The organism is Bradyrhizobium sp. LTSPM299, assembly GCF_000938235.1.
GTDB lineage: Bacteria > Pseudomonadota > Alphaproteobacteria > Rhizobiales > Xanthobacteraceae > Bradyrhizobium.
This window is the reverse complement of the sequence record NZ_JYMU01000008.1, coordinates 1-57,671: the sequence shown is the minus strand read 5'-3', so window position 1 is coordinate 57,671 and position 57,671 is coordinate 1. Positions and strand designations below refer to the sequence as shown.

Below are 57,671 nucleotides of genomic sequence, written 5' to 3'. Positions count from 1 at the left end.
CCCGGCCTTGCCGACCGCCTTGCGCATCTCGACGAAGCCCATGATGCGGGTGTCGTCGCGCAGGAAATGGGTGTGCATGTCCATGATGAACTGGTCCTTCAGTCCATTGGCGCGCGCCTCGGCGATCGCCGGTGTCGCTGCCTCCGCCGGCGTCACGTCGAACAGCGGACCGTAGACCTGGTTCATCGCGACAAAGGAGGCGGCCATGCCGGCCGCGGTCTGGAAAAATCTTCGGCGGTCGAGGCCTTGTTTGCCGCCGAGATCGTCGGCCATGGCGAGCAGCCGCGCCTCGACCTCGCGCTGCCGCTCATTCTGCGGATCGGGATAGAACTCGTCGCTGGAGACGATCTGGGTCGGGATCGGCGTCTGGTATTGGCAGAGTTCGGAGGGCATCAAGGCGGCAAGTTCTTGCTCGGTCAGATTGCTGCTCATACTTCGCTCCCGCTTCGCGCCGGATGTTTCCGGTCGGACCGCGGGGAGACTAAGCTCAACTCAATCCGTCGTCCGTGCGGAACGCCGGCGACCGTGTTCACAAAATCGTGCACTGGATCTGCGGTCGTAAAACGCCGGCGTTGCGCGTTCACTCGCAGCCTTACGCAGGCGCTGCTATGCTCGATCGCACCGGACGAAGAATCCGAGCCGCAGGGGAGACCAGGCATGACCCATTTCGACGATCCGCGCCCCGACCATTTGCGACGCACCGTCATCAAGGGCATTGGCGTTGCAACGGCGGCCAGTGTGCTCGGGGCGCCGGCGCAGGCCGCAACGGCGATCCCAGCCGAAGGCGAGATCTGGAGCAGCGAGTATTGGGCGAAGAAGGGCGACGTTCCGCTGTGGATGTTTCGCAAGCGGGTCGGCGCGCCGAAGCCGGGCGAGCCGGCGCGGCCGGTCGTGTTCTTTGTCCACGGCTCGTCGGTGACCTCAAGGGCCTTCGACCTCACGGTGCCCGGCAAGGGCGAATATTCGCTGCTCAACGCCTTCGCGCGCTTTGGCTTCGATTGCTGGACCATGGATCATGAGAATTACGGGAAGTCAGGCCGCACGTCAGGCAATGCGGACATCGCGAGCGGCGTCGAGGATTTGAAGGCCGCCGTGGACGTGATCGCCCGCGAGACCGGGCAGACGAAATATCACTTCGTCGGCGAATCCTCCGGCGCGCTGCGCGCGGGCGCCTACGCAATGGCGGCCCCTGATCGAATCGACCGGCTGGTGTTCGCGGCCTTTACCTACAAGGGCGAGGGCTCGCCGACATTGGCGAAGCGCGCCGAGCAACTCGCCTATTATCGCAGCCACAACATGCGCAAGCGCGACCGTGACATGATCCGCTCGATCGCGACCCGCGATAAACCAGGCACGTCGGATCCTGCGGTGATGGAGGTGCTGGCCGATGTCGAGATGCAGTTCGGCGACCAGATTCCGACCGGCACCTATCTCGATATGACCGCCAACCTGCCGGTGGTGCATCCGGAGAAGGTGCTGGCGCCGGTGCTGCTGGTGCGCGGCGAATATGACGGCATTGCCGCCGTTCCAGATCTCGAGGAGTTCTTCAACAAGCTGCCGAACGGCGACCGCCAATTTATCATCTTGCCCGGCACCGCACATTCGGTGGCGCTTGCGATCAACCGCGAACTGTTCTGGCATGTGACACGGGCCTTCCTGACCATGCCGGCACCGGTCGTCACTTAAGCGATGTCGTTCCGGGGCGTGCGAAGCACGAACCCGGAACCTCGAGATTCCGGGTTCGATGCTATGCATCGCCCCGGAATGACATCTGAAAATTTTTGGCAGCCGATGTCGGAAGTCCCCCACCCAGTTCGTTCTCGGGGCACAACCCGCAAAAAAGGAGCGCCTTGATGTCCAAACTGGTCTTCATCAATCTGCCGGTCAGCAATCTCGCCCGTGCCACCGCCTTCTACGAGGCGATCGGCGCGACCAAAAATCCGCAATTCTCCGACGACACCGCCTCCTGCATGGTGATATCAGAGACCATCCACACCATGCTTTTGACCCACGACAAATTCCGGCAGTTCACGCCCAAGACAATCTCCGACGCCAAGACCACGAGCGAAGTGCTGATCTGCCTCTCCGCCGATAGCCGTGACGCGGTCGACGACACCGTGAGCAAGGCCAGGGGCGCCGGCGGCACCGCCGATCCGTCGCCGAAGCAGGATTATGGCTTCATGTATGGCCGCAGCTTCGAGGATCCCGATGGTCACATCTGGGAAATGATGTGGATGGACGTCGAAGCCGCGACCAAGGCGCAGTCCGCTGCGGCGGACGCCTGATCGCATTAAGCGGGGCATGACAGTTTGCTTAATAGCTGAACCGCAATCCCACGCCGCCATGGATGGTGTTGCCGACCGGCTGCGGGCCGGCGGTGCCGTTGAGGAAGAGGTCGGCGACCCAGCCCTTGTTGATGCGGAAGCCGACCCGGCCGCCGTATTCGAACCAGCCCTGGTTGCCGATCGTCGGCACGATGGTCCCGTCGCCGGTGACGGTGGCGACGATGCCGGAATGGGTGGCGAAGGATTGCACCCAGCCGCCATTGATATTGGCTTCGATGTTCGATCCGAACAGATGCGTCCACTGGCCGCCGACCTTGACCAAATTGGTGCGATCGGTGCCGTCGGCGATCGACGCATTGAACGGATTGAACACGACGGTGGCATCGCTGTAGCCCTTGACCCGCTGCCACAACTGCCAGACTTCGACCGAGGCCGCGACCTCGTCACGCGGCGACAGGCGGCTGATCCAGCCCGCGCGGCCGTAGACGCCGTAGTTCTCGCTCGTTGTCTCGCCGGTGACCGACACCGGTCCGAGGCTTGTCGTGTAGCTGCGGGTGTAGCGCACCTTTTCGAACGGCGAGAGAATCGTGCCGATGTCGAAGAACGGCCGCGACGAGCCCCAATCGACGAAGTCATAGCGCAGCGCGAAGGCGCCGATCGGTGCGCTGGTGATGTTGTAGCCGCCCTCGCCGTACTGCGTGTAGGCGATGCCGGCAAGCAGCGACAGGTTCGGCGTGAGGGTCTTGCGGCCGTGGATGCCGGCCGAGAACGAGCCGGCTGAACCGAACGCACTGATGCAGTCGTCGCAATTGACCTGTTCGTTGACGCCGAGCAGCACCGAGCCGAGCACACGGTTGGTGATCATCTGGTTGAAACGCTGGTCGGCCAGGCCATTGATCGAGCCGCCGCTCGATGGCGCGCCGGTGATTGGCGTCGGTGTGGGTGTCGGAGTGGGCGTAGGCGTCGGGGTTGGAGTAGGCGTGGGCGTGGGCGTGGGCGTAGGCGTTGGCGTGGGGGTTGGTGTCGGAGTAGGTGTCGGCGTTGGAGTGGGGGTCGGGGTAGGCGTTGGCGTGGGTGTCGGAGTTGGCGTAGGTGTCAGCGGCGCTTCCTGGGCCCGTGCGGGAGTTACCGCAAGCGTCGACGTCGCCACCAACGTGATGGCAAGCGCCTGGCCAAGGCGTCGACCAAATCCAGCAGAACGCGCTTGCGAAGGCTGCGATCCATCCCGCATAAAGGGTCGTCGAACGCTCACGGTCGCCTCACTGGCTGGCTAAACTGTTTGAAGCCTCCTCGCATGGACATTTGTCCACTCAGGTTTTCAATCTTGTGCGAGATCCAATGGATCTGATCTGCTATTTGCATCCTGGCTGGCGACCGCTGATCCGCCCGGCGCCTGCGCTGCGCGACTGGATGGACCGAACGCCGGAATCGTTCGCCTATCGCTGTCTGCCCCTGAATACCGCCAACGCGCATGGCTGGGAGTTGCTCAATCCCTGCGCCTTCGATGCCTGCTGGAACGGAGAGACCGACACCGGCGCTGTTACGATCAGGGCGCAAGCAGATGGATCTGTCGCGAGCCATGCGACGTCCCTGTTCGGGCAGGGTATCCTCACATTCCACATTCCCGGCATCTTTCGCACGCCTTCGGGATGGAATTTGTGGGTCGGCGGTTCGCCGAACCGTCCGAAGGACGGGATTCATCCGCTGACCGGAATCGTCGAAACCGATTGGTCGCCGTTCACCTTCACCATGAACTGGCGCTTTACCCGTCCGAACCACTGGATTCATTTCGAAGCCGGCGAACCGATCTGCTTCTTCTTTCCGGTTCAGCGCGCGCTGTTCGACGACGTCGAGCCCGTAATGGCGCCGATCGATGCCGAGCCGGATCTGCTCAACCGCTTTCAGGAATGGAGCAGGGGACGCGACAGCTTCGTGTTGCAAATGGCCGATCAGCCGCCGCCGGCTCCCGCCGACAGGTGGCAGAAGCATTACTACCGTGGCGTCGATATGAGCGGGAAAGAGCAGGTCGCGGACCATCGCACGCGGCTGCGACTCAAGCCGTTCGATGTTTCGGCCGTTCCCGATCTGTCGGAGTCGCCGGTTGCGACGGTCTCCAGCGTAGGGTCCGCCGCGCCGAACCAGGCCGCGCAGCAGAATACGCCGCAATCTCAATCCAGGCTCGACCTGCGCAAGCGCGAGTGGCTGCTGGACACGCTGGAGCGGCTGCGCACGCTGTCGCCGCAATATCAGGATATCGAAAGGCGCGCGGCGCTGAGCAGCGACGAATTCCTCGATCGTTACTATGCAGCCAATCGCCCCGTCATCCTGACCGGTGAAATGTCCGCCTGGCCCGCGCTGGCGAAATGGACGCCGACCTATCTCAAGCGTGCCGTCGGCAATGTCGAAGCAATGTCGGCGCTGCACCCGGACATGGGATTTCCGGACAAATTCCTGACCCGCGACGGCGAGCATCCCAACGGCACGATATGGATCGGGCCGGCGGGGAGCCTGACCTCGCTGCGCTACAATCTCACCAACAATCTGATCGCGCAGGTGGTGGGACGCAGTCGCTTGCTGGTGCTGCCGGCCGCGGAGGTCGGCAAGCTCTACAACCATCAGCACGTCTTCAGCGAGATCGCGGATATCGAGGATCCTACGCTGCCGCTGTCGCGTTTCCCGCAGCTCGCCGACGCAAACTTCACCGAAGTGACGCTGATGCCCGGCGAGATGCTTTTCATGCCGGTGGCGTGGTGGCATCAGGTTCGCTCGATCGATTTCAGCGTCACCGTCACCTACACGAATTTCCGCTGGCCGAACGACGCTGGCAGAAGCTTTCCGGTCCCCTGATCGGTGCGTGCCTGAGGACATGCTCATCGTCCGCACAGCATGCCGGTGGGATCGTCGTCGACCGGCGGCGTCACCGGCGTCGCGTCGGCATATTGGGTGACCGTGCATAGTCCTGCCGTCTGGCTGCAGGTCGCGGCAAACGTCCAGAGCGGGTTGTTGGCTTTCTGGATCGTGATGCGGCCGCCGGTCGAGGTGATGATCGCGGTGTCGCCGGGCTTGGTCAGCTCGACGCACTGGAAGTTCGTGGTGCAGACGGTCGCAGCACCCTCCTGCAGGACAATGGTGCTCTTGCCCCGCTGCGACAGCGTGTCGATGATGGTGCCGCGAACGCCGATGGTCGCAAGCGGCGTCGTGATCTTGTAGGCGGCCTTGTCCGAATGGCCGGTGACGAAACGGAACGCACCCGACGTCAGCCGGATCGCGACATCGCGATAATGATGTTCGTCGTCGAACACGGTGCGGTCGAGCTTGAGCGTCGAGCCCGGCCCGAGCGAGAGGTTGGTGCTGTCGGCCATCACCAGCCGCGTCGCGCTGTCGGCGCCGGTGCGAACGGTCTCGTCGCGCAGCAGCGCATCGCCGACGTTGATCTGCGTTGTCGATGAGGCGGCGACACGAACGACTTCATTCTTGACGACGGCGGCTTCGCCGACGCGGGTCTGCGCCTGAACGGGAGTTGCCGTCAGCGCGACTACAAAACCGAATGAAAGAATTGAGAGAAAGCTGCGAGGCGAATTCATTTCAAAACCGATCGACCTGTCCCGACATCGTACCGGATCGCGCACGCATCTGATGTTGTAATTTTATCACAAGCAGCGCTGAGTTGACTCGGATGGTTAGTGTCGGTGAATTCGAGATGCGTTCAACGTGATGGACATGAAAGTGACTTCCGATCACACTCGTCACGTACATCACGTCAGACAAGTTCGACGTACCTCACACATCGCTCACACTCGCCTCGGTCGCATCACATTCGATCCGTGAAAACCGTATCCGAATCCCCTTCTGTTCTGCGGCGTCCGGCCGCGCGTACAGCGATTATCGCTGCCGCGATCTTCGTCGCGGCTCAGGTCGTGCTGCTGCTCGGAATCGCCACGCCGGACAAGCTCTATTTCGACGAGGTGCATTACGTGCCGGCGGCGCGGCAGCTGCTGTTGCCGGCGATTGAGGGGCCGATCCTCAACCCGATGCATCCGCCGCTCGCCAAGGAGATCATTGCGCTCTCGATCAAGGCGTTCGGCGACGGGCCGCTGGGATGGCGTTATCCTGCGACGCTGTTCGGTGCGTTCGCGCTGGTCGGCGTTTATCTCTGTGCGCTGGCGCTGTTCGCATCGCAGGAGCGCGCGATCGCAGCTGTGCTGCTGGCGTTCTTCAATCAGATGCTATTTGTCCAGTCGCGGATCGCGATGCTGGATATTTTCGCGCTTGCCTTCAGCCTGTTTGCGATCGCGGCCTTCATCCATGGTTTCAGGCAGAGCCGACCGCAGCTCGCCTTTGCGCTGGCGGGGTTTGCCGTCGGCTTGTCGATGGGCTGCAAATGGAGCGGGCTGTTCGTGCTCGCGACCTGTATTGCGATCGTCGCATTGATCCGTCTGATGCAGAGCTGGCGCACGCGCTTTGCCGACGGCAATGATGAGGACTGGTACCGGCCGGATCAATGGCCGGATCTCCGCGTCCATCACGTCGTCGGCTGCTTCATGCTGATTCCGGCGGTCGTCTATCTCGCGACTTTTGTGCCGCTGTACGGCCTCTCGTTCTCCGACCTCATGGAGGCGCAGCGCCGCATCTTTGCCGACAACACCACGACTGCGATCGCCGGTCATCCCTATTCGAGCACATGGCCGTCCTGGCCGTTCCTGGTGCGGCCGGTCTGGTATCTGTTCGAAAAGGTCGACGACGGCCGGATCGCGGCGGTGGTGTTTCTCGGCAATCCGCTGATCCTGTGGCCCGCGCTGATCGCGCTCACGGTGGCGCTCCGCGACTGGATCGTCGCGCGCAAGCGCGATGCGTTCCTGGTGCTTGCGTTCTACCTCGGCCCGTATCTCGCCTGGGCGTTGCTGCCGCGCACGCTCGGCTTCATCTATTATTATCTGCCGGCTGCGACCACGGCGAGCCTTGTGCTGGTCTATGCATTGACGCGCAAGGGCGCGCCACGCTGGCTGCTATGGGCGTTCGTCGCGGTCGGCGGCGCGGGCTTCGTCGCGATGCTGCCAATCACGGCGGCGTTCATCGAGACGTCGATGGCGACGTTCAACCGGCTGATGCTGTTCCAGAGCTGGATCTGAGACGCTGCGATCTCAGAAGCCGAACCAAGAGATCCGGCTCCAGGAGATGTGGTGCCGGTGGAAACTCGGCAAATAGATCGGGAACGGCTCCCAATAGGCGAAGTGCCGGTAGTGGCGATGGGCGTAACGGCGATGGCGGCGCGGCGCCGGTTCGGCCGCAGCCGGCTGCGGTGATGCCTCCGCGGCCTTCGGTGTGATCGACGGACGCGGCACGCTTGCCGGCGTCTCGCCTTGCGCCGGCACCGCGGGCGCTGCCGCCGCCGGTGCCGCTGCGTCCTTTGGCGTGGGGGCGTCTTCGGCATGCGCGAGCGACAAGCCGAAGGTCAGCAGTGCCGCAATGGCAATGCCCGTCAGTTGCTTCTTCATGTCGAGATTCCCCCAGGGGCAATTCGCCGTGGCTGCTCAGCCGTCGCGGTCGGTGGAAATGGACTTTTGAAATTGAGCCATCCGCCTGGCGTTGCCGACAGGCGGATCGAAAACGGGGAGGCTATTGCGACGCCGTCTTGGTGTCCATGTTGACAACCTGCACGCGGCGGTTCGCCGGGTCCATCGGCGCGTTCGGGTCCTTCGGCCTGTCCTTGCCGTAGCCGACGGTCACCAGGTTGGAGCCGTTCAGGCCGTAGCGCTGGACCAGGTATTTCTTGATGGTGTCGGCGCGGCGCTCCGACAGACCCTGGTTATAGGTTTCGCCGCCGACCGCATCGGTGTGGCCGGCGACGACGAAGGTCGAGCCCTTCAGGCTGGCGTCGGACAGCGCCTTGCCGAGCTCCTGCACGGCCTGGTTCGACTCCTTGCTGATGTCAGCCGAATTGTAGTCGAAGTGAATCTCCAGATCGATCTTCGGCTTGTTCGAGGCGATCTCGGCGATCTCCTGGCGCTCACCGAGCGACAGCGACCGGGTCTGCCGGTTGCGGACCGTGTTGAGGAAGCTCGATTCCTTGACCGATATGGCCGGGTCGACCTGCGGGCCGGCCGACAGGCCGCGAGTGACCGGTTTCGGCTTCAATGCGTTCAGGATCTGGGCGGCGGGGACGGTGTCGTCACCAGCCAGTGCGAGGCCCGCCGTCATCGACAGCACGGCGCCGATCGTCAGAAGAGACAGGGAGAGAGAGCGGGTCATGGTGTTCATCCTCGACTGTGACGCCAGCCAACCTTGGCTTGCTGTCAATTTGATGCCGGGACAGTAGAACCGGTTCAAAGCCCTGAATGTGATCTAGGTCACGTTGAGATTCCCGTGCCGTTCCGCCATCGCTGCGACGGCGAGGACGGGCGAGGGGCACTTTCTGGAATTCCGTCCCCAGAGCTGCGCACCAGCGGCGCGTCGCACCGTCGTTGAATCGGGTTCGAGCGTCCCATTTCCCTGTGTGATCTGTATCACGGTAGAGAATTGTGCGCCGGATCACATTGCACCCATCGGATGAGGACCTCCCGGGCAGCACGCCCCGAGGTCACGCAAGGGGAGAGTGGATCATGCGGCGGCTTTTGATTGCAGCTCTATCACTGGCGGGATTTCTGGTCGGCACAGATGCGGCGCTCGCCGACAAGCGGGTGGCCTTCGTGGTCGGCAACGGCGCCTACAAGAACGTGGCCCAGTTGCCCAACCCGGTGGCCGATGCAAAGGCGATGGCCAAGCTGCTGCGCAATGTCGGCTTCGAGGTTGTCGAGGGATCGAACCTGACCCGCGACAAGATGACGGAGAAGCTGCTGGACTTCGGCAAGAAGGCGGAGGGCGCCGACGTCGCGCTGTTCTTCTATGCCGGCCACGGCATCGCGGTGAACGGCATCAACTATCTGCTGCCTGTTGACGCCGACCTCAAATCCGAAATGGACGTCAAGCTTGGTGCGGCGATCAACGTCGATCTCACGCTCGAGCAGACCATGAGCGATGCCAAGGTCAAGCTGGTGCTGCTCGATGCCTGCCGCGACAACCCGTTTGCCGCCAAGATCCGTTCGGCCAAGGCGACCCGCAGCGTCAGCGTGGAGACCGGCCTTGCCGAGATGAAGTCGGGCGAGGGCACCCTGATCGCATTTGCGACCGGCCCCGGCCAGACCGCGCTCGACGGCGAGAACGGCACCAACAGCCCGTTCACCCGCGCGCTGCTCGCCAACATTGCGACCCCTGGCGTCGAGATCCAGCAGGCCATGACCAAGGTCCGCGCCCAGGTCAACGAGGAGACCAACAAGGGCCAGCTGCCTTGGGGCCACACCAATTTGATCGGCACCGTCTATCTCAACCCGACGGCGGCGGCGGCCTCGTCCGAAACCGCGACGACCGAAGCTGCGGCTTCGTCCGGGACCGGCTCCGAGGTCGAGCTCGAATTCTGGCGCTCGATCAAGGACACCAACAAGGTCGAAGAGCTCAACGCTTACCTGACCAAGTATCCGAACGGCACCTTCAAGCCGATCGCGCTCGCCCGTATCGCTTCGCTGCAGGACGGCCCGTCGACCACGACGCGTAACCTCACCACCGGCACCGGCACCGATCCTGCGACCTTCAACGAGGAAGCAAGCCAGATGACCGAGGATCAGCTTGGGCTCGATCGCAACCAGCGTCGCGACGTGCAGCGCCGCCTCACCGGCCTCGGCTTCGACGTCAAGGTCTCCGGCAAGTTCGACGATGCGACCCGCGGCGTGATCACCCGCTGGCAGGCGGCCCGGGGCTATCCGAAGAGCGGCTATCTCAACGCGCTGCAGCACAAGGCGCTGCAGACCGAGATCCTCGCGAGCCGCGTCGCGTCCGCCTCCAGCGACGAGTCCGACGACGAGCCCCGTCCGTCGCGTCGCCATGGCGGCGGCGGTGGCGGCAGCCGTCACTATCATCATGGCGGTGGCGGTGGCCCGGGCGCCTTCTTCGGCGGCATGATGGGTGGACTGTTCCGCCACTGAGGTTAGTAATCCGAATTTCGACATCAAAGGCGGCCTCATGGGGCCGCCTTCTTCGTTGATGACGCTGATGTGTGGCTGATATCCGCCGGACCGCTCTGCAAAACCGCACGAATCTAGCTACATTGCTCCCAAATGCCCCGCCCGACCGAACCCCTTGCCCTGAGCGATGCCTCTGCCCGCCGCATCTGGCTGCGCGCGCAGCGGCTCGATGCAAAGGCGCCATTCGGCGAAGGGGCGGCAGCCGTCGCCGCCGCCGTCGACCATCTCGGCTACGTGCAGATCGACACCATCAACGTGATCGAGCGCTGCCACCACCACATCCTGTTTTCCCGGATCCCGAATTACCGCCGCGCCGACCTCAAGCAGGCGCAGAGCGCGGACAAGAGCGTGTTCGAATACTGGACGCATGCGCTGTCCTACATTCCCTCCAAGGACATCGGCTTCTTCCTGCCGGCAATGAAGGCGCACAAGCGCGAGGGCCACAAATGGTTCTCGTCGGTCACGCCATCAGATACGCGCAAGGTGATGCGGCTGCTGCGCGCCGGTCCGCTCACCATCCGCGACATCGACGACGACGTGCTGACCGAGAAGGAGCATCTCTGGCAGAGCCGCAAGCCGTCGAAGCGCGCGCTGCAGCTCGCCTTCTATGGCGGCGTGGCCACGGTCAGCGAGCGCACCGGCATGCTGAAGACCTACGAGCTGATGATCAGGCATTTTGGCTGGGACAAGCCGCCGAAGCCGGCGTCGGCATCCGGGTTCATCGCCTACCTGCTCGACCGTGCGCTGCGCTCGCAAGGAATCGTCAGTCTGGACTCGATCTGCCATCTCGACGCGCCGAGCAAGAAGGCGGTGCGCCGCTTGATCGACGCGCGTGTTCGCCGCAAGGAGCTGGTGCCGCTTGCGCTCGAAGGCGCCGGCAAGCAGGAGCATTGGGCGCGGCCCGACGTGCTGGAGCCGGCCGCTGAGGGCGATCCTGATCTCGTCCACATCCTCTCGCCGTTCGATCCCCTGATCATCCAGCGCAAGCGCACCGAGTTGATTTTCGGCTACGGCCATCGCTTCGAGGCCTATGTGCCGAAGCAGAAGCGCCTGTTCGGCTATTTCGCGCTGCCGGTGCTGGTCGGCGACGAGATCGTCGCCGCCCTCGACCTGAAGACCGACCGGCAGAACAAAAAGCTCCTGATGCAGAAATGGAGCTGGGTCGGGCCGGGCAAGAAGCAGGCCGCGCGCAAGGAGCTGAAGCGCCGCATCGAGGACGAACTGGATCGGTTCGAGCGGTTTCAGTTGGCGGAGTGAGCCTGAGTCTCTCCCCCGTCATTGCGAGGAGCGAAGCGACGAAGCAATCCATCTCTCCACCTGCGGCGCTATGGATTGCTTCGCGGAGCCTGTCATCGGGCGGCGCTTTGCGCCGACCCGTTGGCTCGCAATGACGGAGGTGGCGCAGCCGATCATTCCGCCCAGGCTCCCGTTCCACGCTGTGGGCTATGAGTTTTTGCCATTGCTCAATGCGCTCGCACCCAATAATCGTCAAGACAAGCAAGACCCGGGGGAAACACATGAGCCAGACCGCGACCATCGCGCCGAATAGCGCCGCGCGCAGCGAGATCGAAACATCAACCATCCGCGCGATTTCCTGGCGGCTGATCCCGTTCCTGATCCTGGCCTACTTCTTCTCCTATCTCGACCGCGTCAATCTCGGCTTCGCGGCGCTGACCATGAACGCCGAGCTGAAGTTCTCGCCGCTGGTGTTTTCCTTTGGTGCCGGCATCTTCTTCATCGGCTATTTCATCTTCGAGGTGCCGAGCAATCTGGCGCTGGAGAAGTTCGGCGCCAGCCGCTGGATCGCCCGCATCATGGTGAGCTGGGGCATCCTCTCGGCGCTGATGGCGACGGTTTATGACGAGCGGAGCTTCTACGCGGTGCGCTTCCTGCTCGGCGTGGCGGAGGCCGGCTTCTTCCCCGGCATAATCCTCTATCTCACCTATTGGTACCCGGCCCAATATCGCGCCCGCTTCCTTGCCGCATTCGCGCTCGCCGTTCCGGTCTCGACCGTGATCGGCGCGCCGATCTCGGGCATGCTGCTCGGGCTCGACGGCGCGATGGGGTTGAAGGGCTGGCAGTGGCTGTTCGTGATCGAGGGCGTGCCCTCGGTGCTGCTCGGCATCGTCACCTGGTTCTATCTCACCGACAGCCCTGAGAAGGCCGACTGGCTCTCGGCCGAGCAGAAGGCGTGGCTGAAGTCGAAGCTCGATGCCGAGGTTGCCGCCAAGCAGGCGGTGAAGCACGTCTCGCTCGGCGAGGCGCTGACCTCGCCCAAGGTGCTCGCGCTCAGCGCGATCTATTTCGGCTTCGTCGCCGCGCTCTATGGCATGCAGTTCTGGCTGCCGCAGATCGTCAAGGCGTTCGGCCTCACCAACGTGCAGACCGGCTTCGTCACTGCGATCCCCTATCTGTTCGGCACCATCGCGATGATCCTGTGGGCGCGCCATTCGGACGCGACACGCGAGCGCGTGCTTCACGTCGGCGGTCCGCTGCTGCTCACCGCGCTGGCGCTCGGCGTCTCCAGCTACATCAGCGATCCCATCCTGACCATGATCGTGCTGACGGTGGCCGCGATCGGCGTGTTCTGTACGTTCGCGGTATTCTGGACGCTGCCGACCGCCTGGCTCTCCGGCACCGCCGCCGCCGGCGCCATCGCGCTAATCAACTCGATCGGCAACCTCGCCGGCTTCGGCGGGCCCTATCTGATCGGCTGGGTCAAGGAATCCACCGGCAGTACGTCGACGGGCCTGCTGGTGCTGGCGCTGCTGCCGCTCGCAGCCGGCCTGCTCGCCTGCCTCGGCGGGCATGAGACGAAGACGGAGTTCGCGGGGGCAAAGTAGCTTCTGATGGGTAGCCCGGATGCAGCGAAGCGCAATCCGGGATATTTCTCGCCGCTGAGTGTGCTGTCCCGGATTTCGCTGCGCTTCATCCGGGCTACGCCATTTCCCAAAACCCCTGTTCAACGCCCCGCTAATCATGGCCAAGCTCACGAATTGGTGTTCACTGACGAATATTGACATTTATCAGTGATCAATTGATACTCTTCATCAGTCGTCAGCCGATGGAGATTGTCCGATGTTCGTCCATTCCGTTTTGTCCAGCTATTCCAGGCTGTTGACTGGAGCGTTACTGGCATTTGCGGTGCTCGCGCTGACCGGCTGCAACGAAAAGGCGGCCGAAAAGGCCGATCCGGGACGCCCCGTGCTGGTGGCGACCGTCCATTACGAAGCCGAGACCCCTGAGCGCAGTTTTGTTGGCACGATCAAGCCCCGGATCGAAGCCGACATGGGCTTTCGGGTTGCCGGCAAGGTGGCCAAGCGGCTGGTCGAGGTCGGGCAGACAGTCGATATCGACCAGCCCTTGGCCACCCTCGACGAGATCGATCTGAGGCTGCAGGCCGAGCAGGCCGATGCCGAGTTCCGCGCCGCCACCGGCGTGCTGGCGCAGGCGGCCGCCGCCGAGCAGCGCGCCAAGGATTTGAAAGCCAAGGGCTGGGCCACCGACGCGGCGCTCGATTCCGCCAAGGCGGCCGGTGACGAGGCCCGCGCGCGGCTCAACCGTGCCGAGCGCTCGGTCGAGCTGACCAGGAACTCCCTGTCATACGCAACGCTGGCGGCCGACACCCGTGGTGTCGTCACAGCGACCATGATCGAGCCCGGCCAGGTGGTTGCCGCGGGCCAGGCCTCGATCCGTGTCGCCCGACTTGGCGAGAAGGAGGCGGTCGTCGCGATCCCCGAGACGCTTCTTGCTCGCGCCAAGTCGGGCGTTGCCACGGTCACGCTGTGGTCGGACGCCAAGAGGACCTATGCCGCGAAGCTGCGTGAGGTTGCACCGTCTGCCGATCCCGCAACCCGCACCTATCTCGCAAAATTCTCGCTGCCCGACGTTGGCGACGACGTCTCGCTCGGCATGACCGCGACGCTGACGCTGGCCGATGGCGCGACCGAACGGGTGGCGAAGCTGCCGCTGTCGGCACTATACAGCCAGGGCGGCGATCCCTCGCTCTACATCGTCGACGACAAGGGCGAGATCGCGCTGAAGCCGGTCAAGGTGAAGTCCTACGACAGCAATTGCGTCATCATATCAGGCGGTGTCGACGACGGCGCCAAGGTGGTCGCGCTCGGCGTGCAGAAGCTCGATCCGAGCCAGAAGGTGCGGGTCGTCTCGTCACTGGCGTTCTGATCATCGCAATCACGGCGAAAACGATTTTCCGATTTGGAGAGTGACATGAAGCGCTTCAATCTGTCGGCTTGGGCGGTCAGCCATCAGACGCTGGTGCTGTTCCTGATGGTCGTGCTCGCCGCCGCGGGCTACTTCTCCTATCAGAAGCTCGGCCGCGCCGAAGATCCGTTCTTCACCGTGAAGGTGGTGAACGTCTCGGTGATGTGGCCGGGTGCGACCTCGCAGGAAATGCAGATGCAGGTCGCCGACCCGATCGAGAAGAAGCTGCAGGAGCTGCCGTTCTTCGAGAAGGTGCAGACCTATTCCAAGCCGGGCTTCACGGCGATGCAGGTCACCTTCCGCGATTCGACGCCGCCGAAGGACGTACCCTATCTCTTCTACCTCCTGCGCAAGAAGCTGGTCGACGTGCAGGGCGACCTGCCGGCCGGCATCCTCGGCCCCGTCGTCAACGACGAATTCTCCGACGTCGATTCGATCCTCTACATGATGACCGGCGAGGGCGCCGATTACGCCCAGCTCAAGACCGCCGCCGAAGGTTTTCGCCAGCGCATGCTGAAGGTACCGGGGGTGACCAAGGTCGACCTCTACGGCATCCAGGACCAGCGCATCTTCGTCGAATTCTCGCATGCCAAGCTTGCCACGCTGGGTATCACGCCGCAGGCGCTGTTCGATTCGCTGGCCAAGCAGAACAACGTGACGCCGGCCGGCACGGTCGAAACCTCGTCGCAGCGGGTGCCGCTCCGCGTCACTGGCGCGCTCGATGGCGTCAAGGCGGTGGCCGAAACGCCGGTCGAGAGCAACGGCCGCGTGTTCCGCCTCGGCGACATCGCCACTGTCACCCACGGCTATGTCGACCCGCCGAGCTTCGTCGTGCGCCAGGAAGGCAAGCCGGCGCTCGGTATCGGCGTCGTCACCGCCAAGGGTGCCAACATCCTCGAGCTCGGCAAGGACGTCGAGAAGGCCACCGCCGAATTCATGAAAGCCGTGCCACAGGGCATCGAGGTCAAGCAGATCGCCGACCAGCCCCAGGTGGTCGAGCATGCCGTCGGCGAGTTCATGCACTCCTTTGTCGAAGCGCTCGCGATCGTGCTGTTCGTCTCCTTTGTCGCGCTCGGGTGGCGCACCGGCATCGTGGTGGCGCTCTCGGTGCCGCTGGTGCTCGGCATCGTCTTCATCGTGATGAACGCAATGTCGCTCGACCTGCATCGCATCACGCTGGGCGCCTTGATCATCGCGCTCGGCCTTCTCGTCGACGACGCCATCATTGCGGTCGAGATGATGGTGGTGAAAATGGAACAGGGCTGGGACCGCTTTCGTGCGGCGTCCTTTGCCTGGGAATCCACTGCGTTTCCGATGCTCACGGGAACGCTGGTCACAGCCGCTGGCTTCCTCCCCATCGGCTTTGCCAATTCGGCGGTCGGCGAATATGCCGGCAGCATCTTCTGGATCGTGGCGATCGCACTGGTCGCCTCCTGGTTCGTCGCGGTGATCTTCACGCCCTATATCGGCGTCAAGCTGCTGCCGAACATCAAGGTCCATGCCAACCACGATCCGCACGCGGTCTACGAGACGCGGATGTACCGGGGCCTGCGCAGCATTGTTCAATGGTGCGTCGAGCACCGCATCAAGGTGGTGGTGGCGACCGTCGGCATTTTCGTTGCCTCGATCGTCGGGTTCGGCCATGTCCAGCAGCAGTTCTTCCCGCTGTCGGAGCGGCCCGAGCTATTCCTGCAACTCCGCCTGCCCGAGGGCACCGCCTTCAACGTCACCGAGAAGGCCGTCAAGAAGGCGGAGGCGCTGCTCAAGGACGACCAGGATATCGCGACCTATACGTCCTATGTCGGCCAGGGCTCGCCGCGTTTCTGGCTCGGCCTCAACCCGCAACTGCCGAACGAGGCCTTTGCCGAGATCGTCATCCTCTCAAAGAACGTCGATGCGCGTGAGCGCATCAAGGCGAAGCTCGAGCAGGCCGTCGCCGACGGCGCGCTCAATGAGGCGCGGGTGCGGGTCGATCGCTTCAACTTCGGGCCGCCGGTCGGCTTCCCGGTCCAGTTCCGCGTGATCGGGCCCGATGCCAACAAGGTGCGCGACATCGCCTATCAGGTGCGCGAGGTGATGCGCCAGAATCCGAACGTCAAGGACGTCCAGCTCGACTGGAACGAGCAGTCGCCCTACCTGAAGCTGGTCGTCGATCAGGACCGCGCCCGCGCGCTCGGCCTGACCCCGCAGGATGTCTCGCAGGCGCTGGCCATGCTGATCTCGGGTGCGCCGGTCACCACCATCCGCGACGGCATCGAGAAGGTTGGCGTGGTCGCCCGTGCCGTGCCGTCCGAGCGGCTCGATCTTGGCCGTGTCGGCGATCTCACGATCACAACGCGCAACGGCGTGGCGGTGCCGCTGCAGCAGATCGCCAAGATCGAATATGCGCATGAGGAGCCGATCCTGTGGCGGCGCAACCGCGACATGGCGATCACCGTGCGCTCCGACGTCGTCGACGGCGTGCAGGCACCCGATGTCACCACCCAGATCGCGCCGAAGCTGAAGGAGATCCAGGATCATCTCGAGCCAGCGTACCGGATCGAGCCGGGCGGGGCGTTCGAGGAATCCGCCAAGGGCAATGCGTCGATCTTCGTCCTCTTCCCCGTCATGGTGATGGTGATGCTGACGCTGTTGATGATCCAGCTGCAGAGCTTCTCCCGCCTGTTGCTGGTGTTCCTGACCGCGCCGCTCGGCATCGTCGGCGCCTCGCTCGGACTCAACGTCGCCAACCAGCCGTTCGGCTTCGTGGCGCTGCTCGGCCTGATCGCGCTGGCCGGCATGATCATGCGCAACGCGGTGATCCTGGTCGATCAGATCGAGACCGATGTCTCGCACGGACTGACGCGGCGCGAGGCGATCGTGGAAGCCACTGTCCGGCGTGCCCGGCCGGTGGTGCTGACGGCGCTTGCGGCCATCCTGGCCATGATCCCGCTGTCGCGCTCGGCGTTCTGGGGGCCGATGGCGATCACCATCATGGGCGGTTTGTTTGTTGCGACCTTCCTGACCTTGCTGTATCTGCCGGGTCTTTACGCCCTCTGGTTCCGCAAGACCCTCGAGGAAAGCGGACCCAGCGAGCAAACCGATACCGCGCCGCAGCATGCAGCCGAGGGAGAGCTCGCATTTCCCCTTGCTGAGGCGGCCGAATAAATGAACATTGAGTAGACCAGCATGACAGTGATTTCGGAACACGTCGAACCTGACACCCGCGAGCGTATTGTCGTGGTGGCGGAGCGTCTGTTCCGGCAGATCGGCTACCAGAAGACCACGGTGGCCGACATCGCCAAGGAACTGCGCATGAGCCCCGCCAACGTGTACCGCTTCTTCGAATCGAAGAAGGCGATCCACGAAAGCGTGGCGCGCGGCCTGATGGGCGAGGTCGAGATCGAGGCGCAGCGCATCGCAAGGTCTGAGGGGCCGGCTGCGACGCGTTTGCGCGACATGATGACAACCATCAACCGCATGAACACGGAGCGCTATGTCGGCGACTCCAAGTTGCACGAGATGGTCGAAATCGCGATGCAGGAAGACTGGGAGGTCTGCACCGCGCATATGGAGCTGATCGCCGCAACCATCGGCCAGGTCATCGCGCAAGGCGCCGCGTCGGGCGAATTCGAGGTCAGGGATCTGCAACTCGCCGCAATGTGTGCCTGCACCGCCATGATGCGCTTCTTCCACCCGCAGATGATCGCCCAATGCGCGACCAAGCCGGGTCCCTCGATCGACGAGATGATCGATTTTGTGATCGCGGGACTGTCGCCGCGCGCCAAGGTGAATTGACCAAACTTGACTGACGCATTCGTCAGTTGACTCTCCCGTCATTCCGGGTCGATGCGTAGCATCGAACCCGGAATCTTGAGATTCCGGGTCTGGTCCTTCGGACCATCCCGGAATGACGCCGGTGATTGTTTGCCGCGTCCGATCAGAGAGAGCGCTCCGTGACCGCGAAAGACCTGCATTTCTACGAGCCGAAGAACGGCCACGGCCTCAAGCACGATCCGTTCAACGCCATCATCGCGCCGCGTCCGATCGGCTGGATTTCCTCGCGCGACCCCAAGGGCAACGTCAACCTCGCGCCCTACAGCTTCTTCAACGCCTTCTGTTACGTGCCGCCGATCATCGGCTTCTCCTCGACCAACTGGAAGGACAGCGTCGCCAATATCCAGGAGACCGGCGAGTTCGTCTGGAATCTGACGACCATGGACCTCGCCAAGCACATGAACGCGACCGCGGCGCATGTCGCGCGCGACGTCGACGAGTTCAAGCTGGCGGGGCTGACGGCCGAGCCGGGCAAGCTCGTCAACGTGCCGCGCGTCGCCGAAAGCCCGGTCGCCTTCGAATGCAAGGTGAGCCAGATCATCCAGCTGCAGGGCGCCGACGGCAAAAAGGCCGAGGCCTGGCTGACGCTCGGCGAGGTCGTCGCCGTCCATATCGACAAGGCCTTCATCAAGGACGGCGTCTACCAGACCGGGCTCGCCCACCCGATCGTCCGCGCCGGCCGCCGCGGCGACTATTTTGAGATCAAGCCGGAAAACATGTTCGAGATGATTCGGCCGGACTAATCCGGTCCGGCGGGGAAAGCCGGGCAGGGAAATATCAAGCCGTCATTGCGAGCGAAGCAATCCACCCCTCCGCGTGTGGGATAGATGGATTGCTTCGTCGCTACGCTCCTCGCAATGACGGAAGAGGGCGCTGCAGCATCGCGAACTCGTCTACCCGTTGCCATGAAACGGTCACTCGCAACCGGGCAAAGAGCAGACTAACCTCTGGTTGCCAGGCCGGATCAACGGCCGGCCAATACAGTGGGAGGATGCGATGACACGTCACGAGCGGCGCGATCCAACGGCCGCGGTTTCACGACGAACCCTTGTCCAGGGCCTTGCGATCACGGCGGCGAGTGCAACCGGCATCGGCAGTGCGCTGGCCCAGAATGCCCCCGCGCCGGTCGGGCCGCCGACGACGATCACCAGCCCGCCGCGCGATTTCAGCCCGCGGGGCGCGCCGACCACCTATTTCTGGGACCCTGACGTCATCGCGGTCGATCCGGCCTTTAACGATCTTGCGCAGCCGAACACCTCGATCACGCGCCTCTACACCGGCGTGTTATGGGCCGAAGGCCCGGCCTGGAGCTCGCAGGGCCGCTATCTGCTGTGGAGCGACATCCCGAACAACCGGCAGATGCGCTGGTCCGAGGATGACGGCCATGTCAGTGTGTTCCGCACGCCCTCAAACTACAGCAACGGCAACTCGTTCGACTTCCAGGGCCGCCAGCTGTCCTGTGAGCATCTCACCCGCCGCGTGACGCGCTACGAGAACGACGGCTCCGCGACCGTGCTCGCGGACGCCTACAACGGCAAGAAGCTGAACTCGCCGAACGACATCGTCGCGCATCCCGACGGCAGCTACTGGTTCACCGATCCGCCTTATGGCGGCCAGCTCTACGAGGGCGAGCCCGACGCCGCGGGCGGCTCGAGCAATCCGGCCGGCAAGCTCAATCCCCGGATCGGCCAGCCGGCGGGCTTCACGCCGTTCAAGCGTGAATTGCCGACCAACTGCTACCGCATCGATCCGTCGGGCCGCATCGATCTCGTGGTGAGCGAGGATCAGGTGCCCGATCCGAACGGCATCTGCTTCTCGCCCGACTACAAGAAGCTCTACGTCGTCTCGACCGGCAAGGGGCCCGGCGACACCGGTCCGGGCGGCAAGGGCGACGTGTTCGTGTTCGATGTCGGCGCCGACAACAAGCCCACCAACGGCAAGCGGTTCAGCGATTTCACGATCGACGGCGTGAAGTGCGGACCGGACGGCATCCGCTGCGACGTCAACGGCAATGTCTGGTGCTCGAGCAATGCCGGGCGCGCCGTTGGTTATAACGGTGTGACGGTGTGGTCGCCGGAGGGCAAGCTGCTTGGGCGTATCCGGCTGCCGGAGGTCTGCGGCAACATCACCTTCGGCGGCCCCAAGCGCAATCGCCTGTTCATGGCCGCAAGCCAGTCGCTCTACGCGGTCTACACCGCGACCCAGGGGGCGGGGCTGGCCTAGCTATCCGAAACATGGCGCCGGCGCGACCCGCCGGCGCCATCCCGGGCTACCTGATTGTCGCACCTCATGTTTCGGAACTGAACGCGTGGCCTGCCGTTAACAAAACGGCGCTCTTGCCGCGTCAATTTCGCTTTATTTTGCAGGCGAAGTGTTCACCGGCGGCCGGCAACTTCCGCTAAGATGCCGTACCGCGCCGATTCATGAGGACATCACCATGAGCTTCCGCCGCGACACCATCACCAAGCCGATCTTTTCCTGGGCGCGTGGCGTGCTGCCGGCGATGTCGGACACCGAGCGCGAGGCGCTGGAAGCCGGCGACGTCTGGTGGGATGCCGATCTCTTCACCGGCAATCCCGACTGGTCGAAGCTTTTGGCATTCGCGCCGGCCAAGCTGACCGATGAGGAGCACGCCTTCCTGCACGGTCCGGTCGACGAGCTCTGCGCGATGCTCGACGAATGGAAGATCAATTGGGAATGGCGCGATCTGCCGCCCGAGGTCTGGGACTTCGTCAAGCGCAACAGATTCTTCGGCATGATCATCCCGAAGGAATTCGGCGGCCTCGGCTTCTCGCCCTATGCGCATTCCGAAGTGGTGCGTAAGATCTCCTCGCGCTCGCTGACCGCGGCCGTCACCGTGATGGTGCCGAACTCGCTCGGGCCCGGCGAATTGTTGATGCGCTTCGGCACCAAAGAGCAGCAGGAGAGATGGCTGCCACGGCTGGCCGACGGCCGCGACATTCCCTGCTTCGGCCTGACCAGCCCGGAGGCCGGCTCCGACGCCGCCTCGATGATCGACACCGGCATCATCTGCAAGGGCGATTTCGAGGGCCGCGAGGTGCTCGGGCTGAAGCTGAACTGGCACAAGCGCTACATCACGCTGGGCCCGGTCGCGACGCTGCTCGGTCTCGCCTTCAAGGCCTATGATCCCGATCATCTCGTCGGCAGCGAGGACGACCTCGGCATCACGGTGGCGCTGATCCCGACGCATCTTCCCGGCGTCTCGATCGGCCAGCGCCATCTGCCGGCGATGCAGGTATTCCAGAACGGCCCGAACTGGGGCCGCGACGTCTTCATTCCGCTCGATTACATCATCGGCGGGCAGGAGCGGATCGGCCAGGGCTGGAAGATGCTGATGACGGCGCTCGCCGCCGGCCGCGGCATCTCGCTGCCGTCGCTGTCGGCGGCAGGCGCCGCCTATGCCGCGCGTACCTCTGGTGCCTATGCCCGCATCCGCGAGCAGTTCGGCATCTCGATCTCGAAGTTCGAAGGCATCGAGGAGCCGCTCGCCCGCATCGCGGCGACCGCCTATCTGCTCGATGCGGCGCGGCGGCTGACATGTGCTGCGCTGAACGAAGGGCATCATCCCGCCGTGATCTCCGGCATCATGAAGCTGCACGCCACCGAGCGGATGCGGATCGCGATCGACGACGCCATGGACATTCACGGCGGCAAGGCCGTGATCGACGGGCCGCAGAATTATCTCGGCGGGCTCTACCGCTCGGTGCCGGTCGGCATCACGGTCGAAGGCGCCAATATCCTGACCCGCAATCTGATCGTGTTCGGGCAGGGTGCGATCCGCGCCCATCCCTATTTGCTGCAGGAGATGAATGCACTCGGCGAGCCCGATCGCGAGAAAGGCCTGACCGACTTCGACACCGCGTTCTGGAAGCATGTCGGTCACAGCTTTGCGACCATGTTCCGCGCCTGGGGCCGCAACTGGACCGGCGGCCTGTTCGCGCCGGCGCCGGATGCCGGCGAGGCGACCGGGTTCTATCGCCAGCTCTCGCGCTATTCGTCGGCGTTTGCGCTGTGCGCCGACATGGCGCTGTTGACGCTCGGCGGCGCGCTGAAGCGCAAGGAGATGCTCTCCGCGCGCTTTGGCGACATCCTGTCCGAGCTCTATCTGCTCTCCGCCGTGTTGAAGCGTTGGCAGGACGAGGGCCGGCAGAAGGAAGATATTCCCGTGCTCGAATGGTGCCTGGCGACCGGCTTCAAGACCATCGAGAACCGCTTTGCGGAAATATCAGCCAATCTGCCGAACCGTTTTGTCGGCGTGATCCTGAAATTCCTGATCCAGCCGTTTGGCGCGCGCGTGGTCGGGCCGTCCGACCGCGTCGTGCATCAATGCGCCCAGCTCGTGCTGTCGCCATCAGCGGCGCGCGACCGCCTGACGCCAGATCTTGCCTTTGTCGATGACGATCGCGGCGTCGCGCGGCTGGAGAAGGCCTTCCGGCTCGTGGTTGATGTCGAGGATGCCGCCAAACGGATGCATGCCGCGCGGCTGCACGACTGGCAGGACGCGGTCAAGAAGGGCGTCATCACCCAGGCCGAGGGCGAGAAGCTCGCCGCTGCGCAAGCGGCCGTCGCAAAAGTCATCGAGGTCGACGATTTTGCGCCGGAGGCGCTGTCCCCGATTTACAAGAAATCCGCCGACGTGCATCAGTTCTTCCAGGAGCTTGGAGAGCAGAGGGCGGCGAGCTGATGGCGCGACCAGTCTTTATCGTCGACGGCAGCCGGACGCCGTTCCTGAAAGCGCGCTCCGGTCCCGGCCCGTTCACGCCGGTCGACCTCGCCGTGCAATGCGGCCGGCCGCTGCTGTCGCGCCAGCCGTTTGCGTCCACCGCCTTCGACCAGGTGATCCTCGGCTGCGTCAACGTCATCGCCGACGAGATGAACCCGGCGCGGGTCGCGGCCTTGCGGCTCGGCATGGGCGAGAAGATGATCGCCTTCACGGTGCAGATCAATTGCGGCTCCGGCATGCAGTCGATCGACACTGGTTACCGCTACATCCGCGAAGGCGTGTCCGATCTGATCCTGGCCGGTGGTGCCGAGGCGCTGAGCCACGCGCCGCTGGTCTGGCCCAATGCCGGCGTGCGCTGGTTTGCGGGGTTAGCCGGCGCCAAGGGGCTGGGCGCCAAGATCATGGCGGCGCTGAAGGTGAGGCCGAGCTATCTCAAGCCGATCATCGGGCTGGAGCGCGGACTGACCGACCCGATCACCGAGCTCAACATGGGGCAGACTGCCGAGAAGGTCGGCCATCTCTTTGGCATCACCCGCGCGCAATCCGATGCCTACGCCGCCGAAAGCCACAAGCGGCTCGCCAACGCGCAGTCGCAGGGCTTTCTCAAGGGCGAGGTCGAAACGTCCTTCGGCCGCGACGGCAAGTTCTACGACCATGACGACGGTGTCCGCCCGGACTCGACGCCGGAGACGTTGGCAAAACTGAAGCCGGTGTTCGAGCGTCCATGGGGCCAGGTCACCGCCGGCAATTCCTCGCAGATCACCGACGGCGCCTCTTGGGTGATCCTTGCCTCCGAAGCCGCGGTGGCAAAGCACGGGCTGACGCCGAAGGCCGTCATCCTCGACAGCCAATGGTCGGCGCTCGATCCCTCGATCATGGGCCTCGGCCCGGTGCTGTCGGCGAGCGCGCTGCTGAAGCGCAACGGGTTGACGCTGCAAGACGTCGAGACCTGGGAGCTGAACGAGGCCTTTGCCACCCAGGTGCTCGGCTGTCTGGCCGCCTGGAACGACGACAAATTCTGCCGCGAGATTTTGGGCCTTGACGGCGCCGCGGGCGAGATCGACCGCGCCAAGCTCAATGTCGATGGCGGCGCGATCAGCCTTGGCCATCCCGTCGGCTGCAGCGGCAACCGCATCGTGCTGCATCTTGTCAATGCGATGAAGCGGCTCGGCACCAAACGCGGCGTCGCCACCGAATGCATCGGTGGCGGGCAGGGTGGCGCGATGTTGATTGAGACGGTGTGATCATGGATTCTGAGATCATGGACGTTCTCGCCGATCGCGTGCTCGAACTCGGGCCGAAGCCTGCGGCCGACGGTCCCTACAAAAATTTCAAACTGACGCGCGACGCGGACGGCATCGCCTGGCTGCTGTTCGACCGGGCCGGCGCCAGCGCCAACACCATCTCCGGTGACGTCATCGAAGAGCTCGACGCCGTCGTGACCGCGCTGGAAAGCCAGCGCCCGACCGGCCTCGTGGTGCGTTCGGCGAAAACGAGCGGCTTCATCGCCGGCGCCGACGTCAACGAATTCCGCGGCGCCAGCGATGCGCGTGTGGTCGAGACCCAGATCGGCCGCGCGCACGCGGTGATCGATCGGCTCGAGGCTCTTCGCGTGCCGTCTGTCGCGGTGATCCACGGCTTTTGCCTCGGCGGCGGCCTTGAAGTGGCGCTCGCCTGCCAGATGCGGATCGCGATCGATGATGCGCGATTTGGCTTTCCCGAGGTGATGCTCGGCCTGCATCCCGGTCTCGGCGGCACCGTGCGCTTCACCGAGCTGGTCAACCCGATGCAGGCGATGACGCTGATGCTGACCGGCAAAACAATCGACGCCCGCCGCGCCAAATCGCTCGGCCTGGTCGATGCCGTCACGCAGGAGCGCCATGTCCGCAGCGCCGTCAAGGACGCGGTGTTCGGCCGCCTGAAGCGCGCCAAGCCCGGCTTGCTCAATTCGATCCTCAATCTCGCGCCGGTGCGGGGTTTCCTCGCGACCCGGATGCGCAGCGAGGCCGCCAAGGCGGCGCCGCGCGTGCATTATCCGGCGCCGTATGCGCTGATTGATCTCTGGGAGAAGCATGCCGGCAACCGCTCGGCGATGCTCAATGCCGAGAAGACGTCGTTCGCCAATCTGATGGTGACGCCGACTGCGCAGAATCTGATCCGCGTGTTCTTCCTGCGCGAGCAAATGAAGAAGCTCGCAGGGTCCGGCAACAAGATCGCGCACGTCCATGTCATCGGCGCCGGCGCGATGGGCGGCGATATCGCGGCCTGGTGCGCCAACCAGGACATGCGGGTCACGCTCGCGGACATGAAGGCCGAGCCGATCGCAGGCGCGATCAAGCGCGCCGTCGACCTGTTCGGCAAGATCATGCGCAAACGCATCGACCAGCGCGACGCGCTCGACCGGCTGATCCCGGACATGGACGGCGAGGGCGTCCGCAACGCCGATTTGATCATCGAGGCGGTGCCGGAAAAACTCGCGCTGAAGCAGAAGGTCTATGCCGGCCTCGAGCCGAAGATGAAGCCGGGCGCGATCCTCGCCACCAACACCTCGAGCATCCCGCTGCAGGATCTGCGCACCACGCTGCAAAGGCCCGAGCGGCTGCTCGGCCTGCACTTCTTCAATCCGGTGTCGCGGCTGCAACTTGTTGAAGTCGTCAGCCATGACGGCACCGATGCCGGCCTGCTCAAGGAAGCACTCGCCTTTGTTGGCGCCATCGACCGCCTGCCGCTGCCGGTGAAGAGCTCGCCTGGCTTCCTCGTCAACCGAGCGCTGACGCCCTACATGCTGGAGGCGATGGTGATGCTGGACGAGAAGATCGACCAGCGCCTGATCGACGCCGCGGCGGAGCAATTCGGCATGCCGATGGGGCCGATCGAACTGGCCGACCAGGTCGGGCTCGACATCTGCCTGGACGTCGGCGACATGCTGCGCTCGAAGTTCGGTGACACCTTGCCGCCCACACCCGCCTGGTTGCGCGAAAAAGTCGCGAAGGGCGAACTCGGCCGCAAGTCCGGCAGGGGGTTCTACACCTGGAAGGACGGCAAGGCAGAGAAAGCGCCGCTGCCCGAGACTGGTCCCAGGGTGACGGACGAGATGATCGACCGCCTGGTACTGCCGATGTCGAATGTCTGCGTCGCGGCCTTGCGCGAGGGCATTGTCGACAACGCCGACGTGGTCGACGGCGCGATGATCTTCGGCACCGGCTACGCACCGTTCCGCGGCGGCCCGCTGAATTACGCGCGCACCCGCGGCGTCGACAACGTCGTCGCGACCTTGCGGGCGCTGACGGAAAAATTCGGCGGCAGGTTCACGCCCGATGCCGGCTGGGAGACTTTCAGATAACCGATAGAGGGCGCCATGCAGCCGACGCCGTTCTTCAAGCAAGCGACGCCCCGCGAAATCCGGGTGATGCGGCTTTGCGTCGCTGCCAACATGCTCGTCATCGCCTGCTGCGCCGTCTATCTCGTTCGCCATTTTGTCGCCGCGGACATGGGCTGGAGGTCGCTGCTGGCGGCGCTGCTGGCCGGTTACTTCGTGGCCGACTTTTCGTCCGGCGTGGTGCATTGGGTGATCGACACCTGGCTCGACGAGCGTGCACTCGGCCGCGGCATCGCGATTACGCGCGAGCACCATACCCATCCCGAACATGTCGACGGCTATGGCTTTCTCGAATATGCCTCGCTCGGCTCCGCCCCGAGCGCGCTGTTTTTCGGGCCGGTTTTTGCCGTCACCGCCTGCTTCCCGGTCTCGGCGACGACTTACGCGCTGGTGATGATGTGGTTCGTGAGCTCGCTCTGCCTGCTGTTCGGCATGACCTTCCACAATCTGGCGCATCGGCCGGCGCGTTCGGCGATCATGCGGCTGGCGCAGCGGCTGCACCTGGTCTGCCCGGTCGCGCATCATTGGGGGCACCACCACGACACGACGGTGCATTATTGCGTGGTGAACGGCTGGGCGAACTATCCCTGCGACGGGCTCAATGTCTGGCGCAGCCTGGAACGCGCGATCACGGCCGTAACCGGACGCGTCCCGCGCGCGGACGAGGCCGAGTGGCTGCGTCGTCTTACCGATGCCGGCGCGCGCCGTTCTACGCCTCAGCTCATGGTGGCGGTTGCGGATGACTGACCGCGACGATATGGAGGTCTTGCCTTGATCCAACCCGGAGCCGTAGCATGAACGACAAGTCGATCCATGCGCCCCTGAACACCGAGACCGAGCCGTGCGGCGATCTGTGCATCCGCACGCTGGCGATGCCGGCCGACACCAACGCCAATGGCGACATCTTCGGCGGCTGGCTGCTCAGCCAGATGGACGTCGGCGGCGGCGTGTTTGCCTCCAAGATGGCGAAGTCGCGCACCGTGACAGTTGCGATCGAGGCGATGAATTTCCGCAAAGCGGTCTATGTCGGGGATCTCGTCTCGGTCCACGCCACTCTGGTGCGGCTCGGCCGCACCTCGATCACGGTGCATCTCGAAGCCTGGGTGCTGCGCCGCCGCGCGCAGCAGTCGATCCTGGTGACCGACGGTAATTTCACCTACGTCTCGATCGACGAGCAGGGCCAACCCCAGCAAATCCAGCGCGATGGCGCGACGATCGCGACCTGACATCGCGACCTGAACCGCGGCGCTTCGCCGCTTGCGGGACAGTCGAGGAACAAACCGGCAGCGATGCCGTTGTCGGCCCGGAAATGAACCCGAGGCCGACAATGTCCGACTGTTACGTCATCGAAGTGAGTTCGCAGACCGCGGGTATCGTGGTGCGCGGTGCAGGCGGTTACCAGTTCTTTGCGGCATCGCACCGTTTCAACCGCCTTGAAGGCCAGATATTCCGCACTGCCCGTGAGGCCGAACGTGCCGCGCGCCGCCTCGCCAACGGCGAAACCCTTCAGTTGGCGTCCTAGTCGAGCCGATTCTCTCAAGACGGCGCGTTATTTGCGCGCGTCGAAAGAGCCTGTATTGATGCGTCCGGGCCCACGGGAAGATTGCTCGGATGCTGCAGGGACAAGGCAAGGCGTTGCTGTTCGATATTGACGGCACGTTGGCGGATACCGATCCGCTTCATTTGGCGGCGTTCAATCAGGTGCTCGGCCCTCACGGACATGCGTTCGACCACGCGCGCTTCGGCAAGGAGCTGCAGGGGTTCTCCAACGCGTCGATTGGCGATCGTTTCCTGGCCCACGAGCCGCCGGAGCGCCGCGCGGTCATCCTGGTCGAGAAGGAGCGAGTCTTTCGCGAGCTCGTATCCGGTCAAATCAAACCGGTGCCCGGATTAACGGCGTTGCTTGATCGTGCAGACCGCGCCGGCGTTCCCATCGTCGCGGTAACCAACGCGCCGCGTCCGAACGCCGAATTGCTGCTGACAGGACTCGGCATCGCGCATCGTTTCAAGGCCGTCGTGATCGGTGACGAACTTGCGCACGGCAAGCCGCATCCGTTGCCCTATCTGGAGGGATTGCGCCTGGCGGGCGCGTCGGCGCATGCCGCGCTGGCGTTCGAGGATTCGCGCTCCGGGATTCAGTCCGCCACATCCGCGGGAATCGCAACGATCGGGATGCGCACGGGGCTCGGCCATGCCGACCTGATCGCGGCCGGCGCGATTGCGAGCGCCAGAGCCTTCGATGATCCCGAATTGATTGTATTGGTCGAGCAGGTCATGGCGTGGTGACGCCGCGCCACGGCGTTGCTGCGACGCAGTCTTCAACTTTGGCGAAGCTTGCGCGTTGACCTCCGCGCCGAACGGCCGCACCATGGGCTCATCGCCGCTTCAGGGGTGCCGCCGTGGCCGGACTGTCCCATCGCCAGACTGAAATCCTCAACATCGCACGCGCGTTCGGCCGGGTCATGGTGGAGGACCTTGCCAAACGATTCGAGGTGTCGGCGCAGACCATCCGCAAGGACCTCAACGATCTCTGCGATCAGCGCGCGCTGACCCGTATCCATGGCGGCGCCATCATCGCCTCCGGCGTGGAAAACCTCGCCTACGAGGCACGCCGCTTCGTCGCCGCCGATGAGAAGAAGGCGATCGGCGCCGCCGCGGCCGCGCGGATCCCGAACGGCTGCTCGCTGTTCATCAACATCGGCACCACGACGGAAGAAGTCGCGAGCGCGCTGACCTCGCATGAGGATTTGCTTGTCATCACCAACAACCTCAACGTCGCGATGCTGCTCTATCGCCATCCGCGCATCGAGGTGGTGGTCGCCGGCGGCACCGTGCGCCGTGCCGACGGCGCCGTGGTCGGCTCGACTGCGACGCAGCTGATCGGCCAGTTCAAGGTCGATTACGCCATCATCGGCGCATCCGCGATCGACGAGGAGGGAGCGCTACTCGACTTCGACTATCGCGAGGTGCAGGTCGCGCAAGCCATCATCGCCAATGCGCGCAACGTGATGCTGGTGTCTGATTCAACAAAGCTCCGCCGCAGCGCGCCGGTGCGCATCGCCCATATCAGCCAGATCCAAACCTTCATCACCGATTCACTGCTGCCCGCGGGCCTCGCCAACATTTGCCATTCGCGCGGTATCGAGGTCGTCGTGGCGATGGACAAGCCGCAAGTCGATATCGACGACAACGGCCCCGAAGCCGCGCCGGTCGCGCTGCGCAGCGTGTGATCTAGCTTTCTCCGTGTGTTTGTTCGCCGGTCGAAAAGAGCCGAGTGCGAAAATCTCCCCCGTCATCCTGAGATGCTCGCCTCTTCGGCGAGCCTCGAAGGATGAACGGCCACCAGCCGGGCCGCGCATCCTTCGAGGCTCGCAAGGGCCCGCACCTCAGGATGACGGATCGGGCAGGTTGCCTAGCCAACGAGCTACTGAATCCCAAAAGATTCCCACCGAAAGTTCCCATTTTCGATTTGCTTTCGTTTTCTGTTGTGATTTACTCACATTCGAAAGTAAAACCGCAGAAGCGAAGGCGGTTGCCGGGGGAAGCGTTCTTTGGATCGAATTTACGACCTCGCCATCATTGGAGGCGGCGTTAACGGCTGCGGCATCGCGCGCGATGCGGCGGGCCGGGGCAACACCGTTTTTCTTTGTGAAATGAATGATTTGGCCAGCGGGACGTCGTCCTGGTCGACCAAGCTCGTGCACGGCGGTTTGCGTTACCTCGAGTATTACGAATTCCGCTTGGTGCGCGAGGCGCTGATCGAGCGCGAGATCCTCTGGCAGATCGCACCCCACATCATCCGCCCCCTGCGTTTCGTCTTGCCGCACCATGCAGGCCTGCGTCCGGCCTGGCTGCTGCGGCTCGGCCTGTTCCTCTACGACCACATCGGCGGCCGCCATTTGCTGCCGGCGACGCGATCGGTCGATCTCACGACTGACGTGGTCGGCAAGCCGCTGATCGCGGGCCGCTACACCAAGGGTTTTGAATATTCCGACTGCTTCGTCGACGACGCGCGGCTGGTTGCGCTGACGGCGCGCGATGCGGCCGATCGTGGCGCCGAGATCCGCACGCGCAGCCGCGCGGTCGAGATCCGGCAGGTCGACGGCATCTGGCACGTCGCGGTCGAGGACCGCGCAAGCGGCACGCGCGACACGATCAAGGCGCGTGCGCTGGTCAATGCCGGCGGTCCGTGGGTTGAGCAGGTGCTGGCATCAGGCGCCGGCGTCAATGCGCGGGCCAAGGTGCGGCTGGTGCAGGGCTCGCACATCGTGGTGAAGAAGCTCTACGACCACGACCGCGCCTACATCTTCCAGAATGCGGACGGTCGCATCATCTTCGTCATTCCCTATCAGGATGACTTCACGCTGATCGGCACCACCGATCGGGACTATGACGGCGACCCGGCCAAGGTGAAGGCGACGGTGGAAGAAATCCAGTATCTCTGCGCCTCAGCCAGCGAATACCTCGCCAAGCCGGTCAAACCCGAGGACGTGGTCTGGAATTATTCCGGCGTGCGGCCGCTCTATGACGATGGCGCCAGCGAAGCCAAGGCCGCGACCCGCGACTATGTGTTCGAGCTCGACACTCCGGGCGGTGCGCCCTTGCTCTCGATCTACGGCGGCAAGATTACGACCTATCGCCGGCTGTCCGAAGAGGCGCTGGAGCGCCTGTCGCCCTATCTTCGCAGCGCGAAAGCAAAAGAGGGCTGGACCGGCAAGTCGCCGTTGCCCGGCGGCGACATGGATGTCTCCGCGGTCGCGGCGCTGACCGCCGAACTGATCCGCAACCATCCGTTCCTCGCGCAGCCGCATGCCAACCGTCTCGCGCATGCCTACGGCACGCGCGCTGCCAAATTGCTGGGCAATGCGAAATCCGCCGATGATCTCGGCCGTTCGTTCGGCGCCACCTTGACGGAGAGTGAAGTCAGGTACCTGATGGCGAACGAATGGGCCCAGACTGCGGAGGATGTTGTCTGGCGGCGATCCAAACTTGGCCTGCGGATGTCGGCGGACGAAGTCGCCGCGCTCGACGAGTGGATGGCCGCTAACCGCGTATCCGGTGAACGTCCCCTTCGCGAAGCCGGAGGACGGACATGAGCGTCACACTGCAAAACGTCACGCGGACCGTGGATGGCATTCCGACCATCCGCGATGTTTCGCTGACGCTGGAACGGGGCACGCTCAGCGTGCTGCTCGGGCCGACGCTGTCGGGCAAGACATCGATCATGCGGCTGCTCGCCGGCCTCGACAAGCCGACCACGGGGCGCGTGCTGGTCGACGGCAAGGACGTTACTGGCTTCGACGTGCGCCAGCGCTCGGTCGCGATGGTGTATCAGCAGTTCATCAACTACCCCTCGCTGACGGTGTACGAGAATATCGCTTCGCCGCTGCGGGTGCAGGGCAAGTCTCGCGCGGAGATCGAGAAGCGGGTCGCGGAAGCCGCGGGCCTGCTGCGGCTCGAGCCCTATCTGAAGCGCACGCCGCTACAACTCTCCGGCGGCCAGCAACAGCGCACCGCGATCGCGCGCGCGCTGGTCAAGGGCGCCGACCTCGTGCTGCTCGACGAGCCACTCGCCAATCTCGATTACAAGCTCCGCGAGGAGCTGCGTACCGAACTGCCGCGCATCTTCGAGGCCTCGGGTGCGATCTTCGTCTATGCCACGACCGAACCATCGGAAGCGCTGCTGCTCGGCGGCAACACCGTGTGCATGTGGGAAGGCCAGACGCTGCAGATCGGTGAGACGCCGAAGGTCTATCGCCATCCCGATACGATGCGCGTCGCCCAGGTGTTTTCCGATCCGCCGCTCAACATCATCGGCATCGAGAAGAAGAGCGGCGAGGTGATCTACACCGGCGGCGAAAAGGCGCCGGCAACCGGCCTCTACGCCAATGTGCCCGACGGCACCTACCGCGTCGGCTTCCGCGCCCATCAGCTCGAGGTCGGCGACACTGCGGCCGGCCGCCACAAGTTTTCCGCCACCGTGACGGTGACCGAGATCACCGGCTCGGAAAGCTTCGTGCATGTCCATGTCCACGGCTCGGACTGGGTCTCGGTGCTGCATGGCGTGCATGAATATGAACCCGGGCAGGTGCTCAGCGTCGCGCTCGATCCCGACAACATCTTTGTGTTCGACGCGGCCGACCGCTTGGTCGCCTCGTCTGCCACAGCGTTTTCAAGCGAAGTGCATAGCGGTTCGCGTGAAGAAAACGCGTCAACAAACAAAAGCAATTGAGGGAGATGCAAGATGGCCCGCATTGACCTCGTCGACCTCGCACATTCCTACGGCGGCAACGACGCGCCGCCGGAATCCTTCGCGCTGAAGCCGGTGACCATGACCTGGCGGCAGGGCGGCGCCTATGCACTGCTCGGACCGTCGGGTTGCGGCAAGACCACGCTGCTCAACCTGATTTCGGGGATCGTGACGCCGTCGCGCGGAAAAATCCTGTTCGACGGCCAGGACATCACGCCGCTGTCAACGCAGAAGCGCAATATCGCGCAGGTGTTCCAGTTCCCGGTGATCTACGACACCATGACGGTGGGCGAGAACCTTGCCTTCCCGCTGAAGAACCGCGGCGTGCAAAGGGCCGAGATCGATGCGCGCGTCAAGCAGATCGCCGACCTGCTCGACCTCACGCCCTACCTCAATCGCAAGGCGACGCGGCTGACCGCGGACGCCAAGCAGAAGATATCGCTTGGCCGCGGCCTGGTGCGCTCCGACGTCGCCGCCGTGCTGTTCGACGAGCCGCTGACGGTGATCGATCCCGAGCTGAAGTGGCAATTGCGCTCCAAGCTGAAGGCGCTGCATCGCGAGCTCGACCTCACGATGATCTACGTCACCCACGACCAGACCGAGGCGCTGACCTTCGCCGACACCGTCGTCGTAATGCATGACGGCGGTGTGGTGCAGAGCGGCACGCCGGCCGAGCTGTTCGACAAGCCGGCGCACACCTTCGTCGGCTACTTCATCGGCTCGCCCGGCATGAACATCGTATCGGCGGACGTGAGCGGCCACGAGGCGCGGGTCGACGGCCATGTCATCAGTCTGCACCGCAACTATGGCGTTCTGCCGGCCGGCAAGAAGATCGAGATCGGCGTGCGGCCCGAATTCGTCGATGTCGCAGCTCCCGCCTCGGGCCTGCTGTCGGCCAAGATCGAACGGATCGACGATCTCGGCCGTATCAGGTTCGCCCGTGTCAGGGTCGGTAACGCCAAGTTCTCCGCGCGCGTTCCGTCGGGGTTCTCGATCTCCGGCGACACCGCCGGCCTGATCTTCGACCCCGCGCATATCCACGTCTATGCCGACAGCCGTTTGGTCGAGGGGGTCGCCTGATGGACAAAACCATCAACCAAAAAGCCTGGTTCCTGGTGCTGCCGGTGTTCCTGGTGGTCGCGTTCTCTGCGATCCTGCCGCTGATGACCGTCGTGAACTATTCGATGCAGGACACGTTCGGCAACAACCAGTTCTTCTGGAACGGCGTCGGCTGGTTCAAGGAACTGCTCCATCCGTCGACCGACCTCGGCGGCCGCTTCCTGGCCTCGCTCGGCCGTAACCTGTTCTTCTCGGGGGTGATCCTCGCGATCGAGGTGCCGCTCGGCATCGTGGTCGCGCTGTCGATGCCGCGCGAGGGCTGGAGCGTCGCAGCCTGCCTCGTCATCCTCGCATTGCCGCTGTTGATTCCGTGGAACGTGGTCGGCACCATCTGGCAGATCTTCGGCCGGCCCGATATCGGCCTGCTCGGCTACGTGCTGAACAACATCGGGATCAACTACAACTACGTGTCCAATGAAATCGACGCCTGGGTCACGGTGATCGTGATGGACGTCTGGCATTGGACCAGCCTGGTCGCGCTGCTCTGCTACGCCGGCCTGAAGTCGATCCCCGACGCCTACTACCAGGCGGCGCAGATCGACGGCGCCTCGCGTTGGGCGGTGTTCCGCGCCATCCAGCTCCCGAAGATGCACCGTGTGCTCTTGATCGCCGTGCTGCTGCGCTTCATGGATAGCTTCATGATCTACACCGAACCGTTCGTCGTCACCGGCGGCGGCCCGGGCAACTCGACCACCTTCATCTCGATCGAGCTGGTCAAGATCGCACTCGGCCAGTTCGACCTCGGCAAGGCCGCGGCGCTGTCGCTGGTCTACAACCTCATCATCCTGATCGTGTGCTGGGTGTTCTACACCGTGATGACCAATGCCGGCACCGACCGCCCGGCCAAGGAAGGAGTGGCCTGATGCACTCGATTCCCGGCCGTCGCGTCATTATGGCGCTGTTCCTGATCTTCCTGCTGTTGCCGATCTACTGGCTCGTCAACATGAGCTTCAAGACCAATACCGAGATCGTCACGACGATGACGCTGTGGCCGCACGCGCCGACGCTGCAGCACTACAAGCGCATCTTCACCGACGAGAGCTGGTACTCCGGCTACATCAATTCGCTGGAATACGTCGTCCTCAACACCATCATCTCGATCGCGGTGGCGCTGCCGGCGGCCTATGCGTTCTCGCGCTACCGCTTCCTCGGCGATAAGCATTTGTTCTTCTGGTTGCTGTCGAACCGCATGGCGCCGGCGGCGGTCTATGCGCTGCCGTTCTTCAACCTCTATTCGGCGATCGGCCTGTTCGACACGCCCTGGGCGGTGGCGCTGGCGCACTGCATCTTCAACGTGCCGCTCGCGGTCTGGATCCTCGAAGGCTTCGTCTCCGGCGTGCCGCGCGAAATCGACGAGACCGCGTTCCTCGACGGCTATTCGTTCCCGCGCTTCTTCATCAAAATCCTGGTGCCGCTGATCGCAAGCGGCATCGGCGTCGCCGCGTTCTTCTGCTTCATGTTCTCCTGGGTCGAATTGCTGCTGGCGCGTACGCTGACCTCGGTCAACGCCAAGCCGATCGCCGCCGTCATGACCCGTACGGTGTCGGCGGCCGGAATGGATTGGGGGCTATTGGCGGCTGCCGGCGTGCTCACCATCATCCCGGGCGCGCTGGTGATCTGGTTCGTCCGCAACTACATCGCGCGCGGCTTCGCGCTCGGCCGGGTCTGAGGGGGCTTTCATGGACAGCATCACATGGATGGCCTGGACGCCGCCGACCGCGATCTTCTTCGTGCTGCTGGCCTGCACGCTCGGGGTGATGACCTGGCTCGGGATCGCCTATCCCGAGGCGGAGCGCGTCGGTGTGCTGCGCATCCCGACCACGCGCGGCGATCGTTTATTTATTTCGCTGGTGCTGTCAGCCGTGATCCATCTGGCGTGGATCGGCCTGGTCGGCACCGACCCGATCGCGACGCTGCCGATCGGAGAGGGCATTGAAATTACGAGCCTGTGGCTCGCAACCGTGATTTCGCTTCTTTCGGCCGTGGTGATCTTTCGCACCGTCTGAAGAACGCGAAAAAGAGCAGATCCGGGGTCTACCCGGGCCTGGATACTTAGTTTGTCGCTGCAACCGGAGGAATCAACATGCGACACTTGAGAAGCACAAAGGATGGTCTGCTGACCATGACCAGCGCGGTGGCGCTGATCGCGGCATCGGTGGCTATCGCCGCGCCGGCCCGCGCGGACGAGGCCGCCGCCAAGAAATGGATCGACAGTGGCGAATTCCAGCCGTCGACCCTTTCGAAGGAAGACCAGCTGAAGGAGCTGGAGTGGTTCATTAAGGCCGCTGCACCCTTCAAGGGCATGGAAATCAACGCCGTGTCGGAAACGCTGACCGTGCACGAATACGAATCGCGCACGCTCGCCAAGGCGTTCGAGGAGATCACCGGCATCAAGGTGAAGCACGACGTCATCCAGGAAGGCGACGTCGTCGAGAAGATCCAGACCCAGATGCAGTCGGGCAAGAACGTCTATGACGCCTGGATCAACGACTCCGACTTCATCGGCACGCACTTCCGCTACGGCCAGGCTGTCGACCTGACGGAGTGGATGAAGGGCGAGGCCAAGGATGTGACCAATCCGGGGCTCGACGTCGATGACTTCATCGGCAAGTCGTTCACGACGGCGCCGAATGGCCACCTCTACCAGCTGCCCGACCAGCAGTTCGCGAACCTCTATTGGTTCCGCTACGACTGGTTCACGAACCCGGACTACAAGGCCAAGTTCAAGGCCAAGTATGGCTACGATCTCGGCGTTCCCGTGAACTGGTCGGCCTATGAAGATATCGCCGAGTTCTTCACCAACGACGTCAAGGAGATCAACGGCGTCAAGGTCTATGGCCACATGGACTACGGCAAGAAGGATCCCTCGCTCGGTTGGCGTTTCACCGACGCCTGGCTGTCGATGGCCGGCAACGGCGACAAGGGCATCCCGAACGGCTTGCCGGTCGACGAATGGGGCATCCGCATGGAAGGCTGCCGTCCGGTCGGCTCGTCGGTCGAGCGTGGCGGTGACGCCAACGGCCCGGCGGCGGTCTACTCGATCGTCAAATATCTCGACTGGATGAAGAAGTATGCTCCGCCGCAGGCACAGGGCATGACCTTCTCCGAGTCAGGCCCGGTGCCCTCGCAGGGCAACATCGCCCAGCAGATCTTCTGGTACACCGCCTTCACCGCCGACATGGTGAAGCCCGGCCTGCCCGTGATGAACGCGGACGGTACGCCGAAGTGGCGTATGGCTCCGTCGCCGCACGGCTCGTACTGGAAGGACGGCATGAAGCTCGGCTATCAGGACGTGGGCTCGCTCACGCTGCTGAAGTCGACCCCGATCGACCGCCGCAAGGCGGCCTGGCTCTATGAGCAGTTCATCGTCTCCAAGACGGTGTCACTGAAGAAGAGCCATGTCGGTCTCACCTTCATCCGTGAATCCGACATCTGGGACAAGTCGTTCACCGAGCGTGCGCCGAAGCTCGGCGGCCTGATCGAGTTCTACCGCTCGCCCGCGCGCGTGCAGTGGACCCCGACCGGCAACAACGTGCCTGACTATCCGAAGCTCGCGCAGCTCTGGTGGCAGAACATCGGCGATGCGTCGTCCGGTGCGAAGACGCCGCAAGCTGCGATGGATGCGCTCGCCGCCGCCCAGGACTCGGTGATGGAGCGTCTCGAGAAGTCGGGCGTGCAGGGTGCCTGCGGTCCGAAGCTCAACAAGAAGGAAACCGCGGAGTACTGGTTCGCCAAGTCGGCCAAGGACGGCAACATTGCGCCGCAGCGCAAGCTTGCCAACGAGAAGCCGAAGGGTGAGACCATCGACTACGACACGCTGATCAAGTCGTGGCCGGCCTCGCCGCCGAAGCGCGCCGAAGCCAAGTAAGCCGCAACACCGTCAGGTGGTCGGGCAAAAGCGCGAAGCGCGTCTTCACGCAGATGTCCGGCCATCCACGAGGCCGGGAGCAATCCCGGCCTTTTTTTCGTCATTGCGAGCGGAGCGAAGCGATCCATACCTTCGCTTGCGGCCCTGTGGATTGCTTCGCTCCGCTCGCAATGACGGCTATCATCGACGTCATATCGGCCGAATCCTGGCCCAGGAGTTCGCCATGCGCATGATTTTCCGTTGCGATCCAAAACTCGCCGATCATCTGCCGAGGCCGTTTCCGGCGCGCAGCGCGCTGCCCGACTGGCTGCGCGCGATGCCGGCGAAGGCGCATTCCGACATCCACGGCCGCGAGATCCGCACCGTCAAGCAATGTCCGCCCTTTGTCGACGCGATGGCCTATGGCGTGATGATCCCGTTGCCCTGCGACGTCAGGGTCGAGCGCGGCGCCTTCGCCTGGGACTGGGAAATCCCGGAGCCTGTAACGGGGCGTCATCCGCGTGCGCCGCTGAGCTTCCACCCCGTCGCGCAATTCGCCGGCGCACCGTTCGCCAACGGCCAGGCGGCGCTCAAATTCAACAGCTTCTGGACCATCGAGCTCGAACCGGGCTGGTCGCTGTTTGCGACCCATCCGGTCAATCGCGACGACCTGCCGTTCCGCCTGATCTCGGGGCTGGTCGATGCCGATCGCTTTCATGACGGCGGCATCAACTTCCCGGCGGTCTGGACCCAGCCCGATTTCTCAGGCGTGCTGCCGAGGGGAACGCCGGTCGCGCAATGCTTCGCCGTGCCGCGCGAGGCGCCAGATCTGGTGTTCGAGTCGTTCGACGAGGCGCACAGGGAAGCCTATGCGAAGGTCGTCGGCGAGGTGCTGGCGGCGCCTAATGTCTATCGCAAGCAGTTTCGCGCCAAGCGCGGGCGGCTAGCCACCTAACGCTTTGCGCAGCGCTGCCTCGTCGAGCCACAGCCGGCCGTGCGAGCCCGAGGTCAGCGCCATCGCGATCGAGCCGAACATCTCCGGGCGCAGGCCGTAGGCGCGGGCATAAGCCTGCATCGCAGCGTCGGGGTCGCCGTTTTCCTGGAGCACGATCCCGAGATTGAGCGCCGCCTCGGCGTAATCAGGATTGATGTCGAGCGCCTTGCGGTAGGCGGTAGCAGCCGCGGTGAAATCGCGCAGATCCTGCCTGGTAACGCCGAGATCGAACCAGACCGAGGCCGGCGCGTCACCAGCGGTGGCGCGATCGAGCAGGCGTGCGGCCTTGGCCGGGTCACCGTCATCCCAGGCCATTCGGCCGAGCCGCGCCATGGCTTCCTGATGCTGCGGGATGACCTTGAGGATCGCCTCCCAGGCCTCGCGCGCCTGCGCTTTCCGGCCGGCGAGCTCGAGCGTGCGCGCTTGCTCGATGAACACCTCGCGGTGCGGCTCGAGCGCGGCCGCGCGGTCGAGATGCATCATCGCCGCATCGAAGTCCTTTGCAGCGCGTGCGATACGCCCGGCCAGCAGCCGGGCCGCGGCATTGTCGGGGCGTTTTGCCAGGCTGGCTTCGATATGCCCACGCGCCGGCGCGATCGCGCCCTCGGCATACAGCGCCGCGGCGAGGAAATGGTTCAGCACGGGTTCTCCAGGCCGCCGGCGCAGGCCTTGTTCGCAGAGCTGCTTCGCCTCGTCGCGCCGGCCGGCATTGAATGCAGCGGCCGCGCGGCGAACGATCTCCTCGGCGTTGTCCCTGCTCATCCCTGCGCGACCGTATTCAGCCCTGATCGATAAGGTCTAGGCCATGAGGCGCCGGAGTCCAAGATCAGCGTTCACCGCGCGGCGGTGTGGCTGGCGGCCGCGCGCATCTCGATAAACGCCCGGTGTTGCGCCAGCGTCAGTTCCTGGCTGACATGCGACAGCTCAGTCGCCGCGGCGTCGGCGGCCTGGCCGGCCGGCTCGGCAACGCGCGCGAACATCTCGGCCTCGTAGGCGCGCACCGCGTCGCGCCAATCCTGCGGCCCCGTGAGATGCCCTGCCAGCTCTGCTGCATCGAGCATCGCGGCGTTGACGCCTTCGCCGCCGTAAGGCGACATCAGGTGCGCGGCGTCGCCGAGCAGGGTGATGCCGGCGCGGTTGGTCCAGTGATGCCCGACCGGCAGCGCATGGATGGGGCGAATGGCGAACTGATCGCTGCTGGCGCGGAATAGCTCCAGCAGGGCGTCGGCCCAGCCGGCGAATTCATCAACCAGCGCGTCGCGTACCGCCGCCGGCGAGGTGATGTCGAAGCGGCGCTCGGCCCATTCGACCGGCACGCGGAAGATCGCATAGCCGCGCAGATGGGCGTTGCCGTTGCGCTGGACGATCAGGCTTCGCCCGCCGCCTTCGACACCCATCTTGCCGCGGCCGACGAGCCGCGACAGCGCAGGATGGCGCGTATCGACCTCATCGATGCCGAACTCGATGAAGGTGAGTCCGCTGTATTGCGGCTGGTAGCGCGACACGAGCGACCGCACCCGCGACCACGCGCCGTCGGCGCCGACAACGAGATCGAACGGTCCCTGGCGCGCTTCATCGAACACGAGATCATAGAGGCCGTCGTCCCGCGGCACGACCTCGCGCAAGCCGTGGCCCCAATTGACGGTGCCGGATGGCAAGGATTGCAGCAGCAAGGCGCGCAGCGCCGTGCGGTCGACCTCCGGTCGGTCGCCGGTCGTGTCGTCATCCGCAAGCAGCAATCGGCCATCGCCGTCATAGAGCCGGCTGCCTTGATCGTCGTAACGCGCGATGCGCAGGAAGCCTTCGGTGAGGCCGGCGCGCGCGAGCGCCAGTTGGCCACTCTCGGCATGCAGGTCGAGCGTCCCGCCCTGCGGCCGCTCGGTCGCGCATGTCTCTCGCTCGAATACCCTGGCGTTGATTCCGGCGACATGCAGCAGCCGGGCGAGTGTCAGGCCGCCGGGACCGGCGCCGACGATGGCAATGCGAAGAGGGCTTGAATTCATGGACATCACGCTTTCACTAGGATACATAGGTACCTATATAAGATGGATAGGGACCTATGTAAATGGCGGATGCAACCGATTGGGACCTGTTTGATCGTCCGGCGCCGCTGGTCAACATGGCCTCGCGCAGCCTCCTGAGGCTCGGCGAACGGCGGGTGAAGCCGCTCGGCTTCAGCGTCGGGCAGTTGCCGGTGCTCTATCTGCTGCGCGACGGCAAGGCGATGTCGCAACGTGATCTGGCCCGCGCTGTCAGGGTCGAGCAACCATCGATGGCGCAGATTCTGGCGCGGATGGAGCGCGACGGCCTGATCCGGCGCACGCCGATGCCGGGCGACGGCCGCAGCCAATTGGTGTCGCTGACCAAGGCTGCGATCGCGAAGCTGCCGGCCGCGCGCAAGGCGCTCCACCGCAACCAGGACCAGGCGCTCGCGGGATTCAGCGCGGCCGAGACCGCAACCCTGCTGGATCTGCTGCGGCGATTGAATCGAAACCTGGACCGCATTGTCACCGCGGAGATGGAGAGCGACCAGGCCGTCGACGCATAAAAACATCCGCAGCACCGGTCCGCGAAAGGGCGATCAGCCCGCGACCAGTCGCCTCACGACGACCCCCCGGCTTGACTCCACCAGGCAGCAAACTCATAGTTAGCATAATGCAATTGAAGTAATCGTATATCGATTACTTTGAGATAGCGCTGGTAAGGCTGTGTTGGCTTCCTTTGAGAGGCGGGTGGATGGCACTGATCGAGGCGTTCAAGCAGTTGCTGGGCGACACGGCGGTACTGACGCAGGATGAAGATCTCGCGGGACTCACCGAAGATTGGCGCGGGCGATTTCGGGCGCCTGCGCTCTGCGCCGTGTTGCCGTCCAACACCCAGCAGGTTGCGGCGATCGTTCGCCTTTGCATCGAACACCGCGTTCCGGTGCTGCCGCAAGGTGGCAATACCAGCCTGTGTGGTGGGGCCACGCCGTGCGAAGAGGGCAAGCGGCCAGTCATCGTCGCCCTGACCCGCATGCGCCGGATCAGGTCGATCGATCCGGTCAACAATACGATGGAGGTCGATGCCGGCTGCGTGCTGGCCACGATCCATGAGGCCGCCGCGGCGACAGGCCGCCTCTATCCGGTCAGCCTCGGTGCCGAGGGCTCCTGCCAGATCGGCGGCAACATCGCCACCAACGCCGGCGGCACCGGCGTGCTGCGCTACGGCAATACGCGCGACAATGTGCTCGGCCTCGAGGTGGTGCTACCAGACGGCTCGATCTGGGACGGCCTCTATGCCCTGCGCAAGAACAATACGGGCTACGATCTCAAGCATCTTTTCATCGGCTCCGAGGGCACGCTCGGCATCGTCACCGGTGCCGTGCTGAAGCTGCATCCGTTGCCGACCGCGGAGGCGGTCGCGTGGCTTGCGGTCGACGATCCGCAACGGGCGCTCGAGGTGCTCGGCCTGTTCCAGGCGTCCTGTAGTTCGCGGCTCTCCGCCTTCGAGTTGATGAATGACAATCAGATCCGGCTGGTGCTTGAGCAAATGCCCGGACGGCGTTGCCCGGTGGCGCGGATCGATGGCTGGCACGTTCTGGTCGAACTATCTGATACCGGAAGCACGCAAGAGATCGCTGCCACGATGCAGGCGGTGCTGGAGCGCGCGCTCGAGCAAGGCTTGATCAGCGATGCCGTCGTCGCCTCGAGCGGAGCGCAACGTCAGGCGATGTGGCTGGTCCGGCACAGCGTCTCGGAAGCCAACAAGAAGGCCGGCGTCGGCCTGACCTCGGACACCGCCGTTCCCGTGTCGGCGGTGCCTGCCTTCATCGCACAGGCTACCGCTTCGGTGCGCGCGATCGTGGCGGACGTGCCGGTCGTGGTGGTCGGTCACATGGGCGACGGCAACATCCATTTCATTCCGTTCTTCAGTTTCGACGAATGGAACGCCATGCCGGATCGCGACGGCCTCGCGGACCAAATCCGCCGGGCGATCGATGACGCCGCCGGCGCGCTGCGCGGCACCTTCAGCGCCGAGCACGGCATCGGACGTACGCTGATCGGCGAAATGTCGCGCTACAAGGCGCCCGTCGAACTCGCTTTGATGCGGGCGGTGAAGCAGGCCTTCGATCCGCTCAGTCTGTTCAATCCCGGCCGCGTGCTGCCGCCGGCCGCTTCGCCATCAGATGTAATTGCCAAGACAAAGGGAGACTGACACGTGAGCACACCTCTGAAATCAGGTATTTCTCGTCGCAGCCTGCTGCTCTCAACCGGTGCCGCCGCGTTGGCTGCGCCCGCGATCTGGTCGCCGTCGCGCGCTGCGGGAAAGCGCATCGTGGTGCGTGATGACGGTGGCATCTACACCAAGGCGTACGGTGCGGCGTTCTATCGGCCGTTCACGCAGGCGACCGGCATCGAGGTCGTCGGCGTCCAGGCCGCAGCCGAGCCGATCGCGCAGATCAAGACCATGGTCGAGACCAAGAACTACACCTGGGACATGGCCAAGATCAGCTGGCCCGCGATCCTGATACTGACGAGCGGCACGACGCCCTATCTCGAGAAGCACGGCCTGGAGTCGGAGCCGGTCATCAAGACCATCCCGCCCGAATACATGTCGCCTTACGGCGTCGGCACCAACGTCTACACGACCGTGCTGGCCTATCGCTCCGATGCGTTCAAGGGCCGCAAGGCGCCGCAATCCTGGGCCGATTTCTGGAACGTGACGGAATTTCCGGGCCGCCGCGCCGTGCGCAAGCATCCGTTCGACACCATCGAAGAAGCGCTGATGGGGGCGGGCGTGCCGACCGCGCAGGTCTACCCTTGCGACCTCGACAAGGCGTTTGCATCGCTCGACAAGATCAAGTCCGCGGCCGCCGTGTGGTGGACGACGGGCGCGCAGGTCGAGCAGATGCTGACCTCCGGCGAGATCGACATGATCCCGACCTGGGTGTCCCGCGCGCAGTCTGCGCAGGCGGCGGGCGCGCCGGTCGAGATCGTCTGGAACCAGGGCGTCTGGGGCGGCGACAACTGGTCGATCCTCGCCGGCTCGCCGAATGCCGATGCGTGCCGCGAGTTCATCAAGTTCGCGTCCGATCCGAAGCGGATGGCCGCGCTGACGGAATTCTTTCCGGCGGGCCTGACACAGCCGGAGGCGTTCAATTACGTCAAGCCGGAGATCGCGAAGAACTGCCCGACCTATCCTGACAACATCAAGGTCGGCCTCAAGATCAATCCGAAGTTCTGGCTCGACAACCAGGCGGCGGTGATCGAGCGCTTCAACAGCTGGATTTTGGCCTAACCATCGGAGCAGGCATGGCCTCATCGAGCCTACGTGTCGCGAATCTCAGCAAGCGCTATGGCGACTTTGTCGCCCTGGCGCCGACCAGTCTCGACGTCGCCAAGGGTGAATTCCTCACGCTGCTCGGCCCGTCGGGATCGGGCAAGACGACGCTGCTCAGCCTGATCGCAGGGCTCGCGCATCCAGACGAGGGACGAATCCTGATCGATGATGCCGATGTGACGCATAGCCCCGCCTATGCGCGCGACATCGGCGTCGTGTTCCAGAACTACGCGCTGTTTCCTCATATGACGGTCGAGGACAACATCGCGTTTCCGCTGAAGATGCGAAAAATAGCCGACGCCGAGGCGCGCCGGCTCACGGCCGAGGCATTGGACACCGTGCGACTGCCGCATGTCGCTAAGCGCTACCCGCGCGAGCTCTCCGGCGGGCAGCAGCAGCGCATCGCGCTGGCACGCTGCATCGTCTATCGGCCCGCCATCATCCTGATGGACGAGCCGCTCGGCGCGCTCGACAAGAAGCTGCGCGACCAGATGCAGCTCGAGATCAAGCGTATCCATCGCGAGCTGCGCACCACGATCGTCTATGTCACCCACGACCAGGAGGAGGCGATGACCATGTCGGATCGCATCTGCCTGATGAATGCCGGTGCGATCGAGCAACTCGGCACGCCCGAAGATCTCTACTTCCGCCCCCGATCGGTTTTCGTCGCCGACTTCCTCGGCGAGTCTAATTTGCTCGGTGCCACGGTGCAGGCCGTCGATGCAGATGGACTCGACATCGTCCTTGCCGACCGGGAGGCGCGGTCGCGCGCTGTCGGCAATGGCAGCGCGTTTGCCGCCGGCGAGCCAATCAAAATCATGGTGCGGCCGCAGAATCTCACGGTTGAGAGCGCCGGCTCCGGACACGGCAAGCTGACGGGACGACTGACCGATGTGATGATCAGCGGCAGCCTGACGCGGCTTTACATCGCGCCGGAGACAGCGGGCATGGCGCCACTGGTCGCGGCCTATCCCACCCGCAGCAGCGCCGCGCCCTACGAGATCGGACAGATGCTGTCGCTCGGCTGGAACCCGGCCGATGCCGTCGCGATCCGCGACGCCAAGGGAGTTTGAGGTGAGGGCGGTGGGACGGCTGCGCGCTCTGCAACAGGCTCCGGTCTTGACTCCGGTCTTGACTTGGGCCGCGATGGGCGCGCCGCTTGTGCTGCTGCTGGCGCTGTTCCTGGTCTACCCGGTCGGTCAGTTGCTGCTGCTCAGCATCTACAACGACAGCGGTTTCACGCTGGCGCAGTATCGCCAGCTGTTTGCGTCGTCGGTCTATGTCGACGTCCTGCTCATTACCCTGAAGATATCGCTGGTGACGACGTTGGTTTGCGTCGTCACAGGCTATCCGATCGCCTATTTGATCTCGCTGGTCGGCAAGCAGCGCAAGGCGACGCTGCTGTTCTGGGTGCTGCTGTCGTTCTGGACCAGCTTCCTGGTGCGGGCCTTCGCGTGGGTCGTGCTATTGGGGCGCAACGGCGTCGTCAACAAGCTGTTGCTGTCGCTCGGCATCGTCTCCGCGCCGCTCGATCTGCTTTACAGTTTTGGCAGCGTCCTGATCGGCATGGTCAATGCGCTGCTGCCGCTCGCCGTGCTCACCATGCTCTCGGTGATGGACAACATCGACCGCAATCTGCCGCGCGCCGCCGCAACGCTCGGCGCGGGTCCCGGCATGGCGTTCTGGACGATCTATTTCCCGCTGTCGCTGCCCGGCGTCGCCGCGGCCGGAATCATGGTGTTTGTCACGGCCATCGGTTTCTTCATCGTGCCGGCGCTGCTCGGCGGCCGCCGCGAAACCATGATCACGCAATTGATCATCGATCAGGTCCAGCAGACCATGAACTGGGGTTTTGCCGGCGCGATCTCCGTGCTGCTGTTGAGCGTCGTGCTCGTCGTCTTCGTGGTCTACGACCGGCTGCTCGGCCTTTCGACCATGACCGGCGCCACCACGGCGGCAAAAGCCAGATCATCGCGCCTGTCCGGCGTCTTCGAGCGGATCGGCGACGTCGTCCTGACTCTGCTCGGCGCGGTCTCCGACCGCATCATTCGCCTGCTGCCGTCACGGTGGGACAGCGGTCCTGATACGCCGGGCCTCGGGCTGCAGGGTTTTGTCTGGATCATGCTTCTCGTCATCAGCGCGCCGACGTTCCTGATGATCCCACTGTCCTTCGGCACCGGCGGCCTCAACTGGCCGCCGCAGGGATTCACGCTGCACTGGTACCAGGAGGTGTTGCAGTCGCCGGTATGGACCCAGGCGGTGATGCGCTCGCTGCTGGTCGGGCTCGGCACCGGCGCGCTCGCCATGCTGATCGGAACTCCGGCCGCGTTCCTGCTGGTACGCAGCAATATTCCGGGCAAGGCGGCCTGGCTCGCCTTCATCCTGTCGCCGATCGTCGTGCCGCGCATGATCATCGCCGTCGGCCTGTTCTACGTGTTCGCGCGCATCGGCCTGGTCGGCAGCGCCTTCGGCCTCATTCTCGGGCATACCGTCATCGCGGTGCCCTACGTGGTGATGACCATGATGGCGGTGCTACGCAACTACGACACCCGGCTCGACCATGCCGCGCAGAGCCTCGGTGCGCGTCCGTTCGCCACGCTTCGTTACGTCACCGTTCCGATCCTCGGCGCCGGGATGATGTCGTCGTTCCTGTTCGCCTTCGCGGCCTCGTTCGACGAATTGACCATCGCGCTGTTCGCCACCGGCGGCTTGAACGCAACCTTGCCCAAGCAATTCTGGGACGAGGTAACACTTCAGGTCTCGCCCGTGATCGCCGCCGTCTCGACCTGCCTCTTCATCTTCATGGGCATCCTGATCTTCGTCGCCGAACGCCTGCGCCGCCGCGTGGCCGCCAGCTAGCTATTCTGTCCTGCCAAATAAGGGTCTCCACTCATGCTCAACTCCACTCGTCTCCGCGGTGTTTTCCCCGCCATTCCGACCCCCGTCGGGGCCGACGACACGATCGATGCCGGCGCGGTCTCGGCGCTGTTTGCCTGGCTGCTCAAGCAGGGCATCGACGGCGTGGTGCCGCTCGGCGGCACCGGCGAATACGGCGCGCTGTCGCGCCGCGAGCGCATCCGGATGGCGAGCCTGTCGGTTGCCGCGATGGCCGGCAAGGGTCCGGTGATCGCAGGTGTGCTGGACACCGGTTTCCATGACGCGCTCCAGGCGACCAAGGAATTCGCCGCGGAGGGCGTGGACGGCGTGCTCGTCCTCACGCCATACTACACCAACCCGACCCAAGCAGGTATCCGCGACTATTTCCTGCGCTATGCGGATGCGTCTCCCGTGCCGGTGCTGATCTACGAAATTCCCTACCGCACCCGGATCGCGGTCGAGCCGAAAATCCTGCATGAGCTGTCGCGGCATCCCAATATCATCGGAATGAAGGCCTGCAATCTCGACATGTATCATTTTCTGCAGGTCGTCGCCGGCGTCGACGACAATTTCGCGGTGTTGAGCGGGGAGGACAGCCTGTTTCCGCTTCACCTCGCTGCTGGCGCCAAGGGCGGCATCATCGTAACGGCGAATTTGCTGCCGCGGGCCTGGCGACAAATCTACGAGGCGGCGTGCGCCGGCCGCACCGCGGAGGCGCTCGAACTGCACCGCCGCCTGATCCCGTTCATGAACATGGCATTCGCGGAGACCAATCCGGGGCCGATGAAGGCGGTGATGGATATGGTCGGCGTCAACGCGCCGCGCATGCTGGCGCCGCTGGTGCAGCCCGCAGACGCGCTGGTCGCTTCGTTCCGGGCCGAACTCCGCCGGCAGCTGGCTGAAACGGAAGGTGTGGGTTAGGGATGGCGGCAAAGGCAGGCAAGGCCGGAAAGACATCGAAGAGCGCGGGCAAGAGCGTCGAGCCGGCGCGCTCGTCGCTGTTCGTCGGCTCGACCGAGAAGGCGTTCCAGGTCCTGCATGCCTTCGACGGCCCCAGGCGGTATATGACGCTCGCGGATATCGCGCGCGCCGCCAGCCTCGATCGCAGCGCCACGCAGCGGCTGGTCTACACGCTCGAGACGCTCGGCTATCTCAGACGCATCGACGGCACGCGCAACTACGGCCTGACCTCCAAGGTGCTGCAATTCTCGCACAATTATCTCAAGGCCAACGATCTGATCGACAAGGCTTCGCCCTATCTCCTCGACATGAGCCGCAATCTCGGCGAGACCTGCAATCTGCATGAGCTCGACGGCCACGAGGTCGTGTTTGTGGCGCGCTTTCCTGGCCGGCACCTCATCCATATCGATTTCGTGATCGGAAGCCGGTTGCCGGCCTACTTCACGGCGTCCGGCATAACCATCCTGGCGGCCCTTCCGGAGGCGGAGCAACAGCACATCTTGAGGCGTACGCGGCTCGAGCCACTCACGCCGTACACGATTACGGATCCCGACAAGCTCATGGAACAGGTGCACCTCGCCGCCAAGCGCGGCTATTCGATCCAGGTCAACCAAAGCGTCATGGGTGATATTTCCGTGGCGGCGCCGATCATCGACGAGCACGGGCGGGCTATCGCCGCGGTCAATATCTCCGTGCCCACGACGCGCTGGACCAAGGAGCAGGCCGAAGCCGAGCTCGTTCAGCATGTTCACGTCGCCGCAACCTCGGTCTCGAAGTCCAAGTTCATACGCTACGTCGCCTGAAACGCCGATGCCGATGCTGCTGAATGCCGACGACTATCGCAGCCGGGCGCGCCAAATGTTGCCGCGCGGCCTGTTCGACTATATCGACCGCGGCACGGAGGACGAAACCGCGTTGAGCCGCCTGCGTGCCTCGCTCGACGGCATCACCCTGATGCCCGCGGTGCTGGCCGGCCACAGCAAGCGCGATCTCGACACGACGCTGCTTGGAGCGCGTATCGCCGCGCCGCTGGCCGTGGCGCCGACGGCACTTGCCGGGCTTGTTGCCCATGACGGCGAGACGAAGCTTGCCCGGGCCGCGTCGCGTGTCGGAATCCCGGTTTGCATCTCGACGCAATCGGTCACGACCATCGAGACGATCCGGCGCGGCGCGCCTGATGCCAAGCTTTGGTTTCAGCTTTACGTCTGGCGCGACCGCGACCTCACGGCGCGGCTCTTGGAGCGCGCCCGCAACTGCGGATGCGACAATTTGCTTGTCACGGTCGATACGCCGGTCTCGCCGAACCGGGAATACAATCAGCGCAACGGCTTTGGCATTCCGTTTACGCCGAGCCTGCGCAGCGTGGCCGACGTTGCGCGGCATCCGCGCTGGCTGTTCGGTGTTCTCATGCGCTATCTCCTCGGCGAGGGCATTCCGACCTACGGCCACTATCCGGCGGAATTCCGTACGGCGATCACGCGGCCGAGCGTCGCGGAAGCCGTACGGCTGGAGCATCGGCTGAGTTGGGACGATATGCGCTGGCTGCGCGACGTCTGGCCCGGCAGGCTGACCATCAAGGGCGTACTGGCTGTGAGGGATGCCGAGACGGCGGCCGCGGTCGGAGCCGACGCAATCGTGGTCTCGGCCCATGGCGGCCGCAATCTCGACTGCTTGCCGGCGCCCGCGGATTGCGTTCCGGCGATCGCCGCCGCCGTGCAGGGACGCCTGACGGTCCTTGCCGACAGCGGCGTCAGGCGTGGCACCGACGTGCTGAAATACTGCGCGCTGGGTGCCGATGCCGTTCTTGTCGGCCGCCTGCCGTTATGGGGGCTCGCCGTCGGCGGCGAACAAGGTGCGGAAGCGGTGTTGCGCATGATCCTGCGCGAGATGGATACCGCAATGGCGTTTCTCGGCGTGGCGCGCGTCGCCGAACTCAAGATGCAGCCTCGCTAATCCAGGTCGCAGCCTTTGCGGCTCTTCCCGCAAGCAAGCGGGAAGAGCCGGACTAGCTTTACTCCGCCGCCTCGGTCGCCTTGAGCGTCGGATAATCCGTGTAGCCCTTGGCGCCGCCGCCGTAGAAGGTGTTCTTGTCCCAGTCGTTGAGCGGTGCGCCCTTCTTCAGGCGCTCGACCAGATCGGGGTTCGAGATGAACGGCTTGCCGAATGCGATCAGGTCGGCGGCATCAGATTCCAGCACCTTGTTGGCGAGCGCAAAGTCATAGCCATTGTTGGCGATGTAGGCCTGCTTGAAGCGCTTGCGCAGGCTCGCATAGTCGAACGGCGCGATATCGCGCGGGCCGCCGGTCGCGCCTTCGATGACGTGGATGTAGGTCAGCTTCAGCGCGTTGAGGTGATCGACGATGTAGTCGAACAGCGGCTGCGGGTTGGAGTCCGAGATATCGTTCGCCGGCGTCACCGGCGAGATGCGGATGCCGGTGCGGTCCGCGCCCGCTTCCGCGACCGCCGCCTGTGTGACTTCAAGCATCAGCTTGGCCCGGTTCTCGATCGACCCGCCATAGGCATCCGTGCGCTTGTTGGCGCCGTCCTTGGCGAACTGGTCGAGCAGATAGCCGTTGGCGCCGTGCACCTCGACCCCGTCGAAGCCGGCGGCCAGCGCATTCGCGGTGCCGCGTTTGAAGTCCTCGATGATCCCGGGGATTTCCGACAGCTCCAGCTCGCGCGGCTCGGAGACATCGGCGAATGTGCCGTTCACAAAGGTCTTGCCCTTGGCGCGGATCGCCGATGGTGCGACCGGCTTGCCGCCATTCGGCTGCAGCGCGACATGCGAGATGCGGCCGACATGCCAGAGCTGGATGAAGATGCGTCCGCCGTGCTCATGCACGCGATCGGTGACCTTCTTCCAGCCCTCAACCTGCGCTTTTGAATAAATGCCGGGGGTGTCCTGATAGCCTTGGCCCTGATGCGAGACTTGGCTCGCCTCGGTGATGAGAAGGCCGGCGGAAGCGCGCTGGCCGTAATAGTCCGCCGCAAGCGGGCTCGGCACGAAGCTGCCGGGTTCGGCGCGGTTGCGCGTTAGCGGCGCCATCACCAGGCGGTTCGGCAGCCTCAGCTTGCCAAGCTTGAAGGGCTCGAAAAGTTTGGTCGGTTGGCTCATGAGGAAATGTTCCAGGGAGTTACGGATAAGGGAGATTTGTGCATTGCGGCGGCGAGCGCAATGGCCTGATACATACGCTCCCTGCAGATTAGCTACGCACGATTCCGCCCATGTGGCCGGCATCGAGGAACAGGGTATGCGCGTTGACGTAGGAGGATTCGTTCGAAATCAGAAACAGTGCGGTATAGGCGACCTCCCAGCCGGTGCCCTGGCGGCCGAAAGGCACTGTCACGGCCCGATCCGGCCGCCTTCGGCTGGCGTCGCGGCCCATTGGGGTATCCATGAAGCCGGGTGCGATCACATTGCAGCGAATGCCTCTTTCTTCACCGGCCCGTGCGATCGCCCGGCCCAGCGCGATCTGCGCGGCCTTGGAGGACTCATAGGCCGGATTACGGCCATTGGCGCGCTGGCTCGCCATCGACGAGATCAGGATGATCGCGCCGCCCGGCACCATCACCTCCAGCGCCTTCTGCGCGAACAGCATGTGGCTGCGCACGTTGACGGCGTAATCCCGGTCCCAGGCTTCTGCCGTCATCTTGGGCAGCGATAGGCCGGAGGAGATCCCGACATTCAGCGCCAGGCCGTCGAGGCCGCCGAGCTTGTGCGCGCAGCGTTCGACCGCAGGCGCGATCGCCGCGATATCGGAGACGTCGACCACATCGGTGAACGCCTTGCCGCCTTCGCGCGTGATCTGCGCGACCGTGTTGTCGGCCGCTTCCTTGTTGATGTCGATGCAGGCGGATGCGCCCTCACGCGCGAACAGCACGCTCATCGCGCGGCCGTTGCCAACAGGCGGCTCCTCGTCGACGATGGTACGCTGTCCCGCACCGACCACGATGATGCGCCGGCCAGCGAGCCGTCCGTGGTTCGTCGCTAGCCCCAGCGCCTCCGCATGCAGCGACGCGGAGGGGTCGACAGATCTGGGTGCGTGGGTGGTGGTCGACATTGGCGTGCTCCCTGACGTCTTGTTGTTGTCAGGGAGCAGTAGCACGGCCGCGCGGGCGAGGCGACGTGTCCGCCGAAGCCTTGGTCAAAGCCTTGGCGAAGGCGGAAAATCCCGCGGCGGGGAATATCGCGTCAGCTGACGCCGAGGAAATCGCGCTTGCCGATCTCGACGCCGTTGTGGCGAAGGATGCCGTGCGCGGTCACTGCGTGGAAATACAGGTTCGGGAACGAGAACGCGGAGAGGAATTGCTGGCCCTTCAGCGTCATGTTGCGGCCGGCGCCGACCGGGAAGGTGACGTCCCTGGCATCGCCGCCCTCGAATTGCGCGGGCGTGAACGACTTCACATAGTCGATTGTCTTCGCCAGCCGCTGCTTCAATTCGCCGAATGTCGTCTCGGTGTCGGGCGTGGAGGGCACCTCGCTGTGCGTCAGCCGCGCGCAGCCTCGTGACGCGTGATCGCAGACCAGCTGCACCTGCTTCGACAGCGGCAGCATGTCCGGATAGAGCCGCGATCCCAGCAGCACCTCGGGCGCAATCTTCTTCGCCTCGCAATGCGCCTCCGCCTTGGTGAGCAGCCCGGTGAGGCCATTGAGCATTTGCAGGTAGGCGGGGACGACGGCGTCATGAAAGGACATGGGATGCTCTTTGTGTTGGGATGAAAATCCGGATGGGCCGAACGGTGATGCTGCAAATGGGGCGGAGGAGGGAAGAATACAACTGCGTGGAGCTATATCACTTGATCAAATATTCTTCGTCCTTACCCCGCCCAGCTTGCGGGGAGAGGTCGGATCGCATCGCAAGATGCGATCCGGGTGAGGGGGACTCACCGCGAGTCGGCTGCGTGGAGAGAGCCCTCACCCCAATCCTCTGCCCGCAAGAGCGGGGCGAGGGGGCACAAAGACCTACCTTATCCCCGGCATCGCGGCTTCCGCCGGCTGGGCGCGCGGCCCGCGCATCCGCGTCAGTAATTCCGCTGTCGGCCAGGAATCCGCCGGCAGGCCATACTTCATCTGCATCGCCTTCACCGCGCTGCGGCTGGCCTGGCCCAGCACGCCGTCGACCTTGCCGACATCATCGCCCGCGCGCACCAGCAGCGCCTGCAGCTCCTTGATCTCGTTGAACGGCAGTTGCGCGACAGGCTGATGCGGCCGCTGCATCGGCGCTGCGCCGGCGATGCGGCTGGCGAGATAGCCGGCGGTGGTCGAATAGATCAGCGAGTTATTCCACTCGGTGTAGGCGGCGAAATTCGCATAGGCGAGGAACGCCGGACCGGTGCGGCCCATCGGCAGCAGCAGCGAGGCCGGCATGTCGTCATTCGGCAACGGCTTGCCGTCGGTCGCGGTGACGCCGAGCGAGGCCCATTTCGTGCGCGGCAGCTTGGTGGTGAGATCGGCTTGATCCCACGGAAAATTCGTGGTCTGCGGCACGCGCACTTCCTGCAGCCATGGCTCGCCGCGCCGCCACTTCAATCCGTTGGCGATGTAGTTCGCGGTCGAGCCGATCACGTCGGGCCCGCTGCGCAACAAATTGCGATGGCCATCGCCGTCGTAATCGACCGCGTAGTTGAAGTAGTGCGTCGGCAAAAATTGCGTCTGTCCGAGCTCGCCGGCCCAGGAGCCGACCATCTCTTCAGGCGTCAGATCGCCGCGCTCGATGATCTTCAGCGCCGCGATGGTCTCGCCCTGGAACATCTCGGAACGGCGGCAATCATAGGCGAGCGACACCAGCGATTTCAGCGTGGCGAGATTGCCCATGTTGGCGCCGAAATCGCTCTCCAGTCCCCAGAACGCGGCGATCACGGCCGGCGGCACGCCGTATTCCTTCTCGGCGCGTGCAAACGCCGCCGCATAGGTTTTGATGTATTGCTGACCCTGCTGCATCCGGTAGGTCGCGGCCATGCGTCCGGCGAACTCGGTGAAGATCTGCCCGAACACGCGCTGGCCGCGGTCGCGATTGACGATGCCCTGGTCGTAGATGAGGTAAGGCGCAGCCTCGGCAAGCGTCCGCTGCGAGACACCGGCTGCGACCGCGTTGCTCTTCAGCTCGGTGAGGAAGCGATCGAAGGCTTGCCCGTTGTGGCAGGACGCGGCCCGTGGCGAGGATGCGGCGGCCGGCCGCGGCTTGGCAGGCGTGGGTTTTACGGGGGCCGGCAACAATGGCTGTTGCGCCGAAGCCACGGATGAGAGCGCCAGCGCAGCCGCCAACGCTGCGATCATGATCGGGGCGCGGAGGGAAGCTGCTGGCATCGATGTCACCGGCTTGGGATCGAGGGAAAGGCCTGCCCTGCATACACCAGCCCGGCACCGGGCAACAACGGGGAGGGCCGCCGTTAGACCAATTGGGCTTCGGCAGGCGGATCGGCCGCCGCTATGATCGGCAGGTGATTCGCGGGCAGGTGTGTCCGCGGATCGGTCACGCCCGGAGGGACCCATGTGGAGTTTTCTCGAGCGTCTCTTGGACTCGTCGACGTTCTCGCCTCACGGCATCTGCCTGCTGTGGGAGCCGGAGCTGATCTGGCTTCATGTCATGTCCGACGCGATCATTGCCGCTTCCTATTTCTCGATTCCGTTCGCGCTCGCAATTGTCGTCTCCAAGCGCCGCGATTTCCAGTTCGGCTGGATGGCCTGGCCGTTCGCCACCTTCATCCTCGCCTGCGGGCTCACCCATGTGTTCTCGATCTATACGTTGTGGGTGCCGATCTACGGCATCGAAGGCCTGCTCAAGGCGCTGACCGCGATCGCCTCGATCGTCACCGCGGCCTTGCTGTGGCCGCTGATCCCGAAAGTATTGGCGATCCCGACCAAAGCGCAATTGCGCGAGGCGCATGTCGCGCTTGCGGAGGAGGGACGGCAGCGCCAACACTCGGAAGTCCAGCTGCAACGCTTCCGCGAGGCCGAGGCCAATGAGAGCAAGATCCGCCAGGCGCAGAAGATGGAGGCGGTCGGCCAGCTCACCGGCGGCATCGCGCATGACTTCAACAACATCCTGACCGTCATCACCGGCACCATCGACATCCTCGCTGATGCGGTGACGCACAACCGGCAACTCGCCGAGATCACCGGCCTGATCCGCGAAGCTGCCGAGCGCGGCGCGTCGCTGACGCGGCATCTCCTGGCATTCGCGCGCCGGCAGCCGCTGCAGCCGACCGACGTCGACGTCAACGCGCTGATCGTCGACGCCATCGAGCTGCTGCGGCCGACCATCGGCGACCATGTCGACATCGACTTCCGCCCGGCGCCCGGTCTGCCGCGCGCGCTGGTCGATTCCAACCAGCTCGTCACTGCAATCATCAATCTGGCGCTGAATGCGCGCGACGCGGTGCGCAAGGGCGGCACGCTGAGGATCGAAACCTGCGCCGCCGAGCTCAAGCCCGCCGACGTGCACGGACATGACGGGCTGGTCGCGGGCGACTATGTCGCGATCACGCTGATCGACAACGGCGAGGGTATCGCGGAGGCGGATCTGGCGAAGGTGTTCGAGCCGTTCTTCACCACCAAGCAGGTCGGCAAAGGCACCGGGCTCGGGCTCAGCATGGTCTATGGCTTCGTCAAGCAGTCCAACGGCCACATCGTGCTCGACAGCGAGGTCGGCCGCGGCACCAGGGTCATGCTCTATCTGCCGCGCGCCGCCGTGACCTCGCAGGCCGGCATCGCCCAGCCGCGGCAGCCGGATTTGCGCGGCGCGCAGGAGATCGTGCTCGTTGTCGAGGACGACAGGCTGGTGCGCAGCTACGTGCTGACCCAGATCGAAAGCCTCGGCTACACGACGCTGTCGGCCAGCAACGGACCCGAGGCGCTCGCCGTGCTGGAGAGCGGTGCGCCGGTCGACCTGCTGTTCACCGACGTCATCATGCCTGGGCTGATGAACGGGCGCGACCTCGCCACCGAGGCCGAGAGGCGGCGGCCCGACCTGCGCGTGCTCTTTACCTCCGGCTACACCGAGAACGCCATCGACCATGACGGCAAGCTCGACGAGGGCATCCTGTTCCTTGCAAAGCCCTACAGCCGCGCCGAGCTCGCGCGGATGCTGCGCGTCGCGCTGCGCGAAAGCGAGACGGAGGTCGTGCGGGAGAAGGCGAGCGGTGTGGCGGCGGGATAAATTGTAGGGTGGGCAAAGCGAAGCGTGCCCACCATCCCGAGCACAGCGTCGATGGTGGGCACGTCGCTGCGCGCCTTTGCCCACCCTCATATGGGGATTTGTGAGTCAAGGCTGTCCTTCGGGTCTGGATCAGGATTGTGGAGTAAGAGGGCGGCGCGCGGAGCCATGCGTAGCGCAGCGCGACGACCGGGCAACGGGCGAGGATTGGCTTGCGAAGTTTGCAGCAGCTCACTGCATCACCTCATATCCGGTCGGATTGTTTGATCCGTACCCACCTTCCGCATGCTTGCGGCGAGGAAGCCTGGCGAGGATGAGACCCATCTACGAAACGGCGGTTGAAGCCCTAGGGTGGCACGGTCATCATCCATCCCGCACGGAGCGCGGCGAAGCCGCGGCGCGTGGTGACGTGGTTTGTTTTATGCCTTCATGGTTGCCTGCTCGGGAACCAGGCCGGTGGTGAGGTAACGCCACAGCGCCACGATCAGCTTGCGCGCCAGTGCGACGATGGCGATGCGTTTGGCGCGCTTGCCGGCGTTGGCCGTGCGGGTACGGAACCAGCGGCTAAGCGCGCTGTCACCCTGATGGCGGAGCCAGAGCCAGGCCAGTTCGATCGCCTTGTGGCGGGCACGCCGATTGCCGGCCTTGCTGATGCCCTGCTCGCGATCGATGCCGCCGCTGCGCCATGGACTGGGCGTCAGGCCGCAATAGCCGGCGACCTCGCGCCTGTTGCGGAAGTCCTTGTAGAACAGCTCGTGCACCAGGGTTGCGGTGAAGGCCGGACCGAGCGCCTTGAGGCGGAGCAACAGATCTCGTCGCTCCGCGATCGGTGCCGGAACGGGAAGGGCTTGTGCAGCTTGTTCTTCTTCCAGCGCCGCCAACTGCTCGCGCACCAGCATCAGCCGCACATGCTCGCGCTTGGCCTCGGCCAGAAGATGTGCCGGTAGCGGCTGGCCCTGCCAGTCGCGCTGTCGCGCGAGCCAGGCGAGCCAGTCTCGGCGCCGCGGGTTGCCAACCGCCAGTCCCAACAGGCGCAGCAGCGCCTTGACCCGGTTGGTATGGGCCGTCTGCTCGGTGACCAGCCGGTCGCGTTCGCGGCTGGCGCGCCGGGCGTCCTCGGCTTCCACGCTCGGCACGCGAACGATCCGAACCACCCGCGGCTCACCCCGCAAATAGGCCATCAGGGTGCGCAGCAGAAGCTCGCCGTCGATCCGATCCGTCTTCGCCCGCCGCGCCCGCTGTTCCACCGCAATGCTCGCAGGGTCGAACACAAAGTTCGTGATCCCGGCTGCTTCCAATAGCCGATGCAGCCAGAAGCCGTCATAGCCCGCCTCATAGCAGCTCACTACCCGCGGTACCGATCCGAGCTTCTCCGCCGCCCGGGCGCGGGTCCGTTCGATCAACGCCAGCAGTTCGGCGTGATCGCCCCCCTCAAGCTTGTGGCGCGAAATCCGCTCCCGGTCCGGGCTGTGCAGCGTCACAAGCCACGTCTTCTGACTCAGCTCGATCGCAACGAAAATTGTGCCATTATACTCCGCGGTGGGCGTGTCTATGGTCGATGCTTGCATCTGACTCTCCGATGGTTCGAGTGTGGAAACCCAAACCTATCGGAAAGGCCACGCTCACCGCCCCATGGAATCTACG

General features: G+C 64.3%; 49 protein-coding genes (1 of these 49 running past the window's edge). 37 read left to right on the top strand and 12 right to left on the bottom strand.

Annotated features, from left to right (window positions below; translation table 11 throughout):
• A protein-coding gene (locus UP10_RS06550) for an amidohydrolase family protein (protein WP_044586556.1) crosses the window boundary here: on the bottom strand, positions 1-432 show its 5' end (the start). 1,095 nt of this gene lie to the left of the window's left edge; 432 of the gene's 1,527 nt are visible here — the first part of the coding sequence; it begins with the start codon at positions 430-432; its stop codon lies off the left edge, out of view.
• A gap of 225 nt (positions 433-657) precedes the next feature.
• Between UP10_RS06550 and UP10_RS06545 the strand changes: the two genes are divergently transcribed.
• Positions 658-1,686 carry an alpha/beta hydrolase gene (locus tag UP10_RS06545; RefSeq protein ID WP_050043577.1) on the top strand — a complete coding sequence of 343 codons (1,029 nt, stop codon included), beginning with the start codon at positions 658-660 and terminating at the stop codon, positions 1,684-1,686.
• A 167-nt stretch (positions 1,687-1,853) separates the two neighbouring features.
• Positions 1,854-2,285 (top strand): VOC family protein, encoded by a 432-nt coding sequence (locus tag UP10_RS06540; protein WP_044540549.1) that lies wholly within the window; start codon positions 1,854-1,856, stop codon positions 2,283-2,285.
• Between the two features lie 28 nt (positions 2,286-2,313).
• Here the strand turns inward: UP10_RS06540 and UP10_RS06535 are convergent, their stop codons facing one another.
• Entirely contained in the window at positions 2,314-3,516 is a 1,203-nt protein-coding gene (locus UP10_RS06535) for a hypothetical protein (protein WP_502692170.1), read from the bottom strand.
• Between the two features lie 107 nt (positions 3,517-3,623).
• Here UP10_RS06535 and UP10_RS42520 point away from each other — a divergent pair, with 107 nt between their 5' ends.
• Complete coding sequence (locus tag UP10_RS42520) at positions 3,624-5,132, top strand: DUF6065 family protein (protein WP_063775365.1); 1,509 nt, start codon at positions 3,624-3,626, stop codon at positions 5,130-5,132.
• A gap of 23 nt (positions 5,133-5,155) precedes the next feature.
• On the opposite strand, the gene UP10_RS06525 is transcribed toward UP10_RS42520, so the two are convergent.
• Positions 5,156-5,869 carry a FecR family protein gene (locus UP10_RS06525; RefSeq protein WP_044586555.1) on the bottom strand — a complete coding sequence of 238 codons (714 nt, stop codon included), beginning with the start codon at positions 5,867-5,869 and terminating at the stop codon, positions 5,156-5,158.
• Positions 5,870-6,109: 240 nt separating this feature from the next.
• Here UP10_RS06525 and UP10_RS06520 point away from each other — a divergent pair, with 240 nt between their 5' ends.
• Complete coding sequence (locus UP10_RS06520) at positions 6,110-7,414, top strand: phospholipid carrier-dependent glycosyltransferase (RefSeq protein ID WP_044586554.1); 1,305 nt, start codon at positions 6,110-6,112, stop codon at positions 7,412-7,414.
• A 12-nt stretch (positions 7,415-7,426) separates the two neighbouring features.
• Here the strand turns inward: UP10_RS06520 and UP10_RS06515 are convergent, their stop codons facing one another.
• Both UP10_RS06515 and UP10_RS06510 read right to left on the bottom strand, forming a co-directional pair.
• Positions 7,427-7,780, bottom strand: coding sequence for a hypothetical protein (locus UP10_RS06515; RefSeq protein WP_044586553.1), 354 nt, complete (start codon positions 7,778-7,780; stop codon positions 7,427-7,429).
• A gap of 121 nt (positions 7,781-7,901) precedes the next feature.
• Entirely contained in the window at positions 7,902-8,534 is a 633-nt protein-coding gene (locus tag UP10_RS06510) for an OmpA family protein (RefSeq protein ID WP_156179686.1), read from the bottom strand.
• A gap of 350 nt (positions 8,535-8,884) precedes the next feature.
• Between UP10_RS06510 and UP10_RS06505 the strand changes: the two genes are divergently transcribed.
• The 24 genes from UP10_RS06505 to UP10_RS06385 all read left to right on the top strand — a co-directional run bounded on the left by UP10_RS06505 (position 8,885) and on the right by UP10_RS06385 (position 38,673).
• Positions 8,885-10,300 (top strand): caspase family protein, encoded by a 1,416-nt coding sequence (locus UP10_RS06505; RefSeq protein WP_044586551.1) that lies wholly within the window; start codon positions 8,885-8,887, stop codon positions 10,298-10,300.
• A 132-nt stretch (positions 10,301-10,432) separates the two neighbouring features.
• Positions 10,433-11,596 (top strand): winged helix-turn-helix domain-containing protein, encoded by a 1,164-nt coding sequence (locus UP10_RS06500; protein WP_044586550.1) that lies wholly within the window; start codon positions 10,433-10,435, stop codon positions 11,594-11,596.
• A gap of 260 nt (positions 11,597-11,856) precedes the next feature.
• Positions 11,857-13,182: an MFS transporter gene (locus UP10_RS06490; RefSeq protein WP_044586548.1), complete on the top strand. Its 1,326-nt coding sequence runs from the start codon at positions 11,857-11,859 to the stop codon at positions 13,180-13,182.
• Positions 13,183-13,417: 235 nt separating this feature from the next.
• Positions 13,418-14,524 carry an efflux RND transporter periplasmic adaptor subunit gene (locus tag UP10_RS06485; RefSeq protein WP_044586547.1) on the top strand — a complete coding sequence of 369 codons (1,107 nt, stop codon included), beginning with the start codon at positions 13,418-13,420 and terminating at the stop codon, positions 14,522-14,524.
• A gap of 45 nt (positions 14,525-14,569) precedes the next feature.
• Positions 14,570-17,710: an efflux RND transporter permease subunit gene (locus UP10_RS06480; protein ID WP_044586546.1), complete on the top strand. Its 3,141-nt coding sequence runs from the start codon at positions 14,570-14,572 to the stop codon at positions 17,708-17,710.
• A gap of 21 nt (positions 17,711-17,731) precedes the next feature.
• Positions 17,732-18,340, top strand: a complete 609-nt coding sequence (locus UP10_RS06475; protein ID WP_044540537.1) for a TetR/AcrR family transcriptional regulator — start codon at positions 17,732-17,734, stop codon at positions 18,338-18,340.
• A gap of 158 nt (positions 18,341-18,498) precedes the next feature.
• A complete protein-coding gene (locus tag UP10_RS06470; protein WP_044586545.1) occupies positions 18,499-19,122 on the top strand; it encodes a flavin reductase family protein in 624 nt (207 codons plus the stop codon).
• Between the two features lie 253 nt (positions 19,123-19,375).
• On the top strand, positions 19,376-20,602 hold the full coding sequence (locus tag UP10_RS06465; RefSeq protein ID WP_044586544.1) for an SMP-30/gluconolactonase/LRE family protein: 1,227 nt from the start codon (positions 19,376-19,378) through the stop codon (positions 20,600-20,602).
• Positions 20,603-20,816: 214 nt separating this feature from the next.
• Positions 20,817-23,084, top strand: coding sequence for an acyl-CoA dehydrogenase (locus tag UP10_RS06460; RefSeq protein ID WP_082077008.1), 2,268 nt, complete (start codon positions 20,817-20,819; stop codon positions 23,082-23,084).
• Positions 23,084-24,367 carry an acetyl-CoA C-acetyltransferase gene (locus tag UP10_RS06455; protein ID WP_044586543.1) on the top strand — a complete coding sequence of 428 codons (1,284 nt, stop codon included), beginning with the start codon at positions 23,084-23,086 and terminating at the stop codon, positions 24,365-24,367. Before UP10_RS06460 ends, UP10_RS06455 begins: the two co-directional genes overlap by 1 nt.
• A 2-nt stretch (positions 24,368-24,369) precedes the next feature.
• Positions 24,370-26,466 carry a 3-hydroxyacyl-CoA dehydrogenase NAD-binding domain-containing protein gene (locus UP10_RS06450; RefSeq protein WP_044586542.1) on the top strand — a complete coding sequence of 699 codons (2,097 nt, stop codon included), beginning with the start codon at positions 24,370-24,372 and terminating at the stop codon, positions 26,464-26,466.
• A gap of 15 nt (positions 26,467-26,481) precedes the next feature.
• Positions 26,482-27,249, top strand: a complete 768-nt coding sequence (locus tag UP10_RS06445; RefSeq protein WP_044586541.1) for a fatty acid desaturase CarF family protein — start codon at positions 26,482-26,484, stop codon at positions 27,247-27,249.
• 47 nt (positions 27,250-27,296) lie between these two features.
• Positions 27,297-27,728, top strand: coding sequence for an acyl-CoA thioesterase (locus UP10_RS06440; protein WP_044586540.1), 432 nt, complete (start codon positions 27,297-27,299; stop codon positions 27,726-27,728).
• 101 nt (positions 27,729-27,829) lie between these two features.
• Positions 27,830-28,024, top strand: coding sequence for a hypothetical protein (locus tag UP10_RS06435; RefSeq protein WP_044586539.1), 195 nt, complete (start codon positions 27,830-27,832; stop codon positions 28,022-28,024).
• Between the two features lie 89 nt (positions 28,025-28,113).
• Complete coding sequence (locus tag UP10_RS06430) at positions 28,114-28,788, top strand: HAD family hydrolase (RefSeq protein WP_044586538.1); 675 nt, start codon at positions 28,114-28,116, stop codon at positions 28,786-28,788.
• Between the two features lie 113 nt (positions 28,789-28,901).
• Positions 28,902-29,732, top strand: coding sequence for a DeoR/GlpR family DNA-binding transcription regulator (locus tag UP10_RS06425; protein WP_044586537.1), 831 nt, complete (start codon positions 28,902-28,904; stop codon positions 29,730-29,732).
• A 321-nt stretch (positions 29,733-30,053) separates the two neighbouring features.
• Positions 30,054-31,598 (top strand): glycerol-3-phosphate dehydrogenase, encoded by a 1,545-nt coding sequence (gene glpD, locus UP10_RS06420; protein ID WP_044540528.1) that lies wholly within the window; start codon positions 30,054-30,056, stop codon positions 31,596-31,598.
• On the top strand, positions 31,595-32,734 hold the full coding sequence (locus UP10_RS06415) for an ABC transporter ATP-binding protein (protein WP_044586536.1): 1,140 nt from the start codon (positions 31,595-31,597) through the stop codon (positions 32,732-32,734). The genes glpD and UP10_RS06415 overlap by 4 nt, the downstream gene beginning before the upstream one ends.
• A gap of 12 nt (positions 32,735-32,746) precedes the next feature.
• Positions 32,747-33,832, top strand: coding sequence for an ABC transporter ATP-binding protein (locus tag UP10_RS06410; protein WP_044586535.1), 1,086 nt, complete (start codon positions 32,747-32,749; stop codon positions 33,830-33,832).
• Entirely contained in the window at positions 33,832-34,734 is a 903-nt protein-coding gene (locus tag UP10_RS06405) for a carbohydrate ABC transporter permease (protein ID WP_044586534.1), read from the top strand. The genes UP10_RS06410 and UP10_RS06405 overlap by 1 nt, the downstream gene beginning before the upstream one ends.
• Positions 34,734-35,540: a carbohydrate ABC transporter permease gene (locus tag UP10_RS06400; protein WP_044540524.1), complete on the top strand. Its 807-nt coding sequence runs from the start codon at positions 34,734-34,736 to the stop codon at positions 35,538-35,540. The genes UP10_RS06405 and UP10_RS06400 overlap by 1 nt, the downstream gene beginning before the upstream one ends.
• A gap of 10 nt (positions 35,541-35,550) precedes the next feature.
• Positions 35,551-35,877 carry a DUF2160 domain-containing protein gene (locus tag UP10_RS06395; protein WP_044540523.1) on the top strand — a complete coding sequence of 109 codons (327 nt, stop codon included), beginning with the start codon at positions 35,551-35,553 and terminating at the stop codon, positions 35,875-35,877.
• Positions 35,878-35,993: 116 nt separating this feature from the next.
• Complete coding sequence (locus UP10_RS06390) at positions 35,994-37,739, top strand: ABC transporter substrate-binding protein (protein ID WP_082077007.1); 1,746 nt, start codon at positions 35,994-35,996, stop codon at positions 37,737-37,739.
• Positions 37,740-37,962: 223 nt separating this feature from the next.
• Positions 37,963-38,673: a hypothetical protein gene (locus UP10_RS06385; RefSeq protein ID WP_044586664.1), complete on the top strand. Its 711-nt coding sequence runs from the start codon at positions 37,963-37,965 to the stop codon at positions 38,671-38,673.
• On the opposite strand, the gene UP10_RS06380 is transcribed toward UP10_RS06385, so the two are convergent.
• Both UP10_RS06380 and UP10_RS06375 read right to left on the bottom strand, forming a co-directional pair.
• Entirely contained in the window at positions 38,662-39,474 is an 813-nt protein-coding gene (locus UP10_RS06380; protein ID WP_044586532.1) for a tetratricopeptide repeat protein, read from the bottom strand. The two genes, UP10_RS06385 and UP10_RS06380, sit on opposite strands and share 12 nt — an antisense overlap.
• Before the next feature lie 71 nt (positions 39,475-39,545).
• Positions 39,546-40,715, bottom strand: coding sequence for an FAD-dependent oxidoreductase (locus UP10_RS06375; RefSeq protein ID WP_044586663.1), 1,170 nt, complete (start codon positions 40,713-40,715; stop codon positions 39,546-39,548).
• A gap of 62 nt (positions 40,716-40,777) precedes the next feature.
• Here UP10_RS06375 and UP10_RS06370 point away from each other — a divergent pair, with 62 nt between their 5' ends.
• The 8 genes from UP10_RS06370 (at position 40,778) to UP10_RS06335 (ending at position 49,824) form a co-directional block, all read left to right on the top strand.
• Complete coding sequence (locus UP10_RS06370; RefSeq protein WP_044586531.1) at positions 40,778-41,260, top strand: MarR family winged helix-turn-helix transcriptional regulator; 483 nt, start codon at positions 40,778-40,780, stop codon at positions 41,258-41,260.
• Between the two features lie 188 nt (positions 41,261-41,448).
• Entirely contained in the window at positions 41,449-42,909 is a 1,461-nt protein-coding gene (locus UP10_RS06365) for an FAD-binding oxidoreductase (RefSeq protein ID WP_044586530.1), read from the top strand.
• A gap of 3 nt (positions 42,910-42,912) precedes the next feature.
• Positions 42,913-43,992, top strand: coding sequence for an ABC transporter substrate-binding protein (locus UP10_RS06360; RefSeq protein WP_044586529.1), 1,080 nt, complete (start codon positions 42,913-42,915; stop codon positions 43,990-43,992).
• Positions 43,993-44,006: 14 nt separating this feature from the next.
• Positions 44,007-45,107 carry an ABC transporter ATP-binding protein gene (locus tag UP10_RS06355; RefSeq protein WP_044586528.1) on the top strand — a complete coding sequence of 367 codons (1,101 nt, stop codon included), beginning with the start codon at positions 44,007-44,009 and terminating at the stop codon, positions 45,105-45,107.
• A 46-nt stretch (positions 45,108-45,153) separates the two neighbouring features.
• The gene (locus UP10_RS06350) at positions 45,154-46,893 is read left to right on the top strand and encodes an ABC transporter permease subunit (RefSeq protein ID WP_245321676.1); all 1,740 of its coding nucleotides are present in this window, start codon (positions 45,154-45,156) and stop codon (positions 46,891-46,893) included.
• A gap of 33 nt (positions 46,894-46,926) precedes the next feature.
• Positions 46,927-47,832 carry a 4-hydroxy-tetrahydrodipicolinate synthase gene (gene dapA / locus UP10_RS06345; RefSeq protein ID WP_044586526.1) on the top strand — a complete coding sequence of 302 codons (906 nt, stop codon included), beginning with the start codon at positions 46,927-46,929 and terminating at the stop codon, positions 47,830-47,832.
• A 2-nt stretch (positions 47,833-47,834) separates the two neighbouring features.
• Positions 47,835-48,674, top strand: coding sequence for an IclR family transcriptional regulator (locus UP10_RS06340; RefSeq protein WP_044586525.1), 840 nt, complete (start codon positions 47,835-47,837; stop codon positions 48,672-48,674).
• Between the two features lie 7 nt (positions 48,675-48,681).
• Complete coding sequence (locus UP10_RS06335) at positions 48,682-49,824, top strand: alpha-hydroxy acid oxidase (RefSeq protein WP_044586524.1); 1,143 nt, start codon at positions 48,682-48,684, stop codon at positions 49,822-49,824.
• A 58-nt stretch (positions 49,825-49,882) separates the two neighbouring features.
• On the opposite strand, the gene UP10_RS06330 is transcribed toward UP10_RS06335, so the two are convergent.
• The 4 genes from UP10_RS06330 to UP10_RS06315 form a co-directional block, all read right to left on the bottom strand.
• Positions 49,883-50,986, bottom strand: a complete 1,104-nt coding sequence (locus UP10_RS06330; protein ID WP_044586523.1) for an alkene reductase — start codon at positions 50,984-50,986, stop codon at positions 49,883-49,885.
• An 88-nt stretch (positions 50,987-51,074) separates the two neighbouring features.
• On the bottom strand, positions 51,075-51,932 hold the full coding sequence (locus UP10_RS06325; RefSeq protein WP_044586522.1) for an SDR family NAD(P)-dependent oxidoreductase: 858 nt from the start codon (positions 51,930-51,932) through the stop codon (positions 51,075-51,077).
• A gap of 131 nt (positions 51,933-52,063) precedes the next feature.
• Entirely contained in the window at positions 52,064-52,567 is a 504-nt protein-coding gene (locus UP10_RS06320) for a DUF1993 domain-containing protein (protein WP_044586521.1), read from the bottom strand.
• A gap of 267 nt (positions 52,568-52,834) precedes the next feature.
• Positions 52,835-54,178, bottom strand: coding sequence for a lytic murein transglycosylase (locus UP10_RS06315; protein WP_245321675.1), 1,344 nt, complete (start codon positions 54,176-54,178; stop codon positions 52,835-52,837).
• Between the two features lie 184 nt (positions 54,179-54,362).
• On the opposite strand from UP10_RS06315, the gene UP10_RS06310 reads away from it, so the two are divergent.
• Positions 54,363-56,030, top strand: coding sequence for an ATP-binding protein (locus UP10_RS06310; RefSeq protein ID WP_044586520.1), 1,668 nt, complete (start codon positions 54,363-54,365; stop codon positions 56,028-56,030).
• Between the two features lie 416 nt (positions 56,031-56,446).
• Here the strand turns inward: UP10_RS06310 and UP10_RS06305 are convergent, their stop codons facing one another.
• Positions 56,447-57,595 (bottom strand): IS110 family RNA-guided transposase, encoded by a 1,149-nt coding sequence (locus UP10_RS06305; RefSeq protein WP_044585437.1) that lies wholly within the window; start codon positions 57,593-57,595, stop codon positions 56,447-56,449.
• Positions 57,596-57,671 lie beyond the last annotated feature (76 nt).

Coding starts and splice junctions, on each gene's coding strand:
- UP10_RS06400 (WP_044540524.1), top strand. CDS start 34,734: ATGCACTCGATTCCCGGCCGTCGCGTCATTATGGCGCTGTTCCTGATC.
- UP10_RS06440 (WP_044586540.1), top strand. CDS start 27,297: ATGAACGACAAGTCGATCCATGCGCCCCTGAACACCGAGACCGAGCCG.
- UP10_RS06490 (WP_044586548.1), top strand. CDS start 11,857: ATGAGCCAGACCGCGACCATCGCGCCGAATAGCGCCGCGCGCAGCGAG.
- UP10_RS06510 (WP_156179686.1), bottom strand. CDS start 8,534: ATGACCCGCTCTCTCTCCCTGTCTCTTCTGACGATCGGCGCCGTGCTG.
- UP10_RS06435 (WP_044586539.1), top strand. CDS start 27,830: ATGTCCGACTGTTACGTCATCGAAGTGAGTTCGCAGACCGCGGGTATC.
- UP10_RS06500 (WP_044586550.1), top strand. CDS start 10,433: ATGCCCCGCCCGACCGAACCCCTTGCCCTGAGCGATGCCTCTGCCCGC.
- UP10_RS06315 (WP_245321675.1), bottom strand. CDS start 54,178: ATGCCAGCAGCTTCCCTCCGCGCCCCGATCATGATCGCAGCGTTGGCG.
- UP10_RS06325 (WP_044586522.1), bottom strand. CDS start 51,932: ATGTCGACCACCACCCACGCACCCAGATCTGTCGACCCCTCCGCGTCG.
- UP10_RS06380 (WP_044586532.1), bottom strand. CDS start 39,474: ATGAGCAGGGACAACGCCGAGGAGATCGTTCGCCGCGCGGCCGCTGCA.
- UP10_RS06340 (WP_044586525.1), top strand. CDS start 47,835: ATGGCGGCAAAGGCAGGCAAGGCCGGAAAGACATCGAAGAGCGCGGGC.
- UP10_RS06460 (WP_082077008.1), top strand. CDS start 20,817: ATGAGCTTCCGCCGCGACACCATCACCAAGCCGATCTTTTCCTGGGCG.
- UP10_RS06375 (WP_044586663.1), bottom strand. CDS start 40,715: ATGAATTCAAGCCCTCTTCGCATTGCCATCGTCGGCGCCGGTCCCGGC.
- UP10_RS06515 (WP_044586553.1), bottom strand. CDS start 7,780: ATGAAGAAGCAACTGACGGGCATTGCCATTGCGGCACTGCTGACCTTC.
- UP10_RS06385 (WP_044586664.1), top strand. CDS start 37,963: ATGCGCATGATTTTCCGTTGCGATCCAAAACTCGCCGATCATCTGCCG.
- UP10_RS06330 (WP_044586523.1), bottom strand. CDS start 50,986: ATGAGCCAACCGACCAAACTTTTCGAGCCCTTCAAGCTTGGCAAGCTG.
- UP10_RS06455 (WP_044586543.1), top strand. CDS start 23,084: ATGGCGCGACCAGTCTTTATCGTCGACGGCAGCCGGACGCCGTTCCTG.
- dapA (WP_044586526.1), top strand. CDS start 46,927: ATGCTCAACTCCACTCGTCTCCGCGGTGTTTTCCCCGCCATTCCGACC.
- UP10_RS06410 (WP_044586535.1), top strand. CDS start 32,747: ATGGCCCGCATTGACCTCGTCGACCTCGCACATTCCTACGGCGGCAAC.
- UP10_RS06335 (WP_044586524.1), top strand. CDS start 48,682: ATGCCGATGCTGCTGAATGCCGACGACTATCGCAGCCGGGCGCGCCAA.
- UP10_RS06320 (WP_044586521.1), bottom strand. CDS start 52,567: ATGTCCTTTCATGACGCCGTCGTCCCCGCCTACCTGCAAATGCTCAAT.
- UP10_RS06415 (WP_044586536.1), top strand. CDS start 31,595: ATGAGCGTCACACTGCAAAACGTCACGCGGACCGTGGATGGCATTCCG.
- UP10_RS06405 (WP_044586534.1), top strand. CDS start 33,832: ATGGACAAAACCATCAACCAAAAAGCCTGGTTCCTGGTGCTGCCGGTG.
- UP10_RS06505 (WP_044586551.1), top strand. CDS start 8,885: ATGCGGCGGCTTTTGATTGCAGCTCTATCACTGGCGGGATTTCTGGTC.
- UP10_RS06445 (WP_044586541.1), top strand. CDS start 26,482: ATGCAGCCGACGCCGTTCTTCAAGCAAGCGACGCCCCGCGAAATCCGG.
- UP10_RS06525 (WP_044586555.1), bottom strand. CDS start 5,869: ATGAATTCGCCTCGCAGCTTTCTCTCAATTCTTTCATTCGGTTTTGTA.
- UP10_RS06370 (WP_044586531.1), top strand. CDS start 40,778: ATGGCGGATGCAACCGATTGGGACCTGTTTGATCGTCCGGCGCCGCTG.
- UP10_RS06395 (WP_044540523.1), top strand. CDS start 35,551: ATGGACAGCATCACATGGATGGCCTGGACGCCGCCGACCGCGATCTTC.
- UP10_RS06305 (WP_044585437.1), bottom strand. CDS start 57,595: ATGCAAGCATCGACCATAGACACGCCCACCGCGGAGTATAATGGCACA.
- UP10_RS06310 (WP_044586520.1), top strand. CDS start 54,363: ATGTGGAGTTTTCTCGAGCGTCTCTTGGACTCGTCGACGTTCTCGCCT.
- UP10_RS06430 (WP_044586538.1), top strand. CDS start 28,114: ATGCTGCAGGGACAAGGCAAGGCGTTGCTGTTCGATATTGACGGCACG.
- UP10_RS06540 (WP_044540549.1), top strand. CDS start 1,854: ATGTCCAAACTGGTCTTCATCAATCTGCCGGTCAGCAATCTCGCCCGT.
- UP10_RS06480 (WP_044586546.1), top strand. CDS start 14,570: ATGAAGCGCTTCAATCTGTCGGCTTGGGCGGTCAGCCATCAGACGCTG.
- UP10_RS06545 (WP_050043577.1), top strand. CDS start 658: ATGACCCATTTCGACGATCCGCGCCCCGACCATTTGCGACGCACCGTC.
- UP10_RS06535 (WP_502692170.1), bottom strand. CDS start 3,516: ATGCGGGATGGATCGCAGCCTTCGCAAGCGCGTTCTGCTGGATTTGGT.
- UP10_RS06465 (WP_044586544.1), top strand. CDS start 19,376: ATGACACGTCACGAGCGGCGCGATCCAACGGCCGCGGTTTCACGACGA.
- UP10_RS42520 (WP_063775365.1), top strand. CDS start 3,624: ATGGATCTGATCTGCTATTTGCATCCTGGCTGGCGACCGCTGATCCGC.
- UP10_RS06355 (WP_044586528.1), top strand. CDS start 44,007: ATGGCCTCATCGAGCCTACGTGTCGCGAATCTCAGCAAGCGCTATGGC.
- UP10_RS06450 (WP_044586542.1), top strand. CDS start 24,370: ATGGATTCTGAGATCATGGACGTTCTCGCCGATCGCGTGCTCGAACTC.
- UP10_RS06485 (WP_044586547.1), top strand. CDS start 13,418: ATGTTCGTCCATTCCGTTTTGTCCAGCTATTCCAGGCTGTTGACTGGA.
- UP10_RS06365 (WP_044586530.1), top strand. CDS start 41,449: ATGGCACTGATCGAGGCGTTCAAGCAGTTGCTGGGCGACACGGCGGTA.
- UP10_RS06390 (WP_082077007.1), top strand. CDS start 35,994: ATGACCAGCGCGGTGGCGCTGATCGCGGCATCGGTGGCTATCGCCGCG.
- UP10_RS06475 (WP_044540537.1), top strand. CDS start 17,732: ATGACAGTGATTTCGGAACACGTCGAACCTGACACCCGCGAGCGTATT.